At 68.5% G+C, this 51,845-nt stretch carries 49 protein-coding genes and 2 pseudogenes (1 of these 51 running past the window's edge); 26 read left to right on the top strand and 25 right to left on the bottom strand.

Annotated features, from left to right (window positions below):
* The 4 genes from AC07NI_RS24420 to AC07NI_RS24435 form a co-directional block, all read left to right on the top strand.
* Positions 1–512 carry the 3' end of a Xaa-Pro dipeptidase gene (locus AC07NI_RS24420; protein ID WP_494623972.1) on the top strand. 766 nt of this gene lie to the left of the window's left edge, so only the last 512 of its 1,278 coding nucleotides appear in the window; the start codon falls outside the window, past its left edge; its stop codon occupies positions 510–512.
* Between the two features lie 63 nt (positions 513–575).
* Positions 576–1,580 (top strand): methionine ABC transporter ATP-binding protein, encoded by a 1,005-nt coding sequence (locus tag AC07NI_RS24425; protein WP_494623974.1) that lies wholly within the window; start codon positions 576–578, stop codon positions 1,578–1,580.
* Positions 1,577–2,236 (top strand): methionine ABC transporter permease, encoded by a 660-nt coding sequence (locus AC07NI_RS24430; protein ID WP_494623976.1) that lies wholly within the window; start codon positions 1,577–1,579, stop codon positions 2,234–2,236. The genes AC07NI_RS24425 and AC07NI_RS24430 overlap by 4 nt, the downstream gene beginning before the upstream one ends.
* Positions 2,233–2,577 (top strand): hypothetical protein, encoded by a 345-nt coding sequence (locus AC07NI_RS24435; RefSeq protein WP_494623978.1) that lies wholly within the window; start codon positions 2,233–2,235, stop codon positions 2,575–2,577. The genes AC07NI_RS24430 and AC07NI_RS24435 overlap by 4 nt, the downstream gene beginning before the upstream one ends.
* Here AC07NI_RS24435 and AC07NI_RS24440 read toward each other — a convergent pair.
* On the bottom strand, positions 2,574–2,822 hold the full coding sequence (locus tag AC07NI_RS24440; RefSeq protein ID WP_492080488.1) for a hypothetical protein: 249 nt from the start codon (positions 2,820–2,822) through the stop codon (positions 2,574–2,576). The two genes, AC07NI_RS24435 and AC07NI_RS24440, sit on opposite strands and share 4 nt — an antisense overlap.
* A 117-nt stretch (positions 2,823–2,939) precedes the next feature.
* On the opposite strand from AC07NI_RS24440, the gene AC07NI_RS24445 reads away from it, so the two are divergent.
* The 4 genes from AC07NI_RS24445 (at position 2,940) to AC07NI_RS24460 (ending at position 8,385) form a co-directional block, all read left to right on the top strand.
* On the top strand, positions 2,940–3,755 hold the full coding sequence (locus tag AC07NI_RS24445; RefSeq protein ID WP_494623980.1) for a MetQ/NlpA family ABC transporter substrate-binding protein: 816 nt from the start codon (positions 2,940–2,942) through the stop codon (positions 3,753–3,755).
* 64 nt (positions 3,756–3,819) lie between these two features.
* Positions 3,820–4,545, top strand: a complete 726-nt coding sequence (locus AC07NI_RS24450) for a GntR family transcriptional regulator (protein WP_494623982.1) — start codon at positions 3,820–3,822, stop codon at positions 4,543–4,545.
* 157 nt (positions 4,546–4,702) lie between these two features.
* Positions 4,703–7,102, top strand: a complete 2,400-nt coding sequence (locus tag AC07NI_RS24455) for a TonB-dependent siderophore receptor (RefSeq protein ID WP_494623984.1) — start codon at positions 4,703–4,705, stop codon at positions 7,100–7,102.
* An 11-nt stretch (positions 7,103–7,113) separates the two neighbouring features.
* Entirely contained in the window at positions 7,114–8,385 is a 1,272-nt protein-coding gene (locus AC07NI_RS24460; RefSeq protein WP_494624082.1) for an MFS transporter, read from the top strand.
* 58 nt (positions 8,386–8,443) lie between these two features.
* On the opposite strand, the gene AC07NI_RS24465 is transcribed toward AC07NI_RS24460, so the two are convergent.
* Together AC07NI_RS24465 and AC07NI_RS24470 are read right to left on the bottom strand one after the other, a co-directional pair.
* Positions 8,444–9,145 carry a TorF family putative porin gene (locus AC07NI_RS24465; protein WP_494623986.1) on the bottom strand — a complete coding sequence of 234 codons (702 nt, stop codon included), beginning with the start codon at positions 9,143–9,145 and terminating at the stop codon, positions 8,444–8,446.
* Positions 9,146–9,390: 245 nt separating this feature from the next.
* Positions 9,391–10,208: pseudogene (locus AC07NI_RS24470) on the bottom strand (SDR family NAD(P)-dependent oxidoreductase).
* A 68-nt stretch (positions 10,209–10,276) separates the two neighbouring features.
* Between AC07NI_RS24470 and queF the strand changes: the two are divergent.
* From queF to AC07NI_RS24485, 3 genes are all read left to right on the top strand, one after another.
* On the top strand, positions 10,277–10,732 hold the full coding sequence (queF, locus tag AC07NI_RS24475; RefSeq protein WP_494623988.1) for a preQ(1) synthase: 456 nt from the start codon (positions 10,277–10,279) through the stop codon (positions 10,730–10,732).
* Between the two features lie 72 nt (positions 10,733–10,804).
* Complete coding sequence (locus AC07NI_RS24480) at positions 10,805–11,911, top strand: sensor histidine kinase (protein WP_494623990.1); 1,107 nt, start codon at positions 10,805–10,807, stop codon at positions 11,909–11,911.
* Positions 11,911–12,663, top strand: a complete 753-nt coding sequence (locus tag AC07NI_RS24485) for a LytR/AlgR family response regulator transcription factor (RefSeq protein WP_494623992.1) — start codon at positions 11,911–11,913, stop codon at positions 12,661–12,663. Before AC07NI_RS24480 ends, AC07NI_RS24485 begins: the two co-directional genes overlap by 1 nt.
* On the opposite strand, the gene AC07NI_RS24490 is transcribed toward AC07NI_RS24485, so the two are convergent.
* Together AC07NI_RS24490 and AC07NI_RS24495 are read right to left on the bottom strand one after the other, a co-directional pair.
* The gene (locus AC07NI_RS24490; protein ID WP_494623994.1) at positions 12,660–12,950 is read right to left on the bottom strand and encodes a hypothetical protein; all 291 of its coding nucleotides are present in this window, start codon (positions 12,948–12,950) and stop codon (positions 12,660–12,662) included. The genes AC07NI_RS24485 and AC07NI_RS24490 overlap by 4 nt on opposite strands.
* 35 nt (positions 12,951–12,985) lie before the next feature.
* Complete coding sequence (locus tag AC07NI_RS24495; protein WP_494623996.1) at positions 12,986–13,603, bottom strand: nitroreductase family protein; 618 nt, start codon at positions 13,601–13,603, stop codon at positions 12,986–12,988.
* 4 nt (positions 13,604–13,607) lie between these two features.
* Here AC07NI_RS24495 and AC07NI_RS24500 point away from each other — a divergent pair.
* The 3 genes and pseudogenes from AC07NI_RS24500 to AC07NI_RS24510 all read left to right on the top strand — a co-directional run bounded on the left by AC07NI_RS24500 (position 13,608) and on the right by AC07NI_RS24510 (position 15,968).
* A pseudogene (locus tag AC07NI_RS24500) lies at positions 13,608–14,286 on the top strand (NUDIX domain-containing protein).
* A gap of 77 nt (positions 14,287–14,363) precedes the next feature.
* On the top strand, positions 14,364–15,194 hold the full coding sequence (cysE, locus tag AC07NI_RS24505; protein ID WP_494623998.1) for a serine O-acetyltransferase: 831 nt from the start codon (positions 14,364–14,366) through the stop codon (positions 15,192–15,194).
* Positions 15,195–15,968 (top strand): glutaminyl-peptide cyclotransferase, encoded by a 774-nt coding sequence (locus tag AC07NI_RS24510; RefSeq protein ID WP_494624000.1) that lies wholly within the window; start codon positions 15,195–15,197, stop codon positions 15,966–15,968. It begins immediately after the preceding gene.
* 137 nt (positions 15,969–16,105) lie between these two features.
* On the opposite strand, the gene AC07NI_RS24515 is transcribed toward AC07NI_RS24510, so the two are convergent.
* Positions 16,106–16,267, bottom strand: a complete 162-nt coding sequence (locus tag AC07NI_RS24515; RefSeq protein ID WP_494624002.1) for a hypothetical protein — start codon at positions 16,265–16,267, stop codon at positions 16,106–16,108.
* A 73-nt stretch (positions 16,268–16,340) separates the two neighbouring features.
* Here AC07NI_RS24515 and AC07NI_RS24520 point away from each other — a divergent pair, with 73 nt between their 5' ends.
* Positions 16,341–17,309 (top strand): LysR substrate-binding domain-containing protein, encoded by a 969-nt coding sequence (locus tag AC07NI_RS24520; RefSeq protein WP_494624004.1) that lies wholly within the window; start codon positions 16,341–16,343, stop codon positions 17,307–17,309.
* Positions 17,310–17,324: 15 nt separating this feature from the next.
* Positions 17,325–17,531, top strand: a complete 207-nt coding sequence (locus tag AC07NI_RS24525; RefSeq protein ID WP_099576144.1) for a DUF3126 family protein — start codon at positions 17,325–17,327, stop codon at positions 17,529–17,531.
* A 22-nt stretch (positions 17,532–17,553) separates the two neighbouring features.
* Here the strand turns inward: AC07NI_RS24525 and AC07NI_RS24530 are convergent, their stop codons facing one another.
* Positions 17,554–18,840 (bottom strand): MFS transporter, encoded by a 1,287-nt coding sequence (locus AC07NI_RS24530; protein WP_494624006.1) that lies wholly within the window; start codon positions 18,838–18,840, stop codon positions 17,554–17,556.
* Between the two features lie 76 nt (positions 18,841–18,916).
* On the opposite strand from AC07NI_RS24530, the gene AC07NI_RS24535 reads away from it, so the two are divergent.
* The gene (locus AC07NI_RS24535; protein WP_494624008.1) at positions 18,917–19,531 is read left to right on the top strand and encodes a TetR/AcrR family transcriptional regulator; all 615 of its coding nucleotides are present in this window, start codon (positions 18,917–18,919) and stop codon (positions 19,529–19,531) included.
* Positions 19,532–19,539: 8 nt separating this feature from the next.
* Positions 19,540–20,223: a GNAT family N-acetyltransferase gene (locus tag AC07NI_RS24540; RefSeq protein WP_494624010.1), complete on the top strand. Its 684-nt coding sequence runs from the start codon at positions 19,540–19,542 to the stop codon at positions 20,221–20,223.
* Positions 20,224–20,353: 130 nt separating this feature from the next.
* On the opposite strand, the gene AC07NI_RS24545 is transcribed toward AC07NI_RS24540, so the two are convergent.
* The 3 genes from AC07NI_RS24545 to AC07NI_RS24555 form a co-directional block, all read right to left on the bottom strand.
* The gene (locus AC07NI_RS24545; RefSeq protein ID WP_494624012.1) at positions 20,354–21,004 is read right to left on the bottom strand and encodes a glutathione S-transferase family protein; all 651 of its coding nucleotides are present in this window, start codon (positions 21,002–21,004) and stop codon (positions 20,354–20,356) included.
* A 4-nt stretch (positions 21,005–21,008) separates the two neighbouring features.
* The gene (locus AC07NI_RS24550) at positions 21,009–22,988 is read right to left on the bottom strand and encodes an OPT family oligopeptide transporter (RefSeq protein ID WP_494624014.1); all 1,980 of its coding nucleotides are present in this window, start codon (positions 22,986–22,988) and stop codon (positions 21,009–21,011) included.
* 148 nt (positions 22,989–23,136) lie between these two features.
* Positions 23,137–23,940: a PhoH family protein gene (locus tag AC07NI_RS24555; RefSeq protein ID WP_494624016.1), complete on the bottom strand. Its 804-nt coding sequence runs from the start codon at positions 23,938–23,940 to the stop codon at positions 23,137–23,139.
* A 326-nt stretch (positions 23,941–24,266) separates the two neighbouring features.
* Here AC07NI_RS24555 and AC07NI_RS24560 point away from each other — a divergent pair, with 326 nt between their 5' ends.
* The 3 genes from AC07NI_RS24560 (at position 24,267) to AC07NI_RS24570 (ending at position 27,837) form a co-directional block, all read left to right on the top strand.
* The gene (locus AC07NI_RS24560) at positions 24,267–24,797 is read left to right on the top strand and encodes a gamma carbonic anhydrase family protein (RefSeq protein WP_494624018.1); all 531 of its coding nucleotides are present in this window, start codon (positions 24,267–24,269) and stop codon (positions 24,795–24,797) included.
* A gap of 417 nt (positions 24,798–25,214) precedes the next feature.
* Positions 25,215–26,882 carry a choline dehydrogenase gene (locus AC07NI_RS24565; protein ID WP_494624020.1) on the top strand — a complete coding sequence of 556 codons (1,668 nt, stop codon included), beginning with the start codon at positions 25,215–25,217 and terminating at the stop codon, positions 26,880–26,882.
* Positions 26,883–26,892: 10 nt separating this feature from the next.
* Positions 26,893–27,837 (top strand): aldo/keto reductase, encoded by a 945-nt coding sequence (locus AC07NI_RS24570; RefSeq protein WP_494624021.1) that lies wholly within the window; start codon positions 26,893–26,895, stop codon positions 27,835–27,837.
* Here the strand turns inward: AC07NI_RS24570 and AC07NI_RS24575 are convergent.
* Positions 27,834–28,379 (bottom strand): PAS domain-containing protein, encoded by a 546-nt coding sequence (locus tag AC07NI_RS24575; RefSeq protein ID WP_494624023.1) that lies wholly within the window; start codon positions 28,377–28,379, stop codon positions 27,834–27,836. The genes AC07NI_RS24570 and AC07NI_RS24575 overlap by 4 nt on opposite strands.
* A gap of 175 nt (positions 28,380–28,554) precedes the next feature.
* Here AC07NI_RS24575 and AC07NI_RS24580 point away from each other — a divergent pair, with 175 nt between their 5' ends.
* Positions 28,555–29,490 carry a hypothetical protein gene (locus tag AC07NI_RS24580; RefSeq protein ID WP_494624025.1) on the top strand — a complete coding sequence of 312 codons (936 nt, stop codon included), beginning with the start codon at positions 28,555–28,557 and terminating at the stop codon, positions 29,488–29,490.
* Between the two features lie 56 nt (positions 29,491–29,546).
* On the opposite strand, the gene AC07NI_RS24585 is transcribed toward AC07NI_RS24580, so the two are convergent.
* The 9 genes from AC07NI_RS24585 to AC07NI_RS24625 form a co-directional block, all read right to left on the bottom strand.
* A complete protein-coding gene (locus AC07NI_RS24585) occupies positions 29,547–32,483 on the bottom strand; it encodes a M16 family metallopeptidase (protein ID WP_494624027.1) in 2,937 nt (978 codons plus the stop codon).
* Positions 32,484–32,580: 97 nt separating this feature from the next.
* Positions 32,581–33,672 carry a DUF2336 domain-containing protein gene (locus AC07NI_RS24590; RefSeq protein ID WP_494624029.1) on the bottom strand — a complete coding sequence of 364 codons (1,092 nt, stop codon included), beginning with the start codon at positions 33,670–33,672 and terminating at the stop codon, positions 32,581–32,583.
* Positions 33,673–34,302, bottom strand: coding sequence for a hypothetical protein (locus AC07NI_RS24595; protein WP_494624031.1), 630 nt, complete (start codon positions 34,300–34,302; stop codon positions 33,673–33,675).
* Positions 34,303–34,362: 60 nt separating this feature from the next.
* Entirely contained in the window at positions 34,363–35,121 is a 759-nt protein-coding gene (locus tag AC07NI_RS24600) for an ABC transporter permease (protein WP_494624033.1), read from the bottom strand.
* Entirely contained in the window at positions 35,118–35,864 is a 747-nt protein-coding gene (locus AC07NI_RS24605; RefSeq protein WP_494624035.1) for an ABC transporter ATP-binding protein, read from the bottom strand. The genes AC07NI_RS24600 and AC07NI_RS24605 overlap by 4 nt, the downstream gene beginning before the upstream one ends.
* A complete protein-coding gene (locus AC07NI_RS24610) occupies positions 35,861–36,847 on the bottom strand; it encodes an ABC transporter substrate-binding protein (protein ID WP_494624037.1) in 987 nt (328 codons plus the stop codon). The genes AC07NI_RS24605 and AC07NI_RS24610 overlap by 4 nt, the downstream gene beginning before the upstream one ends.
* 55 nt (positions 36,848–36,902) lie before the next feature.
* Entirely contained in the window at positions 36,903–38,984 is a 2,082-nt protein-coding gene (locus AC07NI_RS24615; RefSeq protein ID WP_494624039.1) for a hybrid sensor histidine kinase/response regulator, read from the bottom strand.
* Between the two features lie 291 nt (positions 38,985–39,275).
* Positions 39,276–41,354: an ATP-binding protein gene (locus AC07NI_RS24620; protein WP_494624041.1), complete on the bottom strand. Its 2,079-nt coding sequence runs from the start codon at positions 41,352–41,354 to the stop codon at positions 39,276–39,278.
* Positions 41,355–41,484: 130 nt separating this feature from the next.
* Positions 41,485–43,329 (bottom strand): ABC-F family ATP-binding cassette domain-containing protein, encoded by a 1,845-nt coding sequence (locus tag AC07NI_RS24625; protein ID WP_494624043.1) that lies wholly within the window; start codon positions 43,327–43,329, stop codon positions 41,485–41,487.
* A 309-nt stretch (positions 43,330–43,638) separates the two neighbouring features.
* Here AC07NI_RS24625 and AC07NI_RS24630 point away from each other — a divergent pair, with 309 nt between their 5' ends.
* Together AC07NI_RS24630 and AC07NI_RS24635 are read left to right on the top strand one after the other, a co-directional pair.
* Positions 43,639–45,474, top strand: a complete 1,836-nt coding sequence (locus AC07NI_RS24630) for an ATP-binding protein (protein ID WP_494624045.1) — start codon at positions 43,639–43,641, stop codon at positions 45,472–45,474.
* Positions 45,475–45,667: 193 nt separating this feature from the next.
* Complete coding sequence (locus tag AC07NI_RS24635; protein ID WP_494624047.1) at positions 45,668–46,237, top strand: hypothetical protein; 570 nt, start codon at positions 45,668–45,670, stop codon at positions 46,235–46,237.
* Here the strand turns inward: AC07NI_RS24635 and hfaD are convergent.
* From hfaD to hfaA, 3 genes are read right to left on the bottom strand one after another with little or no spacing between them, the layout of a single operon-like run.
* Positions 46,234–47,487, bottom strand: a complete 1,254-nt coding sequence (hfaD, locus tag AC07NI_RS24640) for a holdfast anchor protein HfaD (protein ID WP_494624049.1) — start codon at positions 47,485–47,487, stop codon at positions 46,234–46,236. The genes AC07NI_RS24635 and hfaD overlap by 4 nt on opposite strands.
* The gene (hfaB, locus tag AC07NI_RS24645) at positions 47,405–48,418 is read right to left on the bottom strand and encodes a holdfast anchoring protein HfaB (protein WP_494624051.1); all 1,014 of its coding nucleotides are present in this window, start codon (positions 48,416–48,418) and stop codon (positions 47,405–47,407) included. The genes hfaD and hfaB overlap by 83 nt, the downstream gene beginning before the upstream one ends.
* Positions 48,415–48,858 (bottom strand): holdfast anchoring protein HfaA, encoded by a 444-nt coding sequence (gene hfaA / locus AC07NI_RS24650; protein ID WP_494624053.1) that lies wholly within the window; start codon positions 48,856–48,858, stop codon positions 48,415–48,417. Before hfaA ends, hfaB begins: the two co-directional genes overlap by 4 nt.
* A 160-nt stretch (positions 48,859–49,018) precedes the next feature.
* On the opposite strand from hfaA, the gene AC07NI_RS24655 reads away from it, so the two are divergent.
* Positions 49,019–49,675, top strand: a complete 657-nt coding sequence (locus AC07NI_RS24655; protein WP_494624054.1) for a rhomboid family intramembrane serine protease — start codon at positions 49,019–49,021, stop codon at positions 49,673–49,675.
* A 57-nt stretch (positions 49,676–49,732) separates the two neighbouring features.
* Complete coding sequence (locus AC07NI_RS24660; protein ID WP_494624056.1) at positions 49,733–50,164, top strand: CBS domain-containing protein; 432 nt, start codon at positions 49,733–49,735, stop codon at positions 50,162–50,164.
* An 86-nt stretch (positions 50,165–50,250) separates the two neighbouring features.
* Here the strand turns inward: AC07NI_RS24660 and AC07NI_RS24665 are convergent, their stop codons facing one another.
* Both AC07NI_RS24665 and AC07NI_RS24670 read right to left on the bottom strand, forming a co-directional pair.
* On the bottom strand, positions 50,251–50,646 hold the full coding sequence (locus tag AC07NI_RS24665) for an Ohr family peroxiredoxin (protein WP_494624058.1): 396 nt from the start codon (positions 50,644–50,646) through the stop codon (positions 50,251–50,253).
* Positions 50,647–50,825: 179 nt separating this feature from the next.
* Positions 50,826–51,257 carry an RrF2 family transcriptional regulator gene (locus tag AC07NI_RS24670; RefSeq protein WP_494624060.1) on the bottom strand — a complete coding sequence of 144 codons (432 nt, stop codon included), beginning with the start codon at positions 51,255–51,257 and terminating at the stop codon, positions 50,826–50,828.
* Positions 51,258–51,845 lie beyond the last annotated feature (588 nt).

Below are 51,845 nucleotides of genomic sequence, written 5' to 3' on the forward strand. Positions count from 1 at the left end.
GCGAGGCGATCAAGGCCGGCATCGACACCATCGAGCACGCCAGCCTGGTCGACGACGAGGGCATCAAGCTGGCGGTCCAGCACGGGACCTACTTCTCGATGGACATCTACAACACCGACTACACCCAGGCCGAGGGCAAGAAGAACGGCGTCCTTGAGGACAACCTGCGCAAGGATCGCGACATCGGCGAGATCCAGCGCCAGAACTTCAAGAAGGCGCTGAAGGCCGGGGTGAAGATGATCTACGGCACCGACGCCGGGGTCTATCCGCACGGCGACAACGCCAAGCAGTTCGCGGTGATGGTGCGCTATGGCGCGACCCCGCTGCAGGCGATCCAGGCCGCGACCCTGACCGCCGCCGAGGCCCTCGGCCAGACCAAGGACGTCGGCCAGGTGGCGGTGGGGCGCTTCGGCGACATCATCGCGGTGGCCGGGGATCCGCTGGCGGACGTGATGACGCTGGAGAAGCCCGTGTTCGTGATGAAGGGCGGCGCGGTTATCAAGCAGCCCTAGCCTCGACTATCGGAGCGCGAGCGCCTAAGTGCAGCGCTCCGAAAATCACAGGATCTTCTCGACGTGATCGCCTTCGAGGCTGTTTCCAAGACCTATGGCGCGTCAGGCAGCGGCCACGCGGCCCTCAGCGAGGTCTCGCTGTCGGTGAACGCCGGCGAGGTGTTCGGCGTGATCGGCGCCTCGGGCGCGGGCAAGTCGACGCTGATCCGGCTGATCAACGGCCTGGAGACCCCGACCGGCGGCAAGGTGATCGTCGATGGTGACGATGTCGCCGCCCTGGGCGTCGAGGGCCTGCGGGCCCTGCGCCGGCGGGTCGGGATGATCTTCCAGCACTTCAACCTGCTGTCGGGCAAGACCGTCGCCCAGAACGTCGCCTTCCCGCTGAAGCTGGCCGGGCGTCCGGCCGCCGAGGTCAAGGCGCGCACGGCCGAACTGCTGGAGCGCGTCGGCCTCACGGCCCACGCCGACAAGTATCCGGCCCAGCTCTCGGGCGGCCAGAAGCAGCGGGTCGGCATCGCCCGCGCCTTGGCCACCAACCCCAAGGTCCTGCTGTGCGACGAGGCCACCAGCGCCCTCGACCCGGAGACCACCGAGCAGATTCTCGACCTGATCTCGGGCCTGAACCGCGAGCTCGGTTTGACCATCGTGCTGATCACCCACGAGATGGACGTGGTCCGCCGCGTCTGCGATCGCGTCGCCGTGCTGGAGGCCGGCCGCGTGGTGGAGGAGGGCGCTGTCGAGCAGGTGTTCCTGCATCCGGCCAGCGCCACCGCTCGCCGCTTCGTGCGCGAGGCCGATGGCGAGGTCACCGCCGCCGCAGGGGTCGATGGCCGCGTGGTGCGCCTGACCTTCCGGGGCGAGGCGACCTACAAGCCGGTGCTGGGCGAGGTCGCCCGCGCCACCGGCGTCGACTATTCGATCCTGGGCGGGCGCATCCACCGCCTGCGCGAGACGCCCTACGGCCAGCTGACCCTGGCCCTGACCGGCGGCGACGTCGCCGCGGCCATCGCCCAGTTCCAGGCCTCCGGCGTGCGCGTCGATGAACTGTCCGGGGAGACCGCCCGATGAGCGTCTCGAACATTGATTGGCCGGAAATCGGCCAGGCCACGATCGACACCCTGTCCATGCTGGGCGGGTCGATGGTGCTGACCGTCGCGCTGGGGTTGCCGCTGGGCGTGATCCTGTTCCTGACCGGCAAGGGCCAGATGCTGGAGAACAAGATCGCCAACGGCCTGCTGTCGCTGCTGGTCAACATCCTGCGCTCGGTGCCGTTCGTGATCCTGCTGATCGTGATGATCCCGCTGACCGTGGCGCTGGTCGGCACCTCGCTGGGCGTGGCCGGGGCCATCCCGCCGCTGGTCGTCGGGGCCGCGCCGTTCTTCGCGCGCCTCGTGGAGACGGCCCTGCGCGAAGTCGACAAGGGCGTGATCGAGGCCAGCTTCGCCATGGGCGCCAAGCGGCGTCAGGTGGTGCTGGGCGCGCTGCTGCCGGAAGCCCTGCCGGGCCTGGTCGCCGCCGCGACCGTGACCGCCGTGGCGCTGGTGTCCTACACCGCCATGGCCGGCGTGGTCGGCGCGGGCGGCCTGGGGGACCTGGCCATCCGCTTCGGCTATCAGCGCTTCCAGACCGACGTGATGATCGTCACCGTCGTGCTGATGCTGGTGCTGGTCCAGGTGCTGCAGATGATTGGCGACAGCATCGTGCGGAAGGTGTCCCACAAATGACCGACGAGACCGAAGCCCTTCACTGGGACGCCGATCTGGCCAAGACCCTGCTGGGCAAGACCCTGCTGATGAACCTGACCTTCCTCGACAACGACGGGGACGTGGAGGAGCGCCAGCAGTTCTTCGGCGTGGTCATCGACGCCACCGAGGACGAGGGCATCGTGCTGGACCTGCTGGGCGAGCACGACGGCGATACCTACACCCTTCCGCCCCAGACCTCGGCGATCAAAGCCGCCGAACCGGGCGTGACCACCCTGGCCGGCGAAACGCCCGACTTCGTGGCCAGCTGGATCATCCACGGCGAGCCGGATGTGCCGGAAGCGGCCAACGACGAGGACTAGGCCTGGTCGAACGGGAAGGGCAGGCGGCCCGCCTTGAACAGGATGTCGGGGTTTTCGTCGTAGTCGCCCAGCTCGACATCGGCGCTGACCGTGAAGGCCACAACGCCTTCGCGCAGGGGGGCCAGGCGTTCGGCCTTGCGGCGCGCCTCTTCGGCCGTCTTGCAGCCGACCTGCTGCTCGGCCTTCAGTCCCTTGCCGCGCCCGGCGATGTAGGACTGCACGATGTGGACGGTTTCCTTGGCCATCCCCATCCAAGCGGCCTGTTCGGAGGCGCGGTCAAGGGATCGCTCGACGGGCCCCCAGGAAATCTGATTTCCTCCGACGCGGCTGACCGGGCAAAACCCTACCCGTCTGATCGATTTATGGAGCCGTTCATGGCCGCCCGTCGCGCTTTCCTCGTCCTCGGCCTCGCCGCCATGACCCTCATGGCCTGCGGTCCCAAGGAGCCCAAGGCCAGCGCGCCCAACACCCTGACCGTGGCCGCCACGGCCATCCCGCACGCCGAGGTGCTGGAGTTCATCAAGCCGAAACTGGCCGCCGAGGGCCTGAACCTCGAGATCAAGGTGTTCAACGACTACGTGCAGCCCAACACCCAGGTGGCCGAGAAGCACATCGACGTGAACTACTTCCAGACGCTGCCCTATCTGAACGACTTCAACCGCGACAAGGGCACGAACCTGGTGACGATCGTCGGCGTGCACGTCGAGCCGATCGGGGCCTATTCGAGCAAGTGGAAGACGATCGCCGAAGTGCCGAACGGCGCCACCGTGGCCATCCCCAACGACGCCAGCACCGAGGCCCGCAGCCTGCTGCTGTTGGCCAAGAACGGCGTGATCACCCTGAAGAACCAGACCGATCTGGCGACCCTGAAGGACATCACCGCCAACCCGAAGAACCTGAAGTTCAAGGAACTGGAAGCGCCGGCCCTGCCGCGCATCCTGAACCAGGTCGACCTGGCGGTGATCAACACCAACTACGCCCTGGACGCCAAGCTGAACCCATCCAAGGACGCGCTGATCGCCGAGGACAAGACCAGCCCGTACGTGAACTACCTGGTCGGCCGTCCGGATAACAAGGACGACCCGCGCGTCAAGAAGCTGGCCGCCGCCCTGACCTCGCCGGACGTGAAGGCGTTCCTGGAGAAGAAGTACGCGGGCGCGGTGGTGCCGGCGTTCTAAGGCGGCCTAGCGTCGCCTGAAATTTCACACTACCTATCAGCGACCCGCCGCTCACGGATCGCCCATGGCCTCGCCTTCGCTCAACGCCGCTCGCACCCTGGTGCTGGACGTCGCCAACTCCTCGGGCCTCGAGGACTGGTCGCCGGACCTGCAGAAGACCAAGGTCTATGAGCGCATCCTGCTGGACCTGATCCTGGGCGAACTGCCGGCCGGGGCGAGGCTGGACGAGCAGTCGCTGGCCGCGCACTACGACACGGGTCTGGCCGGCGTGCGCGACGCCCTGGGGCGTCTGGCGCTGGAGGGCCTGGTGATCCGCCGGGCCCGCTCGGGCACCACGGTCGCGCCGCTGGACCTGGTGGAGCTGCGCCAGGGCTACGACGCCCGGGTGCTGATCGAGCCGCACTGCGCCCAGCTGGCTGCCAAGCACGCCTCCAAGGCCGAGGCCCAGGCGATGTTCGACGTCTTCGCCGAGGGCGAAGCGGCCGCCAAGACCTGCGACCTGCCGGCCCTGGTGGCCATGGACCTGCGCTTCCACGCCCTGGTCGCGCGGGCCTCGGGCAACCTGGCCCTGGCCCGCATCCTGATCCCCCTGCAGCACAAGGCCGCCCGCTTCTGGGTGTTCTCGTTCAACGGCGCGACCGAGCAGGAGCTGCTGGACGAGATCGAGGAGCACCGTCAGGTGGCGCGGGTCATCGCCGGTGGCGATGCGGAAGCCTCGCGCAACGCCATGCTGCGGATCCTGAACGTCCAGCCCGAGGCCCAGACTCGTCCGCACGTCGGCGCGGCCTAGCTTCAGCCAACAAACCTGCGACTTTCCCGCCACAGCGCCTTCGCAATCTTAACTGAAATGTCAGAAGGCATTTTGACGAAGGTCAAGGCATCACCAGATATCGGACCGTGACCGTTGGGACTCCCCGTCCGGCGGCGCGTGAAGGTTCGACTGCCCCATGCCGTCCAGAAGCGTCCTCCTGTCCGCCAGCGTCCTGGCCCTCTCGACCATGACCGGTCTCGCCGCGCGTGCCGAAGAGCAGGTGGCCGATCAGGTCGACGCGGTGGTGATCGTGGCGCGCGACAAGGCGGGGCTGCTGGAAAAGCAGCCGAGCAACACGGTGTTCGGGATCGCCAAGCCGCTGATCGAGACGCCGCGCTCGGCCAGCCTGGTCAGCGACATCACCCTGGAACGCTACGGCGTGCAGACCCTGGACGGCGTCACCAAGGTCTCGCCCGGCACCCACACCGCCAGCTTCTACGGCGTGCCTGGGGCGCTCAACATCCGCGGCACCCTGGCCGAGAACTACTTCCGCGGCTTCAAGCGGGTGGAGAACCGCGGCACCTATTCGACCCCGATCGGCGGGGCCTCGCGCATCGAGATCCTGCGCGGCCCGCCGACCCCGGTCTATGGCGCTGGCAAGGTCGGCGGCCTGGTCAACTTCATCCCGAAATCCGCCCGCGACGAGGGCCGTTTCCTGGCCGAGCCTGAGGGCGAGATCACCGCCACGGTCGGCAGCTACAACAAGAAGCTGTTCACCGGCCAGTTCGGCGCGCCCGTGAACCTCGGCAAGGCCGAGGGCGGCGTCTATGTCTATGGCGAGGCCGAGGACAGCCACAGCTATTACAAGGGCATCTATCCGCGCCGGCAGATCCTGGAGGTCTCGTCCGACTTTGATCTCGGGAACGGCTGGAGCACGGCCTTCGGCGGCATGGCGTTCCACTCGACCGGCGACGTGCAGACACCCGGCTGGAACCGCCTCACGCAAGACCTGATCGACAACCGCACCTACATCACCGGCCGCGACACCTCGCTGGTCGACGCCGATCACAACGGCAAGCTGACGCCCAACGAGATCGGGGCCTATCCCTACGCCAGCGCGCTCTACATCCCGTACTACGGCTTCCCCAGCACCGACGCGGCCCACACCCTGGACACGGGTGTCGGCACGACCAAGCTGGATCGCCGCACGGTCTATATCAGCCCGGCCGACTTCTCGAAGACCAACACCCAGACGCTCTATTTCGACCTCGCCAAGGACCTCGACGGCGACCGGCAGATCAAGCTGCAGCTGTTCCACGACCGCCTGGAGAACCGCCGCTTCGTCTCCTACGGCTATCCGGCCACGACGGACGCCAAGGTCTCGGAAATCCGCCTGACCTACGCCTTCCCGACCGATGTCGGGGCGGTTCACGCCCGCACCCTGGTCGGCGGCGCGCACCGCTGGTTCGAGGGCCGTCGCCGCGAGAGCTTCAACAGCGGCCTGATCGCCCTGGACCGCCGCGACATCAGCTTCGGCGCCACGCCCACCGACACCATCGACAGTCCGTTCGACAACGAGCCGGGCAATGTCGGCCTGCAGTGGGAGAACGACAATCGCTCGACCTGGAAGCAGACGGGCGTCTTCGTCACCTCCGACATCGAGGCCGGGCGCTTCAACCTGGTGCTGGGCGGCCGCTGGGACCACTACAGCGTCAAGAGCGAGGACACCGGGATCCTCAGCTACGTCATCGCCGGCCAGCAGGCGGACGACCGCGACAAGGCGACCTGGAACGCCAGCCTGACCTACAAGCTGCCGATCGGCCTGATGCCCTATGTCAGCTACGCCAAGGCCGCGGCCCTTGAGATGAGCCAGGCCGGCGACGTCGCGCCGAACTTCGTGGCCGACGGCTCGTGGCTGTCCAGCTCCGACCTGACCGAGGCCGGCGTGAAGTTCCAGCTGCTGCGCGGGACGCTGATCGGCTCGGTCGCCGCCTACAAGCAGAACCGCACCCAGATCGCCGGCGCCATCGCCGCCCCGACGATCCAGGGCACCCGCGCCAAGGGCGTCGAGGTCGAGGTCCGCTGGCTGGCGTCCGAGCACCTGTCCTTCACCTTCGCCGGCAACAGCCAGCGCACGACGGTGAAGGGGCCGGATGCGTCGTTCCAGTACATCCCGGCCTACACCGCCGGCGTGCCCGGCGCGCAGGGTTATGGCGGCTCGTACGTGGTGTGGGCGTTCAACAGCCTGCCGGGCCGCGGCGGCGACTACGCCTACACCCTGATCCCCAAGTCGGTGGTCAGCCTGTACGGGACCTATACCAGCAAGGGCTATGACTGGGGCCAGGCCGGGGCGACGGTCGGGGTCAGCCATGTCAGCCGCACGGCGGGCACGGTGCAGAACGCCGTGCGCTATCCGTCCTATTCGCTGGTCAACGCTTCAGCTTTCGTGAACCACGGGCCGTACACCCTGTCGGTCAACGTCGATAACCTGTTCAACAAGTTCTATTTCACCCCCGACGCCGACACCTACGCCAACCTCGGCGCGCTGCCGGGCAAGGGGAGGGAGTGGCGCGCCACCCTGAAGCGGACGTTCTGACCTTGACCAAGATCGAAGAAGACCGCTTCCGTCCCTGGCTCTTGCTGGCGGCGTTCAGCCTGCTGCTGTTCCTGATCACCGCCTCGACCTATGGCTCGCTGGGCGTCGTGCTGCCGGCCATGATCGGCGAGTTGAAGTGGAGCTTCGAGAAGGCGTTCCTGGGCTTTTCCGTGCTGGGCGTCTTCACCGGCGCCTCGTCGTGGCTGCCGGCCATCCTGATCCGCCGGATCGGCGTGCGTGGCACGCTGCTGCTGGGCGCGGCGGTGCTGGCGGGCGGGTTCCTGGGGCTGGCCAATTCGGAGAGCCTGCTCAGCTACTATGCCGGCGCGGCGGCTTGTGGCGTCGGCTTCCAGATGGCGGCGCTGATCCCCGGCACCCACGTGCTGTCGTCGCTGTTCCGCAAGCGCGCCCTGCCGTTCGGCGTCTATTTCACCTTCGGCTCGCTGGGTGGTGCGGCGGGCCCGTGGATGACGCTCACGCTGATGGGCATGAGCGGCAACGACTGGCGGGCCTACTGGATCGTCCAGGCCGTGCTGGCGGCTGTCGTGGGCCTGATCTGCGCCCTGATGGTCGGCGGCTCCAAATGGCTGAGCGACGCCGCGCACGAGGTGGACCTGGAGGTCGAGCAAGAAGCCCGCGAAGCGCCGGCCAACGCCCGCGTCTACCGCACGGCCTATGAGTGGACCGTGCCTCAGGCGCTGCGCACGCCGCAGTTCTACATCCTGGTCGCGGCCTATTTCAGCCATCTGCTGGTCGGCGTGACCGTCGCCAGCGTCTCGGTCACGCACCTGACGGAGCTGGGCGTCGCGGCCGGGATCGCCTCGGTGGCCGCCGCCGCCATCGCCGCCAAGATGCTGAGCCTGGAATCGCTGATGCAGACCCTGGCGCGCCTCGCCGGCGGGGCGCTGGGCGACCGCGTCGATCCGCGCTGGCTGCTGATCTTCGCCCAAGGGATGCTGGTCGTCGGCCTGCTGGCCCTGGCCCATGCGGCGAGCCCGGCCCTGATGCTGCTCTATGCCATCGGCACCGGGGTGGGTTTTGGCCTGACCGTGCTGGCGGTGACAGTGCTGTTGCTGAACTACTATGGCCGGCAGTCGAACCTGGAGCTGTTCTCGCTGACCTGCCTGGTCGGCGCGGTGTCGGCGGCGGGACCGTTCATCGCCGGGGCCATGCGCGACCGGCTGGGAAGCTTCTCGCAGACCTTCGAGCTGTTCGCGGCCGTGACGGCGGTGGTGTTCGTCGCCGTGCTGGCGATGCGCCCGCCCAAGGCTCCGACCACCTAAAGAAAAAGCCGCCCCGGCGTCCCGGAGCGGCTTCAACTTCGGTTCTAAGCGGTGAAGCTTAGAACGCGGCCTTCAGGCTGACGGCCACGCGGCTGCCGTAGATCTTGCCGTAGCCGTGTTCGTCGGTGTCGTGATAGCGCACGTCGATCGTGGCGTTCTCGCCGAGCAGGAAGCCGACGCCGACGTTCCAGGTGTTGTAGTCGCCGTAGTTCTTGATTTCCTGGTGGCCGACAGCGCCCGACAGGGTGAACTTCTCGGCGATCGGGATGGCGGCGTTGCCTTCGAAGTAGGTGGCGTCACCGCCCTTGCCTGGCCATTCCGGCGAGTAGTACACGGCGGCGCCCAGGGTGGCGCCGGCGACCGGGTGCGACACGGCGGCCTTCACTTCGGTGTAGCTGTTGGCGCCCGGCGCGCCGTTCTTGTCCTTGCGATAGCCGTAGTACAGCACGCCGAAGTCGAACGAGGTGTCGCCCACGGTCGGCTTCACGCCGGCATAGAGGTCGACTTCGACCTTCGGGTCCGGCACGCCGAAGTCGACGTTCGAGGCCCAGACGCCCGCGTAGAAGATGCCGTAGCCGGCGTCGACGCCGCCCGAGATGGCGGGATCTTCCTGGGTCTGGCTCACGCCGCGGAAGACGTAGTCGTTGGTGATGCCCAGGTTGAACGAGATGGTGGGCTTGGTGGCTTCTTCGGCCATCGCGGCGCCCGACAGCGCGACGGTGGCGACGGCCGAGGCCAGTGCGATCTTCATGGCATTCATAGTTCTATCCCCTTTTCTGTGTCGTTCTCCGGGCTGTGGACCCGGACCCCGACGCGCGCCTGCAAGCGCTTGCGTCCCCCAAGGATTAGTTGAGGGCGCGTCTTTTGTTGCAACCGAGGGACTCGAAGCGCCAGCAAGTTCGGCGCCTAACGCTCAAAGTTTGGGCGCAGTGTGACGCTTTTGCTTCAGAATGGACGTATGTAAGTCACAGCTGTCGAAGAAGCGAATGCGGCTTGTCTGTGCTTTTACCGCATTGAAAGACTTGCGCCGCCCAGGTGCAGACCTGCGTCAACCAGCAGAGTCTCGCCGGTGACATGGCGCGAGGCCGGGCTGGCCAGAAAAACGGCAGCCCCGGCGATGTCTTCGGCATTCGAAGCCGCCTTCAGTGGTGTCGCCGCCGCAGCGCCCGCCCGCAGCCGCTCCATCGAGTCGTCCGGCATGTCCTTGAACCACGGGGTGTCGATGAAGCCCGGGCAGATGGCGTTGACGCGGATGCGCGGGCCCAGCGACCGGGCCAGCGACAGGGTCATGGTCGTCATCGCGCCTTTCGAGGCGGCGTAGGGCACCGACGAGCCGATGCCCTGGACGGCGGCGATCGAGCTGGTGTTGACCACGGCGCCCGGCGACGGCGCGGCTTCGAGCAAGGCGCGGGCGGCGCGGACCATCTGGAAGGCGCCGACCACATTGACCGCGTAGAGCCGCAGGAAGTCGTCGGCGTTCACCGCGTCGAGGTCGCCGTGGTTGGGCGCGAACTTGGTCATGCCGGCGTTGTTGAACAGGGCGTCGATGCGGCCCGTCGGTTCGGCGGCCGCGACGATCTTCTTGCAGTCCTCGTCGACGGCGACGTCGCCCTGGACCAGGACGGCCTTGGACCCCTCGGCCTCGACCAGGCGGGCGGTCTCGGCGGCCTCGTCGGCGCTGCGGGCGTAGTTGACGACCACCAGGCCCGCGCCGCGCTTGGCGACCTCCACCGCGATCGCGCGGCCCAGGCCCGTGGAGGCGCCCGTGATCACCACCGTGAAGCCGTCGAAGTCCCGTCCCGACATGTCTCTCTCCCGAACAGATGTTTGCGACGTTGTAGCGAGGCGCGCGTGGCTTGTCTCCGGGGGCGGGGAGGCCTAAATCGCGGCGATGACCGATCTCAACGTCACCCAGCTGGGGCAAGTCGTCGACGCGCCCGCCAGCCCCGAAGCCGCCGTCCTCGAGCGCGTGCCCAATCCGCAGCATGACGTGCTGTACCTGGCCCGCTTCGTCGCGCCGGAGTTCACCTCGCTGTGCCCCGTCACCGGCCAGCCGGACTTCGCCCACCTCGTGATCGACTACGCCCCGGGCGAGTGGCTGATCGAGAGCAAGTCGCTGAAGCTCTACCTGACCAGCTTCCGCAACCACGGCTCGTTCCACGAGGACTGCACCGTCAAGGTCGCCCGCAAGATCGTCGAGATCGCCCAGCCCCGCTGGCTGCGCATCGGCGGCTACTGGTATCCGCGCGGGGGCATCCCGATCGACGTGTTCTGGCAGACCGGCCCGGCGCCGGAAGGCCTGTGGGTGCCCGACCAGGGCGTGGCCCCGTACCGCGGTCGCGGCTGATCCAGCGACCAAAGCCGACGGCGGCGCGTCCGATGCGGATGCGCCGCCCGTCGTTTGCGCTAGACTGCCGGCATGAACGACGCCGGCTCACGTTCTCACCTCTCTCGTCAGGCCGCGATCCTGACCCTGGGCGTCTGGGGTCTGGACACCCTGCTGTTCAGCCTGCCGTACCTGGCCGCCGGCAAGGCGCCGCCGACCGGCATGATCGCCAGCTTCCTGCTGTTCATGGTCGGCGGCCTGTTGCTGTCGGTGCTGGTCTACCGCCGCGCCGCCCGTACCGAACAGGACGCGCAGCCGGTGCGCTTCACCGCCCTGTTGCCGACCCTGCTGGCCGCCGCGTTCGCCATGGCGGTGTTCGACATGCTGGCGGGCGGCCAGGCGCGGCTCATCCTCGATAACGCCCATCCGACGCCCCGGCTGATCGCCAGCCGCTTCATCAGCCAGTTCATGGTCGCCGGCTGGATGTTCGCCCTCTTGGGCGCGCTCTATCTGATGATGATCGCCGTGCGGGTGACGCGTGAGCGCGAGGGCCAACTGGCCAACGCCCGCGCCCAGGCTTTGGCCGCTGAGGCCCAGGCCAGCGCCGCGCGGCTGGCGGCCTTGCGCTACCAGCTCAATCCGCATTTCCTGTTCAACACCCTGAACGCCGTCTCGTCGGCCGTGATCACCGGCCGCAATGACGAGGCCGAGTCGATGCTCGCGCGGCTGGCCGAGTTCCTGCGCCTGACCCTGGCCGCCGATCCCCAGGCGATCATCCCGTTGGAGGACGAGCTGGCCACCCTGCAGGCCTATCTGGAGATCGAGAGCGTCCGCTTCCGCGACCGGCTGGGCGTGGAGTTCTCGTGCCCGAACGAGTTGCGCGGCGCGCTGGTGCCCAGCTTCGTGCTGCAGCCGCTGATCGAGAACGCGGTCAAGCACGGCGTCGCCCCGACCAGCCGCCCGGTGACCATCCGTCTGGAAGCCTCGCGCGACGGCGATGATTTGGTGGTGATCGTCGAGGACGACGGCGAGGCGGTCGCTCATCCTGGCGGCATGGGTGTCGGGCTGACCAATGTCCGCCAGCGGCTGGAGGTGCTGTACGGCCCGCGCGGCGTGCTTCAGGCGGCGCCGCGTGAGCGCGGGTTCCTGGTGCTGCTGCGCATCCCGCTGAAACTGGAAACCCAGGCGAGGACGGCCTGATGCGGCTGAAGGTCCTGCTGGTCGACGACGAGCCCGCCGCCCTGGAGCGGCTGACGGCCCTGTTCGACCAGATCCCCGACACAGACCTGGTCGGCGTGGCCCGCAATGGCCGCGAGGCGGCGCAGGCCATCGCCGCGTTCACGCCCGACCTCGTCATGCTGGACATCCAGATGCCGGAGCTCAGCGGCTTGGCGCTGGCGTCCGAACTGCCGGCCGAGCACCGGCCCGAGATCGTCTTCGTCACCGCCTTCGAGGTCTACGCCGCCGACGCCTTCGCGGTGGAGGCCGCCGACTATCTGCTCAAGCCCGTACGTTTCGACCGCCTGCGTCAGGCCGTCGAGCGGGCCCGCCGCCGCCGCACCTTGCAGAAGGCCTTCGAACAGCACGAGGCCGCGCCGGTGCGCGAGACCGATCTCGACGGTATCTGGGTGACGACTCGCCACGGCCATGTCCGCGTGGCGGTGGCCGAGATCGACTGGATCGAGGCGGCCAAGGACTACGTCCTGCTCCACACCGCCACCCGCAGCCACATCCACCGCATCACCATGAGCGCCCTGGAGCAGGGGCTGGACCCGAACCGGATGATCCGGGTGCATCGTTCGGCGTTTGTCAGCCCGGACCGGGTGGAGGCGGTGAACCGGCTGGGGAAGGGGCTGATCGCGCTGGTGCTACGGGACGGCGTGGCCGTGCCGGTGGGGCCGACCTACGTGAAGGCGGTGCAGGCGAGGTTAGGGTTGGCGGTGGAGGCCTAGCCCTTCGCCAACCGCCGCCGGTTCGCCCGCACCTTCTTGCGCAGATGCGCCAGCGAGCCCGCCGCGATCGCCGGACCCGTCGCGCCCAGCTGGCCGGTCATGGCCAGCATTGGCAACGTCATCCCCGCCGCCATCTTCTCGCTGACCATCAGCTCGGCCTCGGCTTGCGCCGCAGCGCCGCCGGCGGCGAGTTTCATCATGCGCAGGCCGATGACGGTCGAGGCTTCCAGCCCTAGCGACCAGGAATCGAAGGCCAGGCTCGTCCAGGGGTCTTTACGCTTGGCCATGTCGTGTCCTCGTTGCCGTGATCAACGCGGCGAGCCTAGCTAGGGCTCCACTCGGTGGTGATGGCCGTCACGTCAGGGCGCACGCGTTCCTGCGGAGCTTCGGTCGAGGTGCCGAGATACAGATAGCCGGCCACCTGCTCGCCCTCGGCCAGGCCCAGGATCGCCGTGGCGCGCGGGTCGTAGCTGTACCAGTCGGTGATCCAGTTGGCGCCCCAGCCCAGGGCGGCGGCGGCCAGCAGCATCTGGTGGCAGACGGCCGAGGCGCTCTGGCGTTGCTCCCATTCGGGGATCTCCCCCGGGATGAAGCGCGAGATCACGGCGATGGCGATCGGCGGGCGGGTCAGCTTGCGGAGCGCGGCGTTGGCCTTGACCGGGTTGGCCTGGCTGTCGGCCAGCTTGGTGATCCGTTCGGCGAAGGCGTCCTTGGCCGCGCCCTTCAGGATCACGAAGCGCCAGGGGGCCAGCTTGCCGTGGTCGGGCACGCGGGCGGCGATGCGCAGCAGGTCGGCGATCTGGGCGTCGTCCGGGCCGGGAGCGGCCAGGCTCATGGCGCTGGCCGAGCGCCGCTTGGCCAGGAAGGCGACGACCTCGGGCGAGGCCTCGATCGGCAGCGTCTCGGCGAATTGCGGGGCGGGGGGAACGGAAGCGGCCAAGACGATCTCTCCGAAGCGATATAGACCGCACACCTATGGCCGCCCGCCGGTCGCCACAAGTCGCGAGCCCTCGCATGTCCGAAAAGCCCACCTGGCTGAAGCCGCATGGAAAGCCCTGGGGCGTCTCCTCCAGTCAAGTCGCCTATGACAATCCCTGGATCACCCTGACCGAGTACCAGGCTATCGCCCCGACGGGCCGGCCGGCGCTCTACGGCAAGGTCGGGTTCAAGAACCAGGCGATCGGCGTCGTGCCGCTGCACGCGGACGGCACGGTGACCCTGGTCGGCCAGAACCGCTTTTCCCTCGCCAATTACAGCTGGGAGCTGCCCGAGGGCGGCGCGCCGCATGGCGAGGACCCGCTGGACGGCGCCAAGCGCGAACTGGCCGAGGAGGTCGGGCTCCAGGCCGCCGACTGGCGTCAGATCCTGCGGATGGAGCTCTCCAACTCGGTCACCGACGAGATCGCCTACGGCTTCCTCGCCATGGACCTGACCCCCACCGACACGGCCCCGGACGAGACCGAGGACCTGGCCGTGGCTCGCGTGCCGTTCGGCGAGGCGCTGGACGCGGCGACCGCTGGCCACATGCCTGACGCAATTACGGTGGCGTTACTGCTCCGGACGCACCATATGGCGGTCCGAGGTGAACTGCCGGCCGCTCTGGCCGCGCTCATCCTCGCGTAACCGGCGTTCGTCGCGCCGGTGGAGCATTTTTTATCTAGATGCTCTATGAGAGTAGCCTGCTGGGAAGGGAGAGCCCGATGGCCAAGCCTCTGGAAGTCGTGACGCCTGAGACGGAAACCCCCGTCTGGGTGGCGCTGCGCAACCAGGCCGAACACGCGGCCAAGGACGAGCCGGCGCTGGCGTCGCTGCTGAACGCGGTGATCCTGAGTCACGACAATTTGGCCGACGCCCTGACCTTCCAGCTTGCCCGCAAGCTGGGCGACCAGGAGATGCGGGCGATGACGGCGCGCGAGTTCGCCGCCGACGCCTTCGAGAGCGATCCCAGCCTGGTCCTGGCCGCCGAGGCCGACCTCAAGGCCGTGTTCGAGCGCGATCCAGCCTGCAAGGGCTACGTCCAGCCGTTCCTGTTCTTCAAGGGCTTCCTGGCCCTGCAGACCCACCGCGTGTCGCATTGGCTGTGGAACGAGGGTCGCGAGACCCTGGCCTTCTACCTGCAGAGCCGGGCCAGCGAGATCTTCCAGGTCGACATCAACCCGGCCGCCAAGATCGGCAAGGGCGTCTTCATCGACCACGGCACCGGCATCGTCATCGGCGAGACCGCGGTGGTCGGCGACAACGTCTCGATGCTGCATGGCGTGACCCTGGGCGGCACCGGCGCCGAGCGCGGCGACCGCCACCCCAAGATCGGCAACGGCGTCCTGCTGGGCGCGGGGGCCAAGGTGCTGGGCAACATCACGATCGGCGACTACGCCAAGATCGCCTCGGGCTCGGTGGTGCTGCGCCCAGTGCCGGCCCACTGCACCGCGGCCGGCGTGCCTGCGCGCCTGGTCAACTGCCCGACCTGCGAGGAGCCGGCCCGGACCATGGACCACACCCTGGCCGAGACCGTCTATTCGTACGAGATCTAGGTGCGGGCGCTTCTTCGTAGTCTCGCCCTAGCGGCAGCGCTGCTCGTCAGCGCGCCGGTCTATGCCGCGACCGCGCCGGTCGGCGGCTACACCGTCGTGAAGGCCTATCCGCACGACACGACGGCCTTCACCGAGGGCCTGTTCTACCGCGACGGCTTCATCTTCGAGAGCACGGGCCTCAAGGGCCGGTCGTTCATCCGCAAGTGGAACCTGGAGACCGGCGTCTCCGAGCAGGAGCGCATCGTCGACAGCCGCTATTTCGGCGAGGGCATCGTCGACTGGAAGAACCGGCTCTACGAGCTGACCTGGACCGACGAGACCGGGATCATCTACGACATCGACAGCTTCGAGCGGATCGGCGAGTTCAGCTATCCGGGCGAGGGCTGGGCGCTGACCCGCGACGACAAGCGGATCATGATGAGCGACGGCACCTCGTTCATCCGCTTCCTCGATCCCGATACGCTGAAGGAGACCGGCCGTATCGAGGTCACCGACCACGGCGTGCCGGTGCGCAATCTCAACGAGCTGGAATGGGTCAAGGGCGAGCTGCTGGCCAATGTCTGGCAGACCACCCGCATCGCCCGCATCGACATCAAGACCGGCAATGTCGTCGGCTGGATCGAACTGGCGGGCCTGCTGAAGGAAGCCGGTGTCACCGGCACCCGGGACGACGTGCTGAACGGCATCGCCTATGACGCGGCCGGCGACCGTCTGTTCGTCACCGGCAAGCTGTGGCCCAAGCTGTTCGAAATAAAATTGCTTCCGGCGAAGTAGCTGGCGGAACCGCGTTCGGGGGCTGGCGTTTATCTCACGTCCGCCCCTCTACGCCCCCCCGACCTAGTGGGCGGACCTGGGCCCCGGCAGCGTAACGCGCCGGGGCCCAACCCTTATCTGGACCCCAGTTTTGCGGGTCAGCCTTGCTTGGCGCAGGCGACGAGGGCGGGCTTCTTCAGTGAGATTTGCTCGACATCCGACGACGGCTTGGCCGCCGTCACGCCGTAGATGACTGCGGCCCAGATCGCCATCAGGGCCAGGACCTGGGGGAGGGTGATGCGAGAGGGCGTGGCGGACATGCGCGCGACTATCCATCGGTTGCGCGGCCTCGAATAACGACTTATCGGTCGGCCTTCTGTGAGGTTTCTTCACATGGCCCGCCGCCAGCTTCCGTCCCTGAACGCCTTGCGCGCCTTCGAGGCGTTCGGCCGCCACGGCCGTATGACCCTGGCCGCCGACGAGCTGTGCGTGACCCATGGCGCGGTCAGCCGCCAGATCCGCCAGCTGGAAGAGCATCTGGGCGTCGCCCTGACCGAGGGGCCGCGCACGCGCCTCCGCATGACCGAGGCGGGCTTGAAGCTGGCCCAGGCCCTGTCGCCGGCCTTCGACCAGATCGAGGCGGCGGTGCCGCGTCCGGTCCAGATGGGCCCCAAGCCCCTGGTGATCTCGTGCCTGCCGACCTTCGCCATGAAGTGGTTGATCCCCCGCCTGCCGCGCTTCCAGGCCGCGCATCCGGAAATTCCGGTGCGGGTGGCCGAATCCAACGGGCCGTTCGACTTCAAGGCTGATGGCATCGATCTGGCCATCCGCATGCGCTCGCCCGACACGGTGGTGACCTACGACTCAGTGGTCACCCCGTTCATGGAGCACTTCCACGGGCCGGTGATGGCGCCGGAGCTGGCGGTCGCGGGCATGACCCTGGAGCAGGTCTGCGTCATGCCGCGCCTGCTGACCCGCACCTTCCTGGAAAGCTGGTCGGACTGGGCGCGCAATTTCGAGGTCACGGGCGACCTGCCGCCGCCGGTCAGCGAGCAGGAGTTCGACCACTATTTCTACATGATCGAGGCCGCCGCCGCCGGCCTGGGCGTCGCCATCGGCCCGTGGGCGTTCGTGCAGCGGGATCTGGCCAGCGGACGCCTCGTGGCGCCTCTCGGCTTCACCCCCGGCCGGGCCAAGATCGTGGCCGTCACGCCGCCCGACGGGGCCACCGACGAGGCCGTCCTCTTTCGCGACTGGCTGCTGGCCGAAGGAGCGTCCACACCTCATCCGCCGGAAGCGCTTGCGCCGCCCGTCCCGGACGCTAGTTTCGCCCCGATAACGCGCTCCCGGGCGCACAGCTAGAACAAGAGGCCCCCCGTGGACGCCAACGACATCGCCAAGCTCGAAAAGCACCTGAAGCGCACCTTCGGCAACCCGCACATCGCCGTGAAGCCGCGCCCGAAGCAAAAGGACTCGGCCGAAGTCGAAGTCGCCGGCGAATTCATCGGCGTCCTCTTCCAGGACGAAGACGAAGACGGCTCCTTCATGTTCGAAATGGCCATCCTGGCCGAAGACCTGGACTAGGCCTTTCTGATCGCCGCGCGCCTCAGGCCAGAGCTGGCTTGGGGACCGCGCGGCGGATCATCAGCGACGCCACGCCGGCCACCAGGCCCGCGAAGCCGGCGATGATGAAGGCCTCGACATATTGACCTTGCTGGGCGCGGATGATCCCCGCGCCGATCGCGGCCGTGGCCGCGCCGATCTGGTGGCCGGCGGCGATCCAGCCGAAGACGATGGGGCCGTCGCGCTCGCCGAAGGCCTGGGTGGCCAGGCGGACGGTCGGGGGCACGGTGGCGATCCAGTCCAGGCCGTAGAACACCGCGAACGCCGACAGGCTGACCACCGAGAAGTCCGAGAACGGCAGGTAGATCAGCGAGAGCCCGCGCAGCACGTAGTAGACGAAGAGCAGCTTGCGGCTGTCGTAGCGGTCGGTCAGCCAGCCCGACGCCGTCGTGCCGAAGAGATCGAACAATCCCATCAGCGCCAGCAGGCCGGCGGCCTTGACCTCGGGCATGCCCCGGTCGCCGCAGAAGGCGATCATGTGCACGCCGACCAGGCCGTTGGTGGTCAGGCCGCAGATGAAGAAGCCCAGGAACAGCAGCCAGAAGGTCCGGGTCTTGGCCGCGCGGCCCAGGGCCTGGAAGGCGTAGGCCAGCGCGTTGGCGCCGTTCAGCGGGGCGGGGGCTTCGTAGTCGTCCGGCGCGCCGTAGGGCTTGAGGCCCACGTCCGAGGGGCGCTCGGGGATCAGCAGCCAGACCAGCGGGGCCAGGACCAGGCAGACGATCGAGACGGTGACGACCACGGGCTTCCAGCCGCCGTGGTCGGCGATCAGGGCCATGCCGGGCAGGAAGATCAGCGAGCCGGTGGCCGTCGAGGCGGTCAGCAGGCCCAGCATCAGGCCGCGCCGGGCGACGAACCAGCGGTTCACCACCGTGGCCCCCAGCACCATGGCCACCGCGCCGCTGCCAAAGCCCGCCAACACGCCCCAGGTGGCGACGTACTGCCAGGTCTGGGTCATGAAGGCCGAAAGCCCCGTGGACACCGACATCAGCACCAGCGCCAGGGTCACGGTCTTGCGCAGGCCGAACGACTGCATCAGCGCCGCCGCGAAGGGGCCCGTGAGGCCGTAGAGGAAGATGCCGACGGCGGCGGCCAGCGAGATCGAACCGCGATCCCAGCCGAACGCCTTTTCCAGCGGCAGGATCAGCACGCCTGGGGCGGCCCGGAGGCCGGCGGCCGCCAGCAGGGCGAAGAAGATCGCGCCGGCGACCACGAAGGCGTAGTTCTGGCCGAAGGGCCTCTTATGACGTGCAATGGGGCTTGCAGAAGGCATGTCGTCTCTCGATGTAACCGATCGGTACGGGCTTGAGTCAATGCATACGTACCGGTAAGTAATATCGTCAAGCGCTATGTCAGATCGAACCCCCGAAGAAATTCTCAAAGGACCCTACGGTCCCGCTCCACGCGCCGCCGAACGCATCTTCGACACGGCGCGTGAGCTGTTCTATCGCGAGGGTATCCGCGCGGTCGGGGTCGATGAGATCGTCACCAAGGCCGGCGTCACCAAACCCAGCCTCTACCGCAGTTACAAGTCCAAGGACGAACTGGTCGCGGCGGTGCTGCGCGAGGTCGAGGTGGGCTTCTGGGAACGGTTCGAGGCCGCCGAGGCGCTCTATCCGGACGATCCCAAGGCCCAGATGGTCGCCTATTTCCAGGTGCTGTCCGACCGCTCGGGCGGGGATGACTATCGCGGCTGCAACCTCTCCAACGCGGTGGTCGAGTATCCGGATCGCACCCATGCCGGCCGCATGGTCTCGCAGGTCCACAAGCAGGACCTGCGCGATCGTCTCCAGGCCAAGGCGGCGCAGATGGGCGCGTCCGATCCCAAGGCGCTGGGCGATGCGATGATGCTGCTGATCGAGGGCGTTTTCACCTCCAGCCAGATGTTCGATGGCGACGACAAGCCGGCCAAGGCCGTGGTCGGCGCGGTCAAGGCGTTGATCGCCGCCTATTGTCCCGCTTGAATGGCCGCATGACCGCTCACGTTCTCGACCGTCCCGCCATCTCCACTCTAACTGGCCGCCAGGGCCATCTGGCCGTCCGGCGCGGCGGCGCGATCCGGATGCATCCGGACTTCGGCCTGTTCGCCGGGACGCTCGACGACAGCCCGCAGAGCGCGGCGGACCTGGGCGCGCTGGTGCGCGAGATGGGGACCGTGGGCCTGGTCGAACTGACCACGCCGTCGGCGCCGCCGGGGACGCAGATCGTGTCCAGCGCTCTCTGCCTGCAGATGGTCGCCGAGACTGTCGCGCCGGCCTGGGACATGGCCTTCGACATGCTGCCGCTGGGCGACGCTGATGCTGCCGAGATGCTGGCTTTGGCGACCCTGACCAAGCCGGGTCCGTTCTTCTCGCGCACCCATCAGCTGGGCGACTTCATCGGCGTACGCGTCGGCGGCGAGTTGGTGGCCATGGCCGGCCAGCGGATGCGGCCCGACGGCTACACGGAGGCGAGCGGGGTCTGCGTCCATCCCGACCATCGCGGCAAGGGCTACGCCGCCCGCCTGCTGCGCGAGGTGACGGCCACGATCCTGGCAACGGGGGAGAAGGCGTTCCTGCACAGCTATGCGGACAACGCCACGGCGATCGGGCTGTATGAGTCGCTGGGCTATCGCGGGCGGCAGGACGTGATGTTCACGATCCTTGCGGCGGCATAACCCCAACACCGCTCATCCCCGCGAAAGCGGGGACCCAAGCTGGCTTTCGGGTTGTGGCGCGGCCGAGCCTCGCCTTCCGACTCAGCTTGGGTCCCCGCTTTCGCGGGGATGAGCGGATAGGGGGAGCGGCTTAGTAAGCCAGCCGGCCCTTCATCTCGCCGAACGGGATCATGACGTGCTCGCGGTAGGCGGGGCGGTCGCGTAGGCGCGCGTACCAAGCCTCGATGTTGGGCGTATGCGGCCGGTCGATCTCGAGTTCGTAGTAGCGGTAGAGGTGCGTGCCGGCCGGGATGTCGGCTAGGCTTGGCGCATCGCCGCCCAGGAACGGGCGATCGGCCAGCACCTTGTCGAGTAGTTGGAAGTGCCGAGCGCAGGCGACGAGGGCAGCCTCGATTGCGGGCTTGTTGTGCTGGGCTTCCGGCGTCCGGTACCAGCCCCAGAACACGCCGGTCAAAAACGCGGGCTGCAGCGACGTCTGGGCCCAGTCCATCCAGCCGTCGGCCTCGGCGCGCGCGGCCGGAGCCTCAGGCCACCAGGCCGGACCGCCGTACCGTGCGGCGAGATAGCGGAGGATAGCGTGGGATTCCCAGACGACCACGCCGTCGTCGTCGATCACCGGGATCCGGCCATGCGGGTTCATGGCCAGGAAATCGGGATCATCAAGCCCGCTGAAATCACCGCCGGCGGGAATGTGCTCGTGGGGAAGACCAAGCTCCCCCACGAGCCACAGCACCTTCTGGACGTTGAAGGAGGAGCGGCGGCCCCAGACCTTCAACGCCATGGTCTTACGCCTCGGCCGTCTTCTTGGCCGCGCCGCGCGCCCAGTTGTAGAGCGCGAAGACCACGATCGCCGCGGTGATCAGGGACAGGATCATGCCGATGTGCTCGGACGGCGCGAACGGCACGGCCAGGGGCTCGCCCTTCGCGGTGCCGACGATCAGGCCGGCCAGGGCGACGTTGAACAGGCTCTCGCCGACGATGAAGCCCGAGGCGACCAGCACGCCCAGGCGCTTGGCGGCCTCGCCGGTGGCGTCCTTGTCGACCAGCTTGTCGTAGGCCCAGCCCACTACGGCGCCGACCACCACGGGGGCGGTGACGGTGCTGGGCAGGTAGATGGCGAGACCCACGCCCAGGGCCGGCAGGCTGTAGCGGCCGGCCGAGACCTTGCGCAGCGTCTCGTCGATGGCGACCAGCGCCAGGCCGATCAGCGCGCCGATGCCCAGCAGGCTCCAGTTCAGGTCGCCGCCCAGCACGCCCTTGGCCAGGGTCGAGATCAGGGTGGCCTGAGGCGCGGCCAGCGGGTCGTTGGCGATGGCGTTCAGGTTCGGGGCGCCGGCGAAGCCGTTCGACAGGTTCAAGAGCTCCAGCACGAACGGGATGACCACGGCGCCGGAGATGACGCCGATGATCAGGCCGACCTGCTGCTTCCACGGGGTGGCGTCGACCAGCTGGCCGGTCTTGAGGTCCTGCAGGTTGTCGTTGGCGACCACGGCCACGGCCAGGACGACGGTGGTGACGTACAGGGCGAAGGCGACCAGCGCCTTGGTGACGTCCGGACCGATGAGGCCGCGGCCGACCGCGCCGACCATCAGCGAGGCGCCCAACACCGTCAAGATGGCGATGCCCGAGACCGGGCTGTTGGACGAGCCGATCAGGCCGGCCATGTAGCCGCAGACGGCGGCGGCCAGCAGGCCGGCGATCAGCACGTAGCCGATGCCGATGGCGACCAGCGGAACGGTCAGGTGGGCGATCGGGCCGCCGACCAGGAAGTGGGCCAGGAACCAGCCGGCCGGAGCCAGCAGCAGCAGCGAAACCAGGCCGACGATGGTGATCGGGATGTCCTGCTCGATGCGGGGCACGACACCGCCGGCCTTGCGGGCCTTACCGGCTTCGAGCGACGAGACCAGGCCGCTCCAGATCGGGGCGGCGAGCTTGCCGAGCGTCCAGATGGCCGCCGCGCCGATGACGCCGGCGCCCATGAAGCGGACCTCGGTCTTCCACACCGTCAGGGCGTGGGTGGCCGCGTCGGCGCCGGGGATCTGGTGGATGGTGGTCATGACCGGGACGAGCACGCCCCAGGCGATGGCGAGACCCGCGAACATGGCGATGCCGACGGTGATGCCCATCAGGTGGCCCGCGCCCATCAGGGCCAGCGAGCTGGAGGCGCCCAGGCCGGTCGCGCCGGCGCCGGCTTTGAAGTAGCCGGCCACTTCGGCGGCGAAGATCTTGGCGGCGGCCAGCGCGCCAAAGGCGGCCGAGGCCAGGGTGCCCAGGGCGACGGCGACCAGGCCGGCCTTGCCCTCGGCGGCGCCTTCACGCGAGCCGGTGCCGACCTTCAGCACCTCGGCGGCGGCGACGCCTTCCGGGTAGGGGAGGTTGGAGTTGGTGACCAGGGCCCGGCGCAGGGGGATGGTGTACATCACGCCCAGGATGCCGCCGACGGCGCAGGCGCCGAAGGTCGGCAGGAACGGGATGTGCGCCCACCAGCCGATCATCAGCAGGCCCGGCAGCACGAAGATCACCGACGACAGCGTGCCCGCCGCCGAGGCGATCGTCTGGACGATGTTGTTTTCCTGGATGGTGGCCGTCTTGAACGCCCGCAGCAGGGCCATCGAGATGACGGCGGCGGGGATCGAGGTGGCGAAGGTCAGGCCGACCTTGAGGCCCAGATAGACCTGGGCGGCGGTGAAGACGAGGGTGATGGCGACGCCCAGCAGGATCCCCCTAAGGGTCAATTCTGAGCGCGGCGCTTCTAGGTCGGCCATGAACGAGTCCGGGAAAAGTTAAGACGGCCGGACCTTGCACGTCCGACCGCCTGCAACTCAAGCTCGGAATTGTGGTCTTAAGGGCCCAAAGGCCCCCGTTCCGGATCGAAACGAGGGCCCCAGGGGATGGTTTGTCCTTGATGCGGGGCTAGAGGACCCCCAGCATCTCGGCGACCAGCGGGTGGCGGACGATGTCGCGGTCGGCCAGGCGGACGACGGCGATGTTGGAGACGGCCTCAAAGCGGTCGGCGACGTCGGCCAGGCCCGAGATGCCCGGCAGCAGGTCCGACTGGTTCGGGTCGCCGGTGACGACCATGGTCGAGCTCCAGCCCAGGCGCGTCAGCAGCATCTTCAGCTGCATGTAGGTGCAGTTCTGGGCTTCATCGATGACCACGAAGGCGTTGTTCAGGGTGCGGCCGCGCATGAAGCCGACCGGGGCGATCTCGATGGCGCCCTCGGCCATCAGGGCCCGCATGCGCTTGACCGACAGACGATCGGTCAGGGCGTCGTAGAGCGGGCGCAGATAGGGGGCCAGCTTGTCTTCCATGTCGCCCGGCAGGTAGCCGATCGACTCGCCGGCCTCGACGGCGGGGCGCGACAGCACGATGCGGCCGACGCGACCGGCCTCGAGCGCTTCCACGGCCTTGGAGATGGCGATGTAGGTCTTGCCGGTGCCTGCCGGACCCAGGGCCATGACCAGGTTCTTCTCGTCGATGGCTTCCATCAACTGCGCCTGGCCTGGCGATTTTGGTTTTATGGTTTTGAGATAGCTCTGATCCCGCTCTGGATTGTTTGGGGCGCCGTCGTGTCCCAACGGATTCCAGCTGTTCCCCCGCTCGCGAACATCGACCGGCAGGCGACGCACCTTGGCGTCATCACCATATTGTCCGGTTTCATACGCGCCTTCGCGCGCCATCCGCTTCAGGGCTCGCTTGGTCATCAAAGCCTCCATGAGGGCAATAAAAAAGGACGAGGCCAAAAGGCGTCGTCCTTGTCGGTGAGCTGGATGTAGGAGACGAAGTCGCGTGCGCGGCCGGACGGCTCGGGAGAGCTTCCCTCGTAGGGGCTTCCAGGAGACGGTGCTGTACGCCGGAACGCCAAGAGCGACACCTTCTTCGTCAGCGGGTGGGCCGATGGCGGTGGTCGCCCCCGACCCGTACGAGAAAGAATCATTCCCGCTTGAGGAATGTTCCCTCTCGAATCGCCTGACTACAATGGCGCATCATGGTTTCCAGGTCGTTAACCGGAAGATCGCGCCCAAGAAAACGAGGCATACGGATGACTGTCTATTCCCTGGGCGCCCTTGTGCCCACGCTTCCCGCACAGGACGAATACTGGATCGCGCCGACCGCCAGCGTGATGGGCAATGTGATTCTCAAGAAGAACGCCAGTATATGGTGGGGCTCGGTGGTGCGCGGGGATAACGATCCGATCACCATCGGCGAGAACAGCAATGTCCAGGACGGCTCGGTTCTCCACACTGATCTTGGTGTTCCCCTGACCATCGGCGCCAACGTGACCATCGGGCACATGGTGATGCTGCACGGCTGCACGATCGGCGACGGTTCGCTGATCGGCATCGGCGCGGTGGTGCTGAACGGCGCCAAGATCGGGAAGAACTGCCTGATCGGCGCCGGGGCGCTGATCACCGAAGGCAAGGAGATTCCCGACAACTCGATGGTCATGGGCGCGCCGGGCAAGGTGGTGCGCGAGGTCAGCGAGCACCACACCATGATCCTGCAAGGCTCGGCCCTGCACTATGTCGAGAACTGGAAGCGCTATGTGCGGGATTTGAAGGTGGTGGATTAACCTACGTTGTCATCCCGGGCGTAGCGCAGCGAAGACCCGGGACCGCAACAGGCTTTAAGCGCTTCCGGCGGTCCCGGCTCGGCGCGCTTCGCGCTTGGCCGGGATGACAGTTTTAAAGGCCAAGGGAGCGCCGCACGCTGCTTTGGGGGGATGCGGCGGCGCTCCGGCTTCCCGCGCAGGCCACGCGAGCGCGAGAAGAGCTCGCCACGCAAGAAGGCGTCCGCGTGGCAAGACGGTGCGGGCGACTGGAGCCCAATTTCGTCTTCAGGTAGTATATGGCACGGTTCGAGTTGAGTGTGAACGCACAACACTCGTTTTCCGTTTTTCGCATGACGTTGCGCGAACCTTGCGCGTCGGCGAAAGCCGGATCACTCTCTGGCTTAACAATGATAACCTTCCAGGGAGGGCGTCGGGGCCATGGCCAGCGAACGCTTTGATTACGTCGTCATCGGCGCGGGTTCGGCCGGCTGCGTGCTGGCCGCTCGGCTGACGGAAGATCCCAACATCAAGGTCCTGCTGCTGGAGGCCGGCGGCAAGAACAGCTCCATCCTGGTCAAGATGCCGGCCGGCGTCGGCCAGCTGATCAAGGACAAGGGCGAGCAGAACTGGGGCTTCTGGACCGAGGCCGAGCCGCATCTGGACAACCGCAAGCTCTGGTGGCCGCGCGGCAAGGGCCTGGGCGGCAGCTCGGCCATCAACGGCATGATCTATATCCGCGGCCACGCCCGCGACTACGACCAGTGGCGGCAGATGGGCCTGTCGGGCTGGTCGTACGAAGAGGTGCTGCCCTATTTCAAGCGCTCGGAGACCCACCACGCCGGCGGCGACGCCTATCATGGCGACAAGGGCCCGCTACACGTCTCGAAGGGCGAAAGCGACAGCCCGTTCTACGGCGCCCTGGTCGAGGCCGGCCGCCAGGCGGGGCACAAGACCACCAAGGACTTCAACGGGTATCAGCAGGAGGGCTTTGGGCCCTACGACCTGACCATCCGTAACGGCCAGCGCTGGAGCGCGGCCATGGCCTATCTGAACCAGGCCCTGGCGCGTCCGAACCTGACGGTCGTCACCGAGGCCCGCACCACGCGGATCATCGTCGAGAAGGGCCGCGCGGTCGGCGTCGACTACGTGGTCGGCAAGGCCGCCGAGAAGAAGACCGCCTATGCCGACGCCGAGGTGCTGCTCAGCGCCGGCGCGGTGCAGTCGCCGCATATCCTGCAGCTGTCGGGCATCGGCGCGCCGGACGACCTGAAGGCCCATGGCGTCGCGGTGGTCCACGAGTCCAAGGGCGTCGGCGCCAACCTCCAGGACCACCTGGACGTCTGCGTCTCGTGGACGGCCAAGAACCTCAAGACCGCCTATTCGGCCAACAAGGGCCTGAACAAGCTGGGCGTCGGCCTGGGCTACATGCTCTTCGGCAAGGGGCTGGGCCGGCAGCAGTTCCTGGAAAGCGGCGCGTTCCTGAAGTCGCGGCCGGACCTCGATCGTCCCGACCTGCAGATCCACGGCGTGCTGGCCATCATGCAGGACCACGGCAAGACCGTGGTCGAGAAGGACGGCTTCACCCTGCACGTCTGCCAGCTGCGTCCGGAAAGCCGGGGCAAGGTCGGCCTGCGCTCGGCCGATCCGTTCGACGATCCGACCATCCTGGCCAACTATCTGGCCACGGACGAAGACCGCCGCGCCATCCGCGAGGGCGTGCGCATCGCCCGCGACACCGTGGCCCAGGCCGCCTTCGACCCCTATCGCGACGCCGAATACGCCCCGGGCGCGGACGTGAAGACCGACGCCGACCTCGACGCCTGGATCCGCGCCAAGGCCGAGACCATCTACCACCCGGTCGGCACCTGCCGCATGGGCGTGGCCGGCGATCCGCTGGCGGTGGTCGATGACCAGCTGCGGGTGCAGGGTTTGGCCGGCCTGCGGGTCATCGACGCCTCGGTCATGCCGAACCTGATCGGCGGCAACACCAACGCCCCGACCATCATGATCGCCGAGCGAGCGGCGGACCTGCTGCTGGGCAAGGCCCCGCTGGCCGCGCTAGATGTTCCGGTGTTCGAGGACGGCCGCGCCGTGGCGGCCGAGTAGAGGAAGCCCCATGCGTCATCGTCCGCTCGGCCGCTCCGGCCTTTCGACCGCGCCGCTGGTGTTCGGCGGCAATGTGTTCGGTTGGACGGCGGACGAGGCGACCTCGCACCGCCTGCTGGACGCCTTCGTCGACGGCGGTTTCAACGCCGTCGACACGGCCGACGTCTATTCGGCCTGGGTCCCGGGCCACGAGGGCGGTGAGTCCGAAAGCGTGATCGGTCGCTGGCTGAAGGCGAGCGGCAAGCGCGACAAGGTGCTGATCCTGACCAAGGTGGCCATGTGGCCCAAGCAGTCGGGCCTGTCGGCCGCCAATATCGAGGCGGCGGTCGAGGGTTCGCTGAAGCGGCTGCAGACCGACTATATCGACCTCTACCAGTCGCACCGGGACGACGCCGACACCCCGCAGGACGAGACCCTGGAGGCCTTCGACCGCCTGGTGAAGGCCGGCAAGGTGCGGGCGATCGGCGCGTCCAACTTCTCGCCGGAGCGGCTGAAGTCCAGCCTGGATGCGTCCAAGGCCAAGGGCCTGGCGCGCTACGAAACCATCCAGCCGAAGTTCAATCTCTATGACCGGGGCGAGGTCGAAGGCGCTTTGGCGGAGCTGACCCAGGCCGAGGGCTTGGGGATCATCCCGTTCTACGGCCTCGCCGCCGGCTTCCTGAGCGGCAAGTACCGCACCGAGGCCGACTTCGAGGGCAAGGCGCGGGCGGCGACGATCCGGCGCGACTATTGGAACGACAAGGGCCGCGCGGCGCTGGCGGCGCTGGACGAGGCGGCTGAAGCCGTCGGCGCGTCCCAGGCCCAGGTCGCCCTGGCCTGGATCATGGCTCATCCGCTGATCACAGCGCCTTTGGCCAGCGCCACCTCGGTCGCGCAGCTGGACGAACTGATGGCCGCCGCCCGGCTGGAATTGCCGGGTGCGGTATGGATGAAACTGGATGCGGCTGGGCGTTAAGCGATCGCCCGCCCGTCCAGCGTCGCCAGCCGCAAACGCGGCATGTCCGCGTTTCCATCACCCAGCGGCTTGATCTCGCGCAGGCCCAGTTCGTAGGCCGGACGGCCCATCAACCGGGCCATCATGGCGATCGGCTGGTAGAGGCCCAGGAACCGGTCGGTCTCGCCCGACGCGCCTTGCAGCGGGGCGAACAGCACTTCCATGCCCACCGACGCCACGCCATGGGCGCGGATGTCGGCCGTGACCACCACCGGCGTGCGGCGTTTGCGCGCGACGTCCAGGGCGCTCTTCAGCTCCAGGCGATGGGCCAGAGCCCACAGGGACAAGGCGTCCTGGCCGCGCAGGTCGCGGGCGTGCAGCTCGCTGACGAAGCCGCCGGCCAGGCGGAACGGCAGCTTGCCGCCGTCGCGGCCCAGCACGAACACCTGCGGCAGCAGCTCCAGGAAATCGCCCGGATTGATGTCGGCGCGGCGCGGCAAGGCCGATTCACCTTTCTTGTCGCGCCAATAGTCTATCAATCGTTCCGTGCTTGGATGGAACATCGTCGTCCCCTGGCGGGTCACTCACGGCTGTTTTTCGGCCGCACGAGGCTTGCTGGGAGAACCGGGCCAAGGGCTCGACCGTCCCATTCTGGCGCAAGTCCAGGCGGAGCGGCGGCCCCGGCCCGATTCTTGCTTAACCAAAAGCGAGACGACCCGATGTGAAGGGAACCGCCGGATGAAGGCGCCGAAACTGAACCTGCGCGGCTTGCTGATCGGCCTGAGCGTCCTGCTCGGCGGCCTGACGATCGGCGGCATCGCCATGGCCTGCACCACCGGCTGCCCCGCGCCGCCGACCTGCTGCTCGCCGCCACCGGCTCCCCCGAAGCCCCCCGCGCCGCCGACCGGCTGCTGCGGCGGCGGTCACAATGTCAACATCCCCGGCGTCAATGTGAACATCGGCGCGACGGTGATCGTGAACGCCAATTCCAGCGCCACGGCGACGGCCAATTCGGGCGCGAGCTCTGGCGCCGGCGCCGGTTCGCTGGCCGGTTCGGCCGCGGGCGTCACCAACTATTACGGCGGCGGCGGTCACGGCGGCTACTATTCCGGCCCGATGGCCAGCGGCTACATCCAGGGCCTGAACGTCGAGGGCGGCGAAGCCCGTCGTCGCCAGTCCTATGAGGCCACCCGCACCAAGACCCGCCGCGTGATCATCCGCGCCGTCTGCCTGGACGACCGCGACATCCCGCACCCGGCTTCGCAGGTCACCCCTGACCGCGACATCGACGACGCCTATGACGGCGAGCTCTACCGCTGCATCGCCGGCTCGCGCATGCAGTACGTGATCGCCGACTATGCCGGCCAGATCGACATCTCGACCGGCGGCGCCGGCCAGACCTTCATCTGCCAGAAGAACGAGTCGCTCTATCACACGCCCGGCCTGGCCGGCGGTCCCGCCGGTGGTCAGGGCAGCATCTCGTGCCGTCCGCAACGCCCGGCCCGCGACTGCAACGAGCGCTCGCTGCTGCGCCGCTTCGGCGCCGGCGTGAAGATCCTGACGATCATCACCACCGAGACCTACACCGCCTACCGCGAGGAGACGGTGCAGGAACGCCAGACCCTGAGCACCAGCTTCAGCCTGGATGGCGGCGTCGGCGGGGTCGTGTACTAGGCCGCTTCAACAGGCCCGGAATTGAAAAGGCCCCGGTTTTCACCGGGGCCTTTTTGCTATTTCGCCGCTTCCGGTTTCACCAGCAGCAGCCACGACTGGTCGTCGCCGAGATAGGTCTTGGCGGCCTTCTGGACGTCTTCCGGGGTGACGTGGGCCAGGCCCGCCAGCACCGAGCGGGTGGCGTCCAGCAGGCGCGGGTCCTCCTGCGCGCCTGACAGCGCGCCCAGCCAGTATTCGTTGGTCACGCGGGCTTTCTCGATCTGGTCGATGCGCGGCTTCTTGGCCCGCTCCAGCTCGTCGGCGCTGACCGGCTTGTCGCGCAGGTCGGCGGCGATCTTGCGGATCGAGGCGACCACGCCGTCCAGCTTCTCGGGCGGCACCTCCAGGCTGACGCCCAGATAGCCCCAGTTCCTGAAGGTGACGCTGGCCGTCGACGAGGCGTTGGGCGAGTAGGTCGCGCCCTGCTTCTCGCGCAGCTCGTCGATCAGGCGCAGCTGCACGACCTGGCCCAGGATCGAGACGTCGCGCGAGCGCTGCAGGTTCGAGAACAGGTCGTCCGTACGCCAGACCATGAACAGGGCCGCCTGGTCGGCGCGGCCCTTGTGGGTGCGTAGAACCGGCTGGGCCGACGGGGCCGGGAACGGGGCCTTGTCGGCGCCCGGCAGCGGCGGCTCGCCCGGACGCTTGGGCAGGGCGCCGAAGGTGTCGGCGACGGCGGTGATGGCCTTGTCGACCGTGGTGTCGCCAACGATGACGATCTCCAGGTCGCCCTGGGCCAGCGGATTGGCGACGGTGGCCTTCAGCTGGTCCAGCGACGCGCCGGCGATCTGTTCGCGCGTCGGGAAGGTCCAGCGCTGGTCGCCGCCGTGCATCAGCCCGCCCAGGTCGCGACCGAGGACGCCGCCGGTCGTGCTCTCCAGCTGGTCGTGATAGGTGGCGTAGCTGGTCTTGACCCGGTTGAAGGCCTCCGGACGCCAGCCGGGTTCGGTGGCGTAGGCGGCCAGCACCTGCAGCTCGGTCGAGAGGTCCTCGGGACGCGTGCGGCCGCTCAGCGAGAAGGCGTCGTCCTCGACGCCCAGGCTGGCGTTCCAGATCTTGCCGTTCAGCACGCGTTCCATGTCCGAGGCGCTGATCTGCTTGAGGCCGCCCTCGACGAAGGCGCTGGCCGACCACAGGGCGCTCTGCCTGTCGGAGGGCATGTCCAGCAGGCCGTGGCCGGTGCGGACCTTCACCACGATCTGGTCGTCGCGGAACTTGGTCGGCTTCACCGTCAGGCGCACGCCGTTCTCGAAGCGCACGAAGACGGCGTCCAGATCGGTGACGTCCTTCTGCTCGGCGACCTTGCCGGTCGGGCCGAAGCTGGAATAGGGCCACAGGGTGGCGCCGGGCGCGGCCGGCGGCGTGATCGGCTGGCTCTTCAGTTCGTCATAGGCCTTGAGGATCGCCGGCTCGCCGCCCTCGATATTGCTGGGCGCGGCGATGACGATCAGCGGGCCCGAGCCGGCGAAGGCGCTTTTCAGCACCGAATTGACCCGCTCGGCGGTCAGGCCTTTCACCAGCTCGTCGAAGAAGGCCAGGTTCTGGCTGGGCGAGGTGATGACCTCGGCGTCGCCCAGGGTGTTGACCAACTGATTGGCCAGGGCGGGCGTGCGCTGGGTGGCCTCGCCGGCCGCGGCGGCGACCAGGCCGGCGCGCAGGCCGGCGATCTCGCGATCCAGCTCGTCCTGGCGCACGCCGTACTGCACGGCGCGGCGCTGCTCGACGTCCAGCGCGGCCATGGCCTCGCGCCAGTTGTTCGGCTGGGCGGTGGCGCCGAAGGTGGTGATCCGCACCGCGCCGTACTGGTCGCCCTTGAAGGCGCCGCCGGCGATGAACGGCGGTTCGGCCGAGCGGCCGATGGCCTGCATCCGGCGATTGATCACCGCGAAGGCCAGGTTCTCGATCATGTCGCGCTCGTCGACCGCCTTGGTCTCGACCAGGCCGTCGGGCTTGCGCATCCACGACATCTGCACCGACCAGGGCGCGCCGGTCTCGACCAGCAGCTTGGCGGTCGGGCCGCGCTTGGCCACCGGGCCGATGTCGGGGTTCTTGCCGGGCTGGCCCTTGCCGACCCAGTCGCCGAACTTGGCCTTGATCTTGGCGTCCATGGCGTCGACGTCGAAGTCGCCGACCGCCACCAGCACCGCCCGCTCAGGACGATAATAGGCCTCGTAGAAGTCGCGGATGCGCTGGGCGGGCGCGGTCTTGAGGATGTCGGTCTTGCCGATCGGGATGCGCTTGGGCGGCAGCTGGCCTTCCATCTGCGCCGACAGGCTGGCGATGGCGACGCGATAGCCGGGGGTGTCGCGGGTGCGTTGCTCCGACAGCACCACGCCGCGCTCGCGATCGACGGCGTCCTGGGCGATGGTCAGCTCGCCGGCCGCCTCACGCAGCAGCATCAGCGAGGTATCGACCGTGTCGTCGTCGGCCTTGGGCAGGTCCAGCTGGTAGGCGGTCTCGTCGAAGCTGGTCTGGGCGTTGGTGTCGGCCCCGAAGGCCAGGCCGTGGCGCTCCAGGATCTTGACCATCTCGCCCTCGGGCACGTTCTTGGAGCCGTTGAAGGCCATGTGCTCCAGGAAGTGGGCCAGGCCCTGCTGGTCGTCGGCCTCCATCATCGAACCGGCGTCGAACCACATGCGCAAGGATGCCTGGCCGGGCGGGGTGGCGTTCTTGCGGATGGCGTAGCGCATGCCGTTGGGCAGCACACCGAAGCGCCACGACGGATCGGGCGCGACGTCGGAAATCTCCTGCGCCCACTGGCCGGGCTTCAGGTCGGTGATCTTCGGGCCGGAGAGGGCCGGGGCCTCGGGGATCTTCGGCGCGGGCGCCGCGGCGGCCGGCTTGTCGCTGTCACCCTTCTTCATGAAGGGGATGGAGGGCTTGGGAAGGTGCGAGCAAGCAGCGACCGAAAGGCCGGCGGCGGCGACGAGCGCCAAGCGCGAAGCGCTGATCATCGAGAATCCAGGGCAGGAGTAGACAAGGCGCGCACCTTGGCCGTCAGGCATGGCGCACGCAAGGCGCGCGAGCGACCGGTTTTCGCCTTAATGCGACCTAGGCGGCAGCCACGTCGCCCGTGGTCCGGCGCAGGCGCCAGAAGCGGATCGTGCGCAGGGCCGACTCGCGGGGCAGGGCGGCGTAGAGCTCGCCGTAGCTCTTGGCCTTGAGCATCACGTCGTCGGTCGGCTCGAGGATCAGCAGGGCGAAGGTCAGGAACAGCGAGCGGTCGAAGTCGGCCGCCTTGCAGATCACCGACAGGGCGTCCATCTCGCGCCGCTCCAGGATCTTGCGGGCGGTGTGGAAGTCGACATCGGCCATGTCGGCCAGGGCCACCAGGAACAGCGTCGTCTTCTTGGCGCGCAGCATGTTGGCCAGCAGCTGGGGCGAGATCTGCGCCTTGGCCCGCAGGGTGCGGAATTCCTTCTCCGCGTCGGCGAAGTCGGCCGGCAGGGCGCCGTCCTCCACCGCGATGCGCTTGCGGCCGGCCGAGAGCGCGGCCTCCAGCATGGCGGGATCGACGCCGGCGTTCTTCTCCATGATCCGGTCGCGCAGGCGCGCCTCGACCATGAAGTACATCTCGTTCAGCAGGTCGACCGGCAGGCTGTTGCGGTCGATGACCGCCTCGTGCAGCGACGGGTTGGCCGCGGCGCGGTCGACGACGGTCTCGTGGGCTTCACGCGACAGCACCGCGCCCTCGTTGCGCAGCAGGACGCCCAGGGTGTCGTCGTCGCCGCGCGCCACGATGGCGTCCGAGACCACGCTGGACACGCTGGTCCGCTGCGAGATGGCCCGCAGGTGGTCTTGGCCCTGGGTGCGGGCCACGTGCAGCAGGTCCTCGTCGGTGAGGGCGCTGGAATTGCGCAGGATCGGGGCGGCGACGGCGATCGAGTCGGTCGCCAGGGTCCGCGACAGGCCGCGCGGCGGGGTCGGGGCCTCGCCCAGGCGCTCGGCCAACTCGACCTTGACGGCCTCTTCCATCTCGCCGGCCAGCTGGCTCATGACGTCGTCGAAGAGGGTCATCTCGACGGCGTTGTGGCCTTCGCCTTCGAAGAACATGTCGGTGACGCCGCGCAGCAGCTCCCGGCGCTTGGTGCTGGAAGGCTCGTTGGCGAGCGAGATCAGGTCGTGGAGACGCGACGACGTCATCTACTGGTCGCTGTCCTTCTCGGGCTTGGCCGCCCATTCGCCATTGTCGTCGCGCGGCTTGTCCTCGTCCGGCGCCGGCGGGGGCGCGATCAGGACCATGCGCGGCGGACCGGCGGCGGGGATGGGGTCGGGGGACATGCCGAACTGGCGGCCGACGGAATAGGTGCGCGCGCCGATCTGGCCATCGCGCAGCTGCGGCGCGGACTGGACGGGAGCAGCGTAGGCGACAGGAACCGGCGCGGCGGCGCGGGGCGCGGGCGCGTCGTAGATGCTGCGCGGCAGGGGCGCGCTGGGCGCTTGCGGCGGATAGGCCGGAGCGGGCGGCTGATAGGCCGTGCGCGCGGGCGGGGCTTGCTGGGGCTGCGGCGCTTGCGGCGCCTGGCGGGCCCAGAACGGCTGGACCTGGGCGGGGGCCTGGGCCTGCGGGGCGACGATCTCGCGCTTGCCGCTCCAGCCCAGCGCGCGGCCGCTATAGGGGGCGCCGGTATAGCCGGGACCCTGGCCGTTGACCGGCGTCGGGGCGCGTTCGGGAGCGGGGCCGTAGCGGCTTTCCTGGCTGCTCGCCGCATGCGCGCTCGCACACGCCGTTGAGGCGCAGGCAAGGGCGGCGATGAGAGCGGCGGCGCGCATGGACCGGGTCCGGCGGAAGTTATTGAACCCCTGTCGTAGGCCGCGTCGCTTAATCTTGGGCTAACGTCCGCGCCAAGAGTCCAGAAGCCGACGCTCCAGGAACTCCATCAGGGTATGGAGCACGACGCCCAGCACGGCGAGGGTCACCAGGGCGGCGAACACCTTGGCCGTCTGCAGACGATTGTAGGCCTCCAGAATCCGCCAAGCCAGGCCTTGGGCCCCGCCGGAGCCGGCCACGAACTCGGCGACGACCGCGCCGATGACGGCCAGGCCGGCTGCGACCTTATGTCCTTCCAGCAGGGCGGGGACAGCCGACGGCAGGCGCAGGCGGACCAGGCGCTGCCAGGGATTGGCGCCGTAGAGATCGAACAGGCGGGAGAGGTCCGGATCGACCGCCTTCAGCCCGGTCAGCGCGCCGGAGAAGATCGGGAAGAAGGCCACCACGGCGGCCAGGCCGATCACCGCCCGCTCCGGGTGGTCGATGCCGGCCCAGATGGTGACCAGCGGCGCGATGGCCACCAGCGGCGTCACCTGTAGGGTCACGGCGATCGGCCGGACGGCGTCCTCCAGCAGGCCGTTCAGGCTGACGGCCAGGGCCAGGGCGCAGGCGATCAGGCTGGCGATGACCAGGGCCAGCAAGGCCGTCGACAGCGTCGCCCAGGCCGAGGCCAGCAGCAGCTTCCACGATCCCGCGAACGCCGCCGCGATCGTGCTGGGCGTGGGCAGCAGGTAGGACGGGACCGCCAGGACGCGGCAGGCGATCTCCCAGCCGCCCAGCAGGACGGCGATCAGGATCAGCGGGGCCAGGATGCGCTTCACGCGGCGCGCTCCGTCGCTCGCGCCAGCAGGGTCGACACCGCCTCAGCGGCGGCGCGGAAGGGCTCCGTGATGCGGAAGCCCGGCGGACGCACGACCGGCCCGTCGATGGCGACCTCGCCGGCGATCAGGCCGGGACCGGGGGTCATGACCACGACGCGGGCGGCCATGTAGACGGCCTCCTCGACATTGTGGGTCACGAAGACGGCGGCGGGTTTCAGCGCGGCGGCCAGGGCGAGGACGTCGTCGGCCAGGGCGCGGCGGGTGATCTCGTCCAGCGCGGCGAAGGGCTCGTCCAGCAGCAGCAGACGGGGGCGGGTGACCAATGCGCGGGCCAGCGACGCGCGCATGGCCATGCCGCCCGACAGCTGGGCGGGGCGGGCGGTGAGCGCGGCGGCGAGGCCGACCTTGCTCAGGGCCTCGTCGGCGGCGGCGCGGGCTTGGCCCTTGGCCATGCCAGCCAGCTCCAGCGGCAGGGCGACATTGTCCCGCGCCGACAGCCAGGGCGCCAGGGTGTGGGCCTGGAAGACGACCGAGGTCTCGCCCTTGCCGGCGGCGCGGGTCACGGTTCCGCGCGTCGGCGCTTCGAGGCCCGCCAGCAGCCGCAGGGCCGTGGACTTGCCGCAGCCCGACGGTCCGACCAGGGCGACGATCTCGCCGGGCGCGAGGGCCAGGTCGACCGGCCCCAGGGCGCGGCCCCGGGCGTAGTCGACCTCGACGCCTTCGAGAGCAGCGATAGAGGTCATTGGCCCTTGGGCAGGAACTGCAGCGTGTAGGCCTTCTTGAAGTCCATGTCCTTGGGATAGACGCCCTGCTCGGACGCGACCTTGAAGAACTCGGCCCAGCGGGCGTCGGTCATCTGGCCGACCTCGCCGTCCTTCCCGACGATGCCGTAGCTACGCATCTTCTCGCGGGCCTGGTCGAGGACGTCCTGGGTCATCTCCGGATTGTCCTTGAGGATCGCCGCGTCGCCTGGCTTGGCGTCGCCGTAGAGGTAAGAGGTCCAGCCCGCTGCCGTGGCCTCGACGAAGGCCTGCACGGCCGCCGGGTTCTTGGCGATCAGACTGTCGGGGACCAGGGCCATCGAGGCGTAGGCCGGATAGCCGCTGTCGGCCAGCAGGAACACCGCCGGCTTGATCTTGCCTTCCTTCTCGATGAGGTACGGCTCGCTGGTGGCGTAGCCCTGCTGGATCACCCGCTTGTCGGCGAGGAACGGCGCGGACGAGTAGTTGTACTTGCGGACCTGGTCGTCGCTGAACTGGTACTTGGCCTTCAGCCAGACCCAGAAGGCGGTGATCGAGGCGTCCGACAGCAGGATCGGCCGGCCCTTCATGTCGGCGATGCCGTTGATGCCCTGATCAGGGTGGGCGATCAGCACCTGCGGGTCCTTCTGCATGAAGGCCGCCACGGCTTTGACCGGTGCGTTCTCCTTGGCCAGGTTCATGACGATGAAGCTGTTGGAGCCGACGCCGACATCGACCGCGCCGGTGGCCAGCAGCTGGGGCACGTTCACCGCCGGGCCGCCCTGGATCAGGGTCACGTCCAGGCCGCGCTTCTTGTACTCGCCGGTCGCCAGCGCCTGGTAGTAGCCGCCCAGCTCGGCCTCGGCCCGCCAGTCGGTGGCCAGCTTCAGCTTGGTCTCGCCGGCGGGGGCGGCGTCTTTCTTGGCGGGAGAGCAGGCGGCGAGCAGGGCCATCAGGCCCAGAGTGGCAAAGGCGCGGCGCTGCATGTCGAGGCTCCCCGGGGGTGTTCGCCGGGAAGTTAAGCAGGACTTGGCCGCGCGGCTAGTGCGCTTGAGCTTCCGCCTTGCTGTGGTTCAGCCAGCGCTCGACCTTGGCGTACAGCACCTCGCGCTGGATGGGCTTGGCGATGTGGTCGACCATGCCGGCGGCGTAGCAGCGCTCGACCTGGCGGGGCAGGGCGTCGGCGCTCATGGCGATGATCGGGGCCTTGCCCGGACGTCCCGGCAGCGCCTTGATCGCCCGCGTCGCCTGCAAGCCGTCCATCTGCGGCATGTGGATGTCCATCAGGATGATGTCGTAGTCGCCGGTCTGGGCGCGCTCGACGGCCTCCTTGCCGTTCTCGGCGACGTCGACCTCGCAGCCGACCAGGGTCAGCAGGGCCGCGCCGATCTCCAGATTGATCGGGTGGTCGTCGACGATCAGGATCTTGGCCGCGCCGGGTTTCGAGGCCTTGGGGCGCTCAGGCGCGGCGATCGGATCGACGGTCGGGGCCGAAAGGTCGATCCAGAAGCACGAGCCGCGGCCGGGCACGCTGTCGACGCCGATCTTGCCGCCCATCACGTCCACCAGCGCCCGGCAGATGGCCAACCCTAAGCCCGCCCCGCCGTGCAGCCGGCTCATCGAGCTGTCGGCCTGGGAGAAGCGCTGGAACAGCAGGGCCTGCTTGTCCAGGTCGATGCCGACGCCAGTGTCGATGACCTCGACCCGCAGGCGGTCCTCGAGGTCGCCGGGCTCGACGACCAGGCGCACGTCGATGCGGCCCTCGTCGGTGAACTTCACGGCGTTGTTGAGCAGGTTGATCAGCACCTGGCGCAGGCGGTCGGCGTCCAGGTCATGCAGGGCGTCGACCGGATCGACGATCTCCAGGTCCAGGGTCAGGCCCTTGGCGCGGGCCTCGGGCGCCATGATCGCCACGGTGTCGCGCATCAGCCCGGCGGCCGAGGTCGGCTGAGGCAGGAGCTCGATCTGGCCGGCCTCGACCCGCGAGAAGTCGAGGATGTCGTTGACCACGGTCAGCAGGGCCGCGCCAGCGCTGTCGATCAGGTTGACCTGCCGGCGGGCGTCGGGCGGCAGGTCGTCGCGCGCGGCCAGCAACTGGGCGAAGCCGAGCACGCTGTTCAGCGGCGTGCGGATCTCGTGGCTCATGGTGGCCAGGAACTCGGTCTTGGCCTCGGTGGCGGCTAGGGCGCGTCCACGGGCGGCGCGGGTCAGCTGCTCGCGGCGCAGCAGCAGGCGCTTGAGCCGGTCCTGCTGGGCCAAGGCCAGGCCCGCCGCCAGGCAGGTGTAGAACAGCACCAGGATGAACACCTGGATGGTCCGCGCCTGGGCGACGGGGCCGAGGATGGCGTTGAAGCGCGGCGAGCCGCCGGCCATGGCGACCGGCAGGGTGATCACCGCCACCACCAGCGAGGCCATGGCCGCGCCGCGCGCGCCCAGGCGATAGGCGGTGGCCAGGGCGACCGGGAAGATCAGGAACGGCGGCAGGCCCGAGGCCGGATGGGCGCACAGCAGGGTGACGGCCGCCACGCCGAACATCAGGGCCAGGTGCTCGCGCCAGGTCCGGTGGAACGAGCGGCGGTGCTCGGCGTCGATCAAAACGAGGGTCGCGGGCAGGGCGATGGCCAGGCCCAGGGCGTCGCGCAGGAACCAGTCGACCAGGCCGCGCCAGAAGGGCTCGCCGGTGGTCAGGCTGACGACGCCCGCGCAGAGAATGGCCGCGCCGGCCGCGATCGGGGTGGTGACGGCCGGCAGCATGACCAGCGAGCGCAGGGTGCGGATGCGCGGCGTGCTGCCCCAGATGCGCAGGGCCACGGCCCAGACGGCCACGGCCTCCAGCGTATCGATGCCGGTGTTGAGCAGGGCGCGGACGGGGTCGTCGCCGACCAACAGATCGAAGGCCAGGTGGAAGACGACGAAAACGGTGGTCAGCGAGATCCGCCGCGATCCGGCCAGGGTGACCAGGCCGGCGGCCAGCAGGGCGTTGGCCGGCCAGAAGGCGGCGACGCCGAGCAGGGAGCGGCTCAGATAATCGCTGAAGGCCAGGCTGGCGACGATGGCGATGGACAGGCCCACCAACAAGGCGGTCTGCCGTCGTTGTTCCTGCTGGGCCAGCCTGTGCGGCATGCCGTTTCCAACCCCCCAAAGGTCGAGCGTCGGCGGCCGAAGCGGGTTCGGAAGACAACGCCTGGACTTACCGTGGTTCAGGAGCCTTTCCTGACGACGGCGTCACCTTCAATACGCCCGCGCGCGGCCCGGTTGCCGGCTTATCGCCCGATGTGTCGTTTGGCCGCAGGACGCCCGAGCGGCGCTGACACCCCTAAGCGATTGTATTTGCAGAGGCTGAGAGCGAGCGCCCTGACAATGCATGGCCATACCCACAATTCAAGAGGGTGATGGTCTTAGGGTTGCACCGCGTCAGGCCGCGGCGGGCGCGCGCGTCAGCCAGTGGTCGACCACGCGGTAGAGGGTGTCGCGGTCGATCGGCTTGGCGATGTGATCGACCATGCCGGCGCGGCGGCAGCGCTCGACCTGCTGAGGCATGACGTCGGCGGTCAGGGCGATGATCGGCGTGCGGCCGCGCGGACCTTCCAGGGCGCGGATGGCCACGGTCGCCGCCACCCCGTCCATGCGCGGCATGTGGATGTCCATCAGGATGACGTCGAAGTCGTGGGCGGCGGCGATGCGGACGGCCTCGTCGCCATCCTCGGCCAGGTGGACGTCGCAGCCGGCCAGGACCAGCATGGCCGAGCCCAGCTCGCGGTTCATCGGGTGGTCGTCGACCAGCAGGATGCGGGCGGCGCTGGCGGGGGCTTCCTCGCCGTCCGAGACAGGGGCGGCCGCAACCGGCGCGGCGGGCAGGGTCACCCAGAAGGTCGAGCCGCGGGCCAGTTCGCTGTCGACGCCGATCTGGCCGCCCATCAGCTCGACCAGCGCCTTGCAGATCGCCAGGCCCAGCCCCGCGCCGCCGAAGGTGCGGCTGATCGAGCCGTCGGCCTGGTAGAAGCGCTGGAAGAGGCGCGGCTGGTGCTCGGCCGCGACGCCGACGCCGGTGTCGGTGATCTCGAAACGCAGGGTTTCGCCGCTGATCGCCAGGCGGGCGGTGACGCCGCCGGCCGGGGTGAACTTCACGGCGTTGTTCAGCAGGTTCAGCAGCACCTGGCGCAGGCGGCTTTCGTCCAGCGCGTGGGCGGCGGCCTCGTCGGTGTCGATCGCGACGGTCAGGGCCAGGCCCTTTGCGGCGGCTTCGGGCGCGACGATCTCGACCACCTGGCGCAGCAGGGCGGCGGGCTGGACCGGGGAAGGGTTCAGCTTGATGCGGCCGGCTTCCAGCCGCGAGAAGTCGAGGATGTCGTCGACCAGGGTGACCAGGCTGTCGCCGGCCCCGGCGATCAGGTCGACCTTGCGGCGGCCCTCCGGCGTCAGCGGCTCGGTGGCGCCCAGCAGGTCGGCGAAGCCCAGGATGCTGTTCAGCGGCGTGCGGATCTCGTGGCTCATGGTGGCCAGGAACTCGCTCTTGGCCTGGCTGGCGGCCTGGGCGCGGGCGCGGGCGGCGCGAGCCACGGCGCTGCGGCGGGCCATCAGGGCCTTCAGCCGGTCCTCGCGGTGCAGCGACAGGGCCGAGGCCAGGCAGGTCATGAACAGGGCGGTGACGAAGGCCTGGACCAGGCGGATGCGCTCGGGCTGGGTCCAGCCGACCGTGAAGATGGCGTCGTTGGTGAACAGGATGGTCAGGGGCGCGCCGACGACCATGACGATGGCCGCGCTCCAGGCCGCACCGCGCGGCCCCATTTGGAACGCCGCCAGCATAGCGGCCGGGAAGATCAGGAACGGCATCGGCGGGCCGTGGCGGACGAAGGCCAGGGCCGTGCACGCGGCGACCAGCAGGTAGAGGCCGGCCTGGACGTGCGGCGGACGCAGGCGTGGGTCGCCCGCGCGGCGCGGCTCCAGGATCACCAGGGTGGCGGGCAGGGTGATGGCCATGCCCAGCGAGGTGCACAGCGCCCAGTCGCGGAAGAAAGGCCAGAAGGCCTGGTTCAGCAGGATGCTGGCCAGTCCCGCGCCGATACAGGCCATGCCGACGGTGATCGGCAGGACCGCCGCGATCAGCATCAGCGCCTGGCGCACGCTGCGCAGGGCGGCCCGGCCGCGCGTGACGCGATCGGCGACCAGCGTGGTCAGCACGGCCTCGGCGCAGTCGGTCACGGCGTAGATCGCCACCAGCGGCCAGGCGTCGCCGACCCAGCGGTGGGTGATGATGATGGTGGCGATGCTGACCGCCCACAGGATCGCCTGGCGCTTGGGCGACAGCCGCAGCAGGCCCGCGGCGACCAGGGCGTTGACAGGCCACAGCGCCGGCATGCCCTTGGCGTCGCGGGTCAGGAGGTCGCTGAACAGGAACAGGGCGACATAGGCCAGCGCCAGGCCCGCGAGCATGCGGTTCTGGCGACCATCGTCGCGGTCGGAGGCGTCAGCGACGCCTATCGAAAAAGCCATGTATCGCCGCCCCACGCGTGTCCACGCCCTTAGGCTGAAGGGCGAAGACCCACAACGGGTTAAGGCAAAGGCGTTTGTGCCCGTATGCGGCATTCCGCCGCATACGGACGTCTGGCGGAGGTCTGGCCGATCAGCCGGCCAGGCCTTCCTTCTTCTCTTCCAGCTCCAGCCATTCCAGCTCGGCCTGCTCCAGGTCGGCGCGGGCCTTGTCCAGGGCCTTCATGGTCTTGTCGAACGCGGCGGGATCGCGGCTGTAGAGGGTCGAGTCGGCCAGGGTCTTCTCGAAGCCGGCGATGATGGCCGGGCTCTTGGCGATCAGGGCCTCGCACTCTTCCAGGCGGCGCTGGTCCTTGAAGGTCAGCTTGCCGGCCTTCTTGGGCGGAGCCGCGACGGGGGCGGGCGCCGGCGCGGCGCCCTTGGTGGCGCGGGCCACGGGCGTGAACGACGCGCCGACATTGGCCCCGCGCGCGCCCTTGAAGAAGTCGGGGCTCTGGTCGATCAGGTCGCTCCAGCCGCCGGGAGTCTCCAGCACCTTGCCGTGACCGTTCATGGCGATGGTCGAGGTGGCCAGGCGGTCGATGAAGTCACGGTCGTGGCTGACCAGGATCAGCGTGCCGTCGAAGTCGGCCAGCAGGTCCTCCAGCAGGTCCAGCGTGTCCATGTCGAGATCGTTGGTCGGTTCGTCCAGCACCATCAGGTTCGTGGGATTGGCCAGGGCCCGGGCCAGCAGCAGGCGGTTGCGCTCGCCGCCCGACAGGCTGGTCACCGGCTGGCGCAGCTGGGCGTCGGTGAACAGGAAGTCCTTGGCGTAGCCGGCCACGTGCTTGGGCTGGCCGCGCACCAGAATGGAGTCGCCGCCGCCGGGGGTCAGGAAGTCCCACAGGGTGATCTTGTCCGACAGCGCCATGCGGCCCTGGTCGATATACGAGACCTCGAGATTGGTGCCGAGCTTCACCGAGCCGGCGTCCAGCTCCAGTTCGCCCAGCAGCAGGCGGACCAGCGTGGTCTTGCCGGCGCCGTTGGGGCCGACCAGGGCGACGCGGTCGCCGCGCATGATGCGGGTCGAGAAGTCCTCGACGATCACGCGATCGCCGAACTTCTTGGTCAGGTGCTTGGCCTCGATGACCTTCTTGCCCGAGGTCGCGGCGGTCTCGATGGCCATGTACATCGAGCCGCGCTTGTCGCCCTGCAGGTCCTTCTTCTGATTGCGCAGGTCCATCAGGGCGCGGCGGCGGCCTTCGTTGCGGGCCCGGCGGCCCTGGACGCCGCGCGCCAGCCAGGCGTTTTCGCGTTCCAGCACCTTGTTCAGGCGGCGCTCCTCGTCGGCCTCGGCGGCCAGCACCTGTTCGCTCCAGACCTCGAACTCGCCGAAGCCCTTGTCCAGGCGGCGCACCTTGCGGTGCTCCAGCCAGAAGGTGCGCTGGGTGACGCGGTTCAGGAAGGCGCGATCGTGGCTGACGATCAGGGCGGCGCACTTGGAATTGGCCAGCTCCTCTTCCAGCGTCTGGATCGCGAAGATGTCCAAGTGGTTGGTCGGCTCGTCCAGCAGCAGCACGTCGGGCTGCTCGGCGAAGGCGCGCGACAGGGCGGCGCGGCGCTTCTCGCCGCCCGACAGGCCTTGCGTGCCCTTCTCCGGATCCAGGCCGAAGTCGGCCAGCGCGGCCTGCGCCTCATAGTCCTCGGCGCCGCCGGCGGTGCAGTAGTCCAGCAGGGTGTCGCCGGTGATCTCCGGCTCCTGGCTGACGAAGATGATCTTGGCGCCCGGCTGCACGGCGCGTTCGCCGCTGTCGGGCTCGACGCCCTGGGCGGCCAGGATCTTCAGCAGGGTGGACTTGCCCGCGCCGTTGCGGCCGACCAGGCAGGCGCGGACGCGCGGCTCCAGGGCCAGGTCGACGCCGTCGAACAGAGGCTTGGCGCCATCGGCGAGACGGACGTCCTTGAGGGCGAGGACGGGCGCGCGGGTCGGGGATGCCATGATCTTCTGACTACTGGGGAGCGGCGGTATGTCGCGGAATTGAGGGGCGTATAGCAGGCCCAGCGTCGAGGAAACGTCAAAATCACGGCTCAGTCTGGCGTCGGCCTCGGTTTGACCGAGATCAAGGAACGACGATCTCCGACTGCGACAAATTCTCCCGTTAACGGCTCGCCAAGCGTGACCTTGCTACGAACCCGACCTTACGGAGCACAAGTACTCGCCTTGACGTGGAATGCGCAAAACATTGCTGCTTCTGATGTTCCCGCGTTTCTCGGCCTGGGCTTCGACGGCCTGCGTCGGCCCATCTGGGTGTTCGACGACGTCCGCAAGCGCAAGGTCTACGCCAACCGCGCGGCGGTAGAGCTGTGGGGCGCGGCCTCGCTGGACGAACTGCTGGCCCGCGACTTCTCCGACCAGTCTCCCGCCGTGCGCGTGCGCATGGAGGACATCGCCAAGCGCATCGAGGGCGGCGCGGCCGTCGAGGAGCGCTGGACCTTCTATCCCAACGGCGCGCCGGTCACGGTGCAGACCACCATCTCGCGCATCGTGCTGCCGGACGGCGGCCCCGCCTTGCTGCTGGAGGGCGCGCCCGTCGCGACCGAGGCCGAGGAACACCGCGCCGTGGAGGCCCTGCGCCACACCAGCGCGTTGGTGTCGCTGTACGACGCCGACGGCTTCCGCGTGTTCGGCAACCCCGCCGCCATGGCCAACTATCCGGGCGAGCGCATCCGCTTCGCCGAGATCTTCGCCAACGGCGACGCCGGCGGCGCGCTGTGGGCATCGGCCCTGGCCGGCGAGGCGGTCGAGGGCGCCTACCGCGTGATCACCGCCCAGGGTGAGCGCTGGCATGGCCTGGCCGCCCGCCGCACGCCAGATCCCGTCACCGGCGATCCCTGCGTGCTGGTCAACGAGACCGACATCACCGAGGAGGTTGAGGCCCAGTCCGCTCTGGCCGAGGCCCGTGAGCGGGCCGAGACGGCCATGGCGGCGCGCCAGGACTTCCTGGCCAACATGTCCCACGAGCTGCGCACGCCGCTGACCAGCATCCTGGGCTTTACCGACCTGCTGGACGCCTCGCCCCTGGACGCCGAGCAGCGCCGCCGCCTGGCGCGCATCCGCGACGCCGGGGTCGTGCTGCTGGACACCCTGAACGACGTCCTCGACTTCTCGAAGCTGGAGGCCGGCGGGGTCGATCTGGAGACCCGGCCGTTCGAGCTGCGCGCCCTGCTGGGCACGGCCGCCGGCATCTTCGAGGCCCAGGCCGGCGCCAAGGGCCTGGACCTCAAGCTCGACATCGACCCGTCCTGCCCCGACTGGCTGGAAGGCGACGGCGATCGCCTGCGCCAGGTGCTGGTCAATTTCCTGGGCAACGCCGTGAAGTTCACCCGCGCCGGCTCGGTGGTGCTGAGCGCCACGCGGCGGAGCGGCGCGGCGGCGGGCTTCGCGCGGCTTGAGCTGGCCGTTTCCGACACCGGTGTCGGCGTGCCGGAAGCCATGCTGGACCTGGTCTTCGACCGCTTCGCTCAAGCCGGCCCCGAGGTGTCGCGCAAGTTCGGCGGCACCGGGCTTGGCCTAGCGATCAGCAAGGAGATCGTCGAGCTGATGGGCGGCGAGATCGGCGTCGACAGCATCGCCGGCCAGGGCGCGCGCTTCTGGTGCGTGCTGGACCTGCCGCTGGCTGTCGCCCCCGAACGCCGCGAGCCCGACGCCCCGCAGGCGCTGTCACGGCCGCTGAACCTGCTGGTCGCCGACGACAATGAGGCCAATCGCGAGCTGATCGGCACGCTGGTCCGCGCCATGGGTCATGAGGTCGATGTGGTCGCCGACGGCCTGGCGGCGGTCGAGGCCGTGGCCTCGGGCGGCTACGATCTGGTGCTGATGGACGTGCAGATGCCGCGCATGGACGGCCTGGCCGCCACCCGGGCGATCCGGGCGATGCCGGGCGAGACGGGCCTGACCCCCATCATCGCTTTAACCGCCAACGTCCTGCCCGACCAGATCGCCTTCTACCGGGCCAGCGGCATGGACGACCACGTCGGCAAGCCGATCAGCCCGCGCGAGCTGCTGCTGAAGATCGCCCTGTGGGCCGACGGCCGCCTGGACGAGGCGACGGGCGAACGGAACCTGGACGGCGTCCAGGCCTGACGGCCCACACATAAACCGGAACCCCAACTCGACGGCTTCGTTCACCGAGGCAAGGCGCAGCTGTGCGCCCTCCGTTCACGAGCAAGGGGCTTACGCGATGCGATCGATCCTGCTGATGCTGCTTGGGGTGCCGCTCCCCATCATCCTCCTCCTGGCCTTCTGCACCCATCACTTCTGAGCCGAGGAGCCTGTCATGGCCTATGAACTCTCGACCTCGGAAATCCCCGACGAACATCAGTCGGCGGTCAGCTGGGATGCGATCTGGGCCGGCGCCGCCGCGACCATCGCGCTGCTTTTCGTGCTGGTGACGCTGGGCGCGGGCTTCGGCCTGAAGATGGCGCCGCGCTGGCCGGCCGGCCTGGAGGCCAACGACTTCTCGCCGACCATCGGCGCGGTGTTCGTCGCCTTCCAGGTGTTGGCCAGCATGCTGGGCGGCTATATCGCCGGACGGCTGCGCACCAAGTGGCTGCACATCCACGATCACGAGACCTATTTCCGCGACACCGCGCACGGCCTGCTGGCCTGGGCGGCCAGTATCGTCGGTCTGCTGGTGCTAGGCGCGCTGACCGCTCACACCCCGGCAGCGCCGGTCGGTGAGCTGACGGCGGCCGAAACGATCCGGGCCGGCCAGATCGCCGCGCAGATCTCGCTGTTCCTAGGCATCGGTGCGCTGACCAGCGCGTTCGCCGCCAGCGTCGCCGCCACGATCGGCGGACTGCGGCGCGACGACATGCACAAGCTGCATCGCGCCGTGAAGGCCTAGTAGCCTGGGGCGCTGACGTTGAAGCTGGCGTTGTTGCCGATCGCGGTCGAGACGCCCGTCACCTGACGGCCGGAATTGACCGTGGTGCTGGAGCTGGCCCCGATGTCGGCGCTGTTGGTCTGGTTGTTGGTGACGGTCATGCGCCCGCTGCACTTGGAGCAGGCGTAACCCGTCACCGCATTGCCCATGGCCGTGGCGGTGGTCACCGTGTCGTAGCCGTCCTGGCCGCCGAAGCTAGCGACTGCCTCGACGCCGCCCCCGGTGTTGGTCTGCAGGTTGTCCAGGGTCAGCTCGGCGCCGACATTGTTGACCTGCGAGGAGTTGCCGGCCGCGTAGGCGCTCGTCTGGGCCGCGCCGTAAAGGTACGAGGTGCCCTCGGCCTGGCCGCGCACGTACGAGGTGTTCCACTGGTTGGACGTCACGTCCGCCAGCGGCCCCTCGTTCTGGACCGCCAGGTTGTTGCCGGTCGCCGTCGCCACCGTCGCCGACAGGTAGCTGTTGCCATAGGCGGTGAACTTGCTGGCCTGGGTCACCTCGGCCGTATTGGCCTGGTCGGTGATGGCGCGCACGGCCGACTGGTTGCCGCCGCTGATATTGATGTTGTTGCCGGCTGTGGTCGCGGTGACCGCGCTGGTCCCCGAGACATAGCCGACCATCGCCCCGCCGTCGGCCAGCACATTGGCCGTGGTCGACTGGCTGATCCGCACGCCGGCCGAGCCGTTGTCCAGATTGACGCCCTGGCTGTTGCCCATGGCCAGGGTCGAGACCGTCAGGTCCTTGGCCGAGGCGTCGGCCGCCTCGACCTGGCCGCGGGCGGTGACCTCGTTGGAATTGACCTGCACGACGCGGGCCGAGACCGTGCCGTTCGAGGCGCTGATCGCGCCCGAATTGCCGACCGCCGTCGTGCGCACGGCCGAGGCCGCGCCGGCGTCGGCGCCGACGTCCACGATGCCGTGGGCGTAGACCTTGCCCTGGTTTTCCTGGTTCGAGGTCGCCGAGGCGTCGGCGTTGGTCACGCCGATCGAGACGCCGTTGGCCTGCGCGGTGGTGCTGGCGGTGACGCCTTCGGTCACCGTCTGGACGTTCAGCGCCTGCTCCGAGAAGATCTCACCCAGATTGATCTGGTTGTTGAGGACCGGGCTCGTCTGCTGGGCGTAGGCCGCCGGGCTAGTAACGACCGCGCTTAGAATCGCGAATATCGGGATCACGCTTAGCGTTCCAGCGAGACGGGTCGTCGCGGGTTTGCGCATTGTTCGTTCCCAGATTGTCGTAAGCCGGAGTGAAGGCGCCGGTCTGGCCGACCGTGGCGTCGCCGAACGGGTCGTAGCGCAGGCAGCTTTGCGGGCCGGGCATGCCGTAGAGGTTGGCGCTCATCTCGACGGCGGCTCGCTCGATCAGGGCGCGCACGGCCAGCTGCATGGGCTCCAGCGCCCCGCGGCCGCCCGAGATGTCGACGAGGGTGCCGCCCAGAAGGTCGAAGATGCCGGCGCTGACTTCGCGGCCGACGACCTGCTTCTGGTACGAGATGACATCCACCACTTCGAGCGTGCGGGTGTTCACCAGGCGCAGATCCATCGCGACGTTCATGATGAAGACGCGGCGCTTGAAATTGCCCTTCAGGCCGTCGGTCGCCTTGTCGCCGACATAGGCGTCCACGCCGGCCGAGCGGATGTTGTAGTTCAGCTCGGTGATGCCGCCGACCACATAGAAGTCCGAGCCCGGCACCTGGCCGGCCAGGATCTTGCGGTAGTCCGCCGGCGCGTCGGGCGCTGGGTTCGGACGGTCCGAGATCAGCTTGTTGTTGGCGTATTTCAGCTCGAACTCCGACACCGAGGTGTCGAAGCGCTCGACCATGGGCATGCCGGCCTTGGCGAAGGCCGAGAAGGCCATCAGCGATGCGCCTTGCGTCACCTTGCGGCCCGAACCGTCGGACTCTTCCTTGCCGGTGTAGTCGGCGATGCGGCCGATGGCGATGCGCGGGGCGGCCACGTGGTTGGCGCGGGCATATTGGTTCAGGCAGACGAGGGCGGCCGAATAGTCGGTCGGGTTGGCCGTGACCGGCGCGCTGCCGATCGGCTGGGCGTAGTTGCCGGCCGTCGAGGCCACCGGCACGCTGCCGCAGCCCGCGAGCGCGGTGGCGCCCATCAAGGCCAGGGCCAGAGCTGTGCGCTTCAAGTTCATTGCGGAGTTCCCGCCTTCACCACGTTCGAGCCGGCGGAGACGTTGCCGTTGTTCACCTGGCTCGAATTGACGATGACCGTGTTGTTGTTGCCCTGGGTGATGACCGTCAGGTTGTTGCCGATCGCGGTCGAGCCGGCATAGCCGCCGATGCCGCCGACGCCCGAATAGGCGTCCAGCGAACCGTTGCTGCGGCTGGAGGAATAGACGCTCTGGTCCGAGCCGGTCAGCATGACGCCGTCGACGATCACCCGGTTGCCGTTCACATCGCGGGTCGAATACTCGACCATGCGGTTCTCCTGGCCGGCGCTGCGGCCGTAACCGGCGTTGAACGAGGCCGAGTTGGTCGACATCGACTGCGCCGCGGCGGTTCCGCAGAAGCTGATCGTGGCGGCGACGACGATCGTCGTGACGCTCCACTGCTTATTCCGATGCCAGGCCATGGCGGCTCCGCGAACTGTCGACAGGGGAGCGGCAAGCAACACCCGTGCCAAAAAGGTACAGATCGACGTGTAGGCCCCAGGTCGAGAAAAAATGGTTAAGCGCTGGGCAAGGGACTGGCGGGTGGTTCGAATCGTCGCGGGGCGCCCTAGATAGAAGGTCATGAGCGACCAGCGTCCCGAGCCGATCTTCAACGTTCCCTGGCCCGCCCTTGTGGTGGCGGGGGTCGTGCTGTTGCCGTGGTTCGTGATCAAGGGGCTGTCGAACGAGACCCTGATGTCGCTGGCCCTGATCCCGGACGACGTCTGGCATGGACGCCTGACGGGCCTGGTCACCGCGCTGTTCGTGCCGTCCAGCCTGTCGGGCGCCGGCTTCAACGCCATCTTCGCCCTGGCCTTCGGCGCGCCCCTGGCCCGACTGATGGGCGTAAATGGTCGGGGAGGCGGCATCTTTTTCCTCTTCTACCTGACCTGTGGCGTCCTGGCGGGCCTCGGCTACGCGATCGTGCGGCCGGAATCGGTAGCGCCGGTCGTCGGGGCGGCGGGGGCGGTGGCCGGCTTGATGGGCGGCGCCTCGCGCACGCTCGGCTACGAGCCGGGCTCGCTGGGCGTGCTGTTCGCGCCGCGCGCCATGGCCCTGGCGCTGGGCTGGGTGATCGTCAACCTGATCATGGCCGTGATGAGCACCCTGCTGAACCTGCCGCCGGGCGCTCTGCCGTGGGAAAGCCAGCTGGTCGGCTTCATCGCCGGGGCGCTGCTGGTCGAGCCCTTCGCCCGCTGGGCCGTGCGCGGCGTGGGCGGTTCGCCCGAAACTGATTGATTGCACGCTCTCTTTGCGAGACCCTCGTTCTCTATAAGAACATAAGGGAGAAGCGCAGTGCTGGTTTCTCAGATCCTGAAAGACAAGGGCGATCTCGTGTTCACGGCCTCCCCACAGGAGACCATCGGCGCGGCGGCGGCCTTGCTTCATACAAGGCGTGTCGGGGCCATGGTGGTGGTCGACGGCGAGGAAGCGGTGGTCGGGATCCTCTCGGAACGCGACATCGTCCGGGCGATCGCCAAGGAAGGCGCGGGCGCGCTGACCAAGCCGATCAGCGCCTGCATGAGCACCAGCGTGGTGTTCGCCCAGCCGGACGAGACCATCGACGCCCTGCTCGAGCGCATGACCGATCGCCGGATCCGCCACCTTCCGGTGGTGCGGAGCGGACGGCTGGCCGGGATCATCTCGATCGGCGACCTGGTGAAGTACAAGATCAATGAGGCGCAGGCCGAGGCCGAGGGCCTGAAGGCCTATATCGCCGCCGGCTGACACGTCTCTCTATAGTAGAGTGTGTCGCCGAAAGCGGCCGGCGGGTCAGCCGGCCGCTCCCAGGGACTTGGGAAGTCGTCTGGCGGTTAGGCCAGGGTCGTCACGACGTCGATATTGCCGTGCACCGCCTTCGAGTACGGGCAGATGGCGTGCGCGGCTTCGATCAGCGTCTCGGCGACGTCACGCTCCAGGCCCGGCAGGCTGACATTCAGGTTGGCGCTCAGGAAGAAGGTCGTGCCGCCAGCGTGGTTCAGGGCGATCTGGGTGTCGACCGACTGACCCGACAGCTTCAGGCCGCGTTGACCGGCCGCCAGCTCCAGCGCGCCCAGATAGCAGGTCGACCAGGCCGCGCCGAACAGGCTCTCGGCGGCCGGGTGCGGTTGCGGCAGCTTGATGTCCAGGAAGCCGTCGCTGCTGCGCGCGGCGCCCGTGGGGCCGGCCGTGACGGTGGTGGTGCTCGAGGCGATGATCTTGGCGGTCATGGTGATGTCCCTTTCAGTGCGCTCTGTATCGATGCCGATTGCATCGGTACCGAGCTAATTGGGTATCCGTTTTGGACGTGCAAGGGGCTCCGATTAAATCGGGTACGATTTTTATTGGGCGCGAGTTTAAGGGCCGGCGAGGCCGCGTTCGCGTGTCTCTTATATAGAGAGGGGAGGGGTCAGCCCTCGATCAGTTCCGCCCCGGCGCCTTGGGCGGCGTCGGCGACGCTATAGCCTTCCAGCACCGCGGCCGTGGCGTCGCGGGCCCGCAGCAGGGCCTCGCGCAGGGCGCAGGTCGCCAGGTCCCGGCAATCCTCGCAACGGCGGAAGGCCGTGCGGCTGACGCAAGGGGTCAGGGCCAGGGGGCCGTCGACCAGGCGGATGATCTCCGCGAAGCTGATCTCTTCCGCGGGGCGGCCCAGCACATAGCCGCCGAACTTGCCGCGCCGGCTGGTCACCAGGCCCTCGCGCGAGAGGGACAGGAGAATGGCTTCCAGGAACTTGCGGGGAGCGTCGGCGCGCTCGGCCAGCTCGCCGGCGGTGACCTGGGTATCCGCGCGCGCCAATTCGATCATCGCGCGCAGGGCGTAACGGGCCTTCTGGGACAACATGGACGCCGGTCACCTTATACGTAGGAAGCGTAGCGGGGCGTGTCCGTACGGGCGCGCTCTATAGAGTGATCAGCCTTCTGAGCGAGGCTTGGCCTTGAAGCAAGTCTGGATGACGTCGTTCATACACAGAGGAATGGTGCGTCTGGGGATGAATCCGCGATTCCGCGCTTGCCGGGTCGGGAACCGGCCCCTAAAAGCCGCCCCTCGCTTCGGGGCCACGGCCCACCGGACGAAACCTTGGCCTTCGGGGCTTGCGTTTTGGAAAGTGGATCGCTAAGTTCCGCAGCCTCAATCGAATCTCTTCTGACTTACGGCGCTCCCCAGCGGCGCGCCTCGGTCACCTTTTGCGCTCTGAAGTGGCTCTGGCCTCCAAGAAAACAAAAGTGAAAAGGTTGGTTGACCTGGGAGTTCTGCTTCGTTAGAAGCCGCCCTCCAAGAAATGCTGAAGAGGTTCGCAAGAGCTTCCAAGTATTTCGCCCCAGGAAAGCTTCGAAGTTTCTTCGAAAAATAGCTTGACTGGTTCTGGTGGTTTCTTTAGAAGCTGCCGGCTCTGCCGAAGACCTCCGGGTTGGTTGGCGGATGGGTCAA

Source organism: Caulobacter sp. GW821-FHT10E02 (assembly GCF_059415225.1).

What these genes read in the sequence shown, in the direction of transcription:
- AC07NI_RS24615 (WP_494624039.1), bottom strand. Translation starts at nt 38,984, where the DNA reads ATGCCGCACAGGCTGGCCCAGCAGGAACAACGACGGCAGACCGCCTTG.
- AC07NI_RS24585 (WP_494624027.1), bottom strand. Translation starts at nt 32,483, where the DNA reads ATGATCAGCGCTTCGCGCTTGGCGCTCGTCGCCGCCGCCGGCCTTTCG.
- AC07NI_RS24625 (WP_494624043.1), bottom strand. Translation starts at nt 43,329, where the DNA reads ATGGCATCCCCGACCCGCGCGCCCGTCCTCGCCCTCAAGGACGTCCGT.
- cysE (WP_494623998.1), top strand. Translation starts at nt 14,364, where the DNA reads ATGGCCAAGCCTCTGGAAGTCGTGACGCCTGAGACGGAAACCCCCGTC.
- AC07NI_RS24530 (WP_494624006.1), bottom strand. Translation starts at nt 18,840, where the DNA reads ATGCCTTCTGCAAGCCCCATTGCACGTCATAAGAGGCCCTTCGGCCAG.
- AC07NI_RS24610 (WP_494624037.1), bottom strand. Translation starts at nt 36,847, where the DNA reads ATGCAGCGCCGCGCCTTTGCCACTCTGGGCCTGATGGCCCTGCTCGCC.
- AC07NI_RS24540 (WP_494624010.1), top strand. Translation starts at nt 19,540, where the DNA reads ATGACCGCTCACGTTCTCGACCGTCCCGCCATCTCCACTCTAACTGGC.
- AC07NI_RS24545 (WP_494624012.1), bottom strand. Translation starts at nt 21,004, where the DNA reads ATGGCGTTGAAGGTCTGGGGCCGCCGCTCCTCCTTCAACGTCCAGAAG.
- AC07NI_RS24445 (WP_494623980.1), top strand. Translation starts at nt 2,940, where the DNA reads ATGGAGCCGTTCATGGCCGCCCGTCGCGCTTTCCTCGTCCTCGGCCTC.
- AC07NI_RS24550 (WP_494624014.1), bottom strand. Translation starts at nt 22,988, where the DNA reads ATGGCCGACCTAGAAGCGCCGCGCTCAGAATTGACCCTTAGGGGGATC.
- AC07NI_RS24605 (WP_494624035.1), bottom strand. Translation starts at nt 35,864, where the DNA reads ATGACCTCTATCGCTGCTCTCGAAGGCGTCGAGGTCGACTACGCCCGG.
- AC07NI_RS24465 (WP_494623986.1), bottom strand. Translation starts at nt 9,145, where the DNA reads ATGAATGCCATGAAGATCGCACTGGCCTCGGCCGTCGCCACCGTCGCG.
- hfaB (WP_494624051.1), bottom strand. Translation starts at nt 48,418, where the DNA reads ATGAACTTGAAGCGCACAGCTCTGGCCCTGGCCTTGATGGGCGCCACC.
- AC07NI_RS24665 (WP_494624058.1), bottom strand. Translation starts at nt 50,646, where the DNA reads ATGACCGCCAAGATCATCGCCTCGAGCACCACCACCGTCACGGCCGGC.
- AC07NI_RS24450 (WP_494623982.1), top strand. Translation starts at nt 3,820, where the DNA reads ATGGCCTCGCCTTCGCTCAACGCCGCTCGCACCCTGGTGCTGGACGTC.
- AC07NI_RS24485 (WP_494623992.1), top strand. Translation starts at nt 11,911, where the DNA reads ATGCGGCTGAAGGTCCTGCTGGTCGACGACGAGCCCGCCGCCCTGGAG.
- AC07NI_RS24480 (WP_494623990.1), top strand. Translation starts at nt 10,805, where the DNA reads ATGAACGACGCCGGCTCACGTTCTCACCTCTCTCGTCAGGCCGCGATC.
- AC07NI_RS24580 (WP_494624025.1), top strand. Translation starts at nt 28,555, where the DNA reads ATGAAGGCGCCGAAACTGAACCTGCGCGGCTTGCTGATCGGCCTGAGC.
- AC07NI_RS24635 (WP_494624047.1), top strand. Translation starts at nt 45,668, where the DNA reads ATGGCCTATGAACTCTCGACCTCGGAAATCCCCGACGAACATCAGTCG.
- AC07NI_RS24430 (WP_494623976.1), top strand. Translation starts at nt 1,577, where the DNA reads ATGAGCGTCTCGAACATTGATTGGCCGGAAATCGGCCAGGCCACGATC.
- hfaA (WP_494624053.1), bottom strand. Translation starts at nt 48,858, where the DNA reads ATGGCCTGGCATCGGAATAAGCAGTGGAGCGTCACGACGATCGTCGTC.
- AC07NI_RS24560 (WP_494624018.1), top strand. Translation starts at nt 24,267, where the DNA reads ATGACTGTCTATTCCCTGGGCGCCCTTGTGCCCACGCTTCCCGCACAG.
- AC07NI_RS24555 (WP_494624016.1), bottom strand. Translation starts at nt 23,940, where the DNA reads ATGGAGGCTTTGATGACCAAGCGAGCCCTGAAGCGGATGGCGCGCGAA.
- queF (WP_494623988.1), top strand. Translation starts at nt 10,277, where the DNA reads ATGACCGATCTCAACGTCACCCAGCTGGGGCAAGTCGTCGACGCGCCC.
- AC07NI_RS24590 (WP_494624029.1), bottom strand. Translation starts at nt 33,672, where the DNA reads ATGACGTCGTCGCGTCTCCACGACCTGATCTCGCTCGCCAACGAGCCT.
- AC07NI_RS24435 (WP_494623978.1), top strand. Translation starts at nt 2,233, where the DNA reads ATGACCGACGAGACCGAAGCCCTTCACTGGGACGCCGATCTGGCCAAG.
- AC07NI_RS24520 (WP_494624004.1), top strand. Translation starts at nt 16,341, where the DNA reads ATGGCCCGCCGCCAGCTTCCGTCCCTGAACGCCTTGCGCGCCTTCGAG.
- AC07NI_RS24565 (WP_494624020.1), top strand. Translation starts at nt 25,215, where the DNA reads ATGGCCAGCGAACGCTTTGATTACGTCGTCATCGGCGCGGGTTCGGCC.
- AC07NI_RS24535 (WP_494624008.1), top strand. Translation starts at nt 18,917, where the DNA reads ATGTCAGATCGAACCCCCGAAGAAATTCTCAAAGGACCCTACGGTCCC.
- hfaD (WP_494624049.1), bottom strand. Translation starts at nt 47,487, where the DNA reads ATGCGCAAACCCGCGACGACCCGTCTCGCTGGAACGCTAAGCGTGATC.
- AC07NI_RS24655 (WP_494624054.1), top strand. Translation starts at nt 49,019, where the DNA reads ATGAGCGACCAGCGTCCCGAGCCGATCTTCAACGTTCCCTGGCCCGCC.
- AC07NI_RS24490 (WP_494623994.1), bottom strand. Translation starts at nt 12,950, where the DNA reads ATGGCCAAGCGTAAAGACCCCTGGACGAGCCTGGCCTTCGATTCCTGG.
- AC07NI_RS24575 (WP_494624023.1), bottom strand. Translation starts at nt 28,379, where the DNA reads ATGTTCCATCCAAGCACGGAACGATTGATAGACTATTGGCGCGACAAG.
- AC07NI_RS24515 (WP_494624002.1), bottom strand. Translation starts at nt 16,267, where the DNA reads ATGTCCGCCACGCCCTCTCGCATCACCCTCCCCCAGGTCCTGGCCCTG.
- AC07NI_RS24620 (WP_494624041.1), bottom strand. Translation starts at nt 41,354, where the DNA reads ATGGCTTTTTCGATAGGCGTCGCTGACGCCTCCGACCGCGACGATGGT.
- AC07NI_RS24595 (WP_494624031.1), bottom strand. Translation starts at nt 34,302, where the DNA reads ATGCGCGCCGCCGCTCTCATCGCCGCCCTTGCCTGCGCCTCAACGGCG.
- AC07NI_RS24455 (WP_494623984.1), top strand. Translation starts at nt 4,703, where the DNA reads ATGCCGTCCAGAAGCGTCCTCCTGTCCGCCAGCGTCCTGGCCCTCTCG.
- AC07NI_RS24440 (WP_492080488.1), bottom strand. Translation starts at nt 2,822, where the DNA reads ATGGCCAAGGAAACCGTCCACATCGTGCAGTCCTACATCGCCGGGCGC.
- AC07NI_RS24570 (WP_494624021.1), top strand. Translation starts at nt 26,893, where the DNA reads ATGCGTCATCGTCCGCTCGGCCGCTCCGGCCTTTCGACCGCGCCGCTG.
- AC07NI_RS24670 (WP_494624060.1), bottom strand. Translation starts at nt 51,257, where the DNA reads ATGTTGTCCCAGAAGGCCCGTTACGCCCTGCGCGCGATGATCGAATTG.